At 68.7% G+C, this 57671-nt stretch carries 45 protein-coding genes (1 of these 45 running past the window's edge); 26 read left to right on the forward strand and 19 right to left on the reverse strand.

The features are described from left to right. Positions 1-306: 306 nt before the first annotated feature. Both ABN401_RS11985 and neuC read left to right on the forward strand, forming a co-directional pair. Positions 307-1389 carry an N-acetylneuraminate synthase family protein gene (locus ABN401_RS11985; protein WP_349685086.1) on the forward strand — a complete coding sequence of 361 codons (1083 nt, stop codon included), beginning with the start codon at positions 307-309 and terminating at the stop codon, positions 1387-1389. After that, entirely contained in the window at positions 1386-2543 is a 1158-nt protein-coding gene (gene neuC / locus ABN401_RS11990) for a UDP-N-acetylglucosamine 2-epimerase (protein ID WP_349685087.1), read from the forward strand. The genes ABN401_RS11985 and neuC overlap by 4 nt, the downstream gene beginning before the upstream one ends. Here neuC and ABN401_RS11995 read toward each other — a convergent pair. Beyond that, positions 2540-3253, reverse strand: a complete 714-nt coding sequence (locus ABN401_RS11995; RefSeq protein WP_349685088.1) for an acylneuraminate cytidylyltransferase family protein — start codon at positions 3251-3253, stop codon at positions 2540-2542. The genes neuC and ABN401_RS11995 overlap by 4 nt on opposite strands. Before the next feature lie 100 nt (positions 3254-3353). Here ABN401_RS11995 and ABN401_RS12000 point away from each other — a divergent pair, with 100 nt between their 5' ends. From ABN401_RS12000 to ABN401_RS12025, 6 genes are all read left to right on the forward strand, one after another. Then, a complete protein-coding gene (locus ABN401_RS12000) occupies positions 3354-4355 on the forward strand; it encodes an SDR family NAD(P)-dependent oxidoreductase (protein ID WP_349685089.1) in 1002 nt (333 codons plus the stop codon). Continuing rightward, complete coding sequence (locus ABN401_RS12005) at positions 4352-5413, forward strand: nucleotidyltransferase family protein (RefSeq protein ID WP_349685090.1); 1062 nt, start codon at positions 4352-4354, stop codon at positions 5411-5413. Before ABN401_RS12000 ends, ABN401_RS12005 begins: the two co-directional genes overlap by 4 nt. A gap of 177 nt (positions 5414-5590) precedes the next feature. Then, positions 5591-6352 carry an ABC transporter permease gene (locus ABN401_RS12010; RefSeq protein ID WP_349685091.1) on the forward strand — a complete coding sequence of 254 codons (762 nt, stop codon included), beginning with the start codon at positions 5591-5593 and terminating at the stop codon, positions 6350-6352. Further along, positions 6349-7512 (forward strand): KpsE/RkpR family capsule polysaccharide export protein, encoded by a 1164-nt coding sequence (locus tag ABN401_RS12015; protein ID WP_349685092.1) that lies wholly within the window; start codon positions 6349-6351, stop codon positions 7510-7512. Before ABN401_RS12010 ends, ABN401_RS12015 begins: the two co-directional genes overlap by 4 nt. 3 nt (positions 7513-7515) lie before the next feature. Then, the gene (locus ABN401_RS12020; protein ID WP_349685093.1) at positions 7516-8202 is read left to right on the forward strand and encodes an ABC transporter ATP-binding protein; all 687 of its coding nucleotides are present in this window, start codon (positions 7516-7518) and stop codon (positions 8200-8202) included. 2 nt (positions 8203-8204) lie between these two features. Further along, a complete protein-coding gene (locus tag ABN401_RS12025) occupies positions 8205-9116 on the forward strand; it encodes a hypothetical protein (protein ID WP_349685094.1) in 912 nt (303 codons plus the stop codon). Here the strand turns inward: ABN401_RS12025 and ABN401_RS12030 are convergent. From ABN401_RS12030 to rfbC, 6 genes are all read right to left on the reverse strand, one after another. Further along, entirely contained in the window at positions 9103-9957 is an 855-nt protein-coding gene (locus tag ABN401_RS12030) for an FkbM family methyltransferase (RefSeq protein WP_349685095.1), read from the reverse strand. The two genes, ABN401_RS12025 and ABN401_RS12030, sit on opposite strands and share 14 nt — an antisense overlap. A gap of 126 nt (positions 9958-10083) precedes the next feature. After that, entirely contained in the window at positions 10084-11550 is a 1467-nt protein-coding gene (locus ABN401_RS12035) for a hypothetical protein (RefSeq protein ID WP_349685096.1), read from the reverse strand. Further along, a complete protein-coding gene (rfbA, locus tag ABN401_RS12040; protein WP_349685097.1) occupies positions 11547-12419 on the reverse strand; it encodes a glucose-1-phosphate thymidylyltransferase RfbA in 873 nt (290 codons plus the stop codon). Before rfbA ends, ABN401_RS12035 begins: the two co-directional genes overlap by 4 nt. Next, a complete protein-coding gene (rfbD, locus tag ABN401_RS12045; protein ID WP_349685098.1) occupies positions 12416-13330 on the reverse strand; it encodes a dTDP-4-dehydrorhamnose reductase in 915 nt (304 codons plus the stop codon). The genes rfbA and rfbD overlap by 4 nt, the downstream gene beginning before the upstream one ends. After that, positions 13323-14381: a dTDP-glucose 4,6-dehydratase gene (gene rfbB / locus ABN401_RS12050; protein WP_349685099.1), complete on the reverse strand. Its 1059-nt coding sequence runs from the start codon at positions 14379-14381 to the stop codon at positions 13323-13325. The genes rfbD and rfbB overlap by 8 nt, the downstream gene beginning before the upstream one ends. 27 nt (positions 14382-14408) lie before the next feature. Continuing rightward, a complete protein-coding gene (gene rfbC / locus ABN401_RS12055; RefSeq protein ID WP_349685100.1) occupies positions 14409-14984 on the reverse strand; it encodes a dTDP-4-dehydrorhamnose 3,5-epimerase in 576 nt (191 codons plus the stop codon). A gap of 167 nt (positions 14985-15151) precedes the next feature. Here rfbC and ABN401_RS12060 point away from each other — a divergent pair, with 167 nt between their 5' ends. The 10 genes from ABN401_RS12060 to ABN401_RS12105 all read left to right on the forward strand — a co-directional run bounded on the left by ABN401_RS12060 (position 15152) and on the right by ABN401_RS12105 (position 30746). Next, positions 15152-18850: a glycosyltransferase gene (locus ABN401_RS12060; protein WP_349685101.1), complete on the forward strand. Its 3699-nt coding sequence runs from the start codon at positions 15152-15154 to the stop codon at positions 18848-18850. After that, on the forward strand, positions 18843-19754 hold the full coding sequence (locus ABN401_RS12065) for a methyltransferase domain-containing protein (RefSeq protein ID WP_349685102.1): 912 nt from the start codon (positions 18843-18845) through the stop codon (positions 19752-19754). Before ABN401_RS12060 ends, ABN401_RS12065 begins: the two co-directional genes overlap by 8 nt. Further along, the gene (locus ABN401_RS12070; RefSeq protein WP_349685103.1) at positions 19751-21820 is read left to right on the forward strand and encodes a glycosyltransferase; all 2070 of its coding nucleotides are present in this window, start codon (positions 19751-19753) and stop codon (positions 21818-21820) included. Before ABN401_RS12065 ends, ABN401_RS12070 begins: the two co-directional genes overlap by 4 nt. Positions 21821-21895: 75 nt before the next feature. Then, positions 21896-22711, forward strand: a complete 816-nt coding sequence (locus ABN401_RS12075; RefSeq protein WP_349685104.1) for a class I SAM-dependent methyltransferase — start codon at positions 21896-21898, stop codon at positions 22709-22711. Beyond that, on the forward strand, positions 22708-24357 hold the full coding sequence (locus ABN401_RS12080) for a glycosyltransferase family 4 protein (RefSeq protein WP_349685105.1): 1650 nt from the start codon (positions 22708-22710) through the stop codon (positions 24355-24357). The genes ABN401_RS12075 and ABN401_RS12080 overlap by 4 nt, the downstream gene beginning before the upstream one ends. Then, on the forward strand, positions 24354-25934 hold the full coding sequence (locus ABN401_RS12085; protein ID WP_349685106.1) for a glycosyltransferase family protein: 1581 nt from the start codon (positions 24354-24356) through the stop codon (positions 25932-25934). The genes ABN401_RS12080 and ABN401_RS12085 overlap by 4 nt, the downstream gene beginning before the upstream one ends. Further along, positions 25931-26983, forward strand: coding sequence for a hypothetical protein (locus ABN401_RS12090; RefSeq protein ID WP_349685107.1), 1053 nt, complete (start codon positions 25931-25933; stop codon positions 26981-26983). Before ABN401_RS12085 ends, ABN401_RS12090 begins: the two co-directional genes overlap by 4 nt. Positions 26984-27013: 30 nt before the next feature. Then, entirely contained in the window at positions 27014-28432 is a 1419-nt protein-coding gene (locus tag ABN401_RS12095) for a sulfotransferase family protein (RefSeq protein ID WP_349685108.1), read from the forward strand. Then, positions 28429-30150, forward strand: coding sequence for a methyltransferase domain-containing protein (locus tag ABN401_RS12100; RefSeq protein ID WP_349685109.1), 1722 nt, complete (start codon positions 28429-28431; stop codon positions 30148-30150). The genes ABN401_RS12095 and ABN401_RS12100 overlap by 4 nt, the downstream gene beginning before the upstream one ends. 14 nt (positions 30151-30164) lie before the next feature. Further along, positions 30165-30746, forward strand: a complete 582-nt coding sequence (locus tag ABN401_RS12105; protein WP_349685110.1) for a class I SAM-dependent methyltransferase — start codon at positions 30165-30167, stop codon at positions 30744-30746. A 119-nt stretch (positions 30747-30865) separates the two neighbouring features. Here the strand turns inward: ABN401_RS12105 and ABN401_RS12110 are convergent, their stop codons facing one another. Both ABN401_RS12110 and ABN401_RS12115 read right to left on the reverse strand, forming a co-directional pair. Beyond that, positions 30866-32527, reverse strand: a complete 1662-nt coding sequence (locus tag ABN401_RS12110) for a glycosyltransferase family 4 protein (RefSeq protein ID WP_349685111.1) — start codon at positions 32525-32527, stop codon at positions 30866-30868. Then, a complete protein-coding gene (locus ABN401_RS12115; protein ID WP_349685112.1) occupies positions 32524-33342 on the reverse strand; it encodes an acyltransferase in 819 nt (272 codons plus the stop codon). Before ABN401_RS12115 ends, ABN401_RS12110 begins: the two co-directional genes overlap by 4 nt. Before the next feature lie 178 nt (positions 33343-33520). On the opposite strand from ABN401_RS12115, the gene ABN401_RS12120 reads away from it, so the two are divergent. Then, a complete protein-coding gene (locus tag ABN401_RS12120; protein ID WP_349685113.1) occupies positions 33521-34753 on the forward strand; it encodes a glycosyltransferase in 1233 nt (410 codons plus the stop codon). A 201-nt stretch (positions 34754-34954) separates the two neighbouring features. Here ABN401_RS12120 and ABN401_RS12125 read toward each other — a convergent pair whose 3' ends face one another. The 6 genes from ABN401_RS12125 to ABN401_RS12150 all read right to left on the reverse strand — a co-directional run bounded on the left by ABN401_RS12125 (position 34955) and on the right by ABN401_RS12150 (position 44759). Then, positions 34955-36634, reverse strand: coding sequence for a glycosyltransferase family 4 protein (locus ABN401_RS12125; protein WP_349685114.1), 1680 nt, complete (start codon positions 36632-36634; stop codon positions 34955-34957). 189 nt (positions 36635-36823) lie between these two features. Beyond that, the gene (locus tag ABN401_RS12130) at positions 36824-37567 is read right to left on the reverse strand and encodes a class I SAM-dependent methyltransferase (protein ID WP_349685115.1); all 744 of its coding nucleotides are present in this window, start codon (positions 37565-37567) and stop codon (positions 36824-36826) included. A gap of 160 nt (positions 37568-37727) precedes the next feature. After that, complete coding sequence (locus ABN401_RS12135; RefSeq protein ID WP_349685116.1) at positions 37728-40403, reverse strand: beta strand repeat-containing protein; 2676 nt, start codon at positions 40401-40403, stop codon at positions 37728-37730. 300 nt (positions 40404-40703) lie between these two features. Beyond that, positions 40704-41453, reverse strand: coding sequence for a sulfotransferase domain-containing protein (locus tag ABN401_RS12140; RefSeq protein WP_349685117.1), 750 nt, complete (start codon positions 41451-41453; stop codon positions 40704-40706). 70 nt (positions 41454-41523) lie between these two features. Then, the gene (locus tag ABN401_RS12145) at positions 41524-42927 is read right to left on the reverse strand and encodes an HlyD family type I secretion periplasmic adaptor subunit (protein WP_349685118.1); all 1404 of its coding nucleotides are present in this window, start codon (positions 42925-42927) and stop codon (positions 41524-41526) included. Beyond that, positions 42924-44759 (reverse strand): type I secretion system permease/ATPase, encoded by a 1836-nt coding sequence (locus tag ABN401_RS12150; protein ID WP_349685119.1) that lies wholly within the window; start codon positions 44757-44759, stop codon positions 42924-42926. Before ABN401_RS12150 ends, ABN401_RS12145 begins: the two co-directional genes overlap by 4 nt. 123 nt (positions 44760-44882) lie before the next feature. Between ABN401_RS12150 and ABN401_RS12155 the strand changes: the two genes are divergently transcribed. Continuing rightward, positions 44883-45179, forward strand: coding sequence for a DUF6471 domain-containing protein (locus ABN401_RS12155; RefSeq protein WP_349685120.1), 297 nt, complete (start codon positions 44883-44885; stop codon positions 45177-45179). Between the two features lie 4 nt (positions 45180-45183). On the opposite strand, the gene ABN401_RS12160 is transcribed toward ABN401_RS12155, so the two are convergent. Next, positions 45184-48612: a M10 family metallopeptidase C-terminal domain-containing protein gene (locus ABN401_RS12160; RefSeq protein WP_349685121.1), complete on the reverse strand. Its 3429-nt coding sequence runs from the start codon at positions 48610-48612 to the stop codon at positions 45184-45186. Positions 48613-48732: 120 nt separating this feature from the next. Beyond that, positions 48733-50955, reverse strand: coding sequence for an AGE family epimerase/isomerase (locus ABN401_RS12165; RefSeq protein ID WP_349685122.1), 2223 nt, complete (start codon positions 50953-50955; stop codon positions 48733-48735). 97 nt (positions 50956-51052) lie between these two features. Between ABN401_RS12165 and argB the strand changes: the two genes are divergently transcribed. The 6 genes from argB to ABN401_RS12195 all read left to right on the forward strand — a co-directional run bounded on the left by argB (position 51053) and on the right by ABN401_RS12195 (position 55407). Beyond that, positions 51053-51979, forward strand: coding sequence for an acetylglutamate kinase (gene argB / locus ABN401_RS12170; protein WP_349685123.1), 927 nt, complete (start codon positions 51053-51055; stop codon positions 51977-51979). A 77-nt stretch (positions 51980-52056) separates the two neighbouring features. Then, positions 52057-52809, forward strand: coding sequence for a pyrimidine 5'-nucleotidase (locus ABN401_RS12175; RefSeq protein WP_349685124.1), 753 nt, complete (start codon positions 52057-52059; stop codon positions 52807-52809). Beyond that, positions 52806-53663 (forward strand): 2,3,4,5-tetrahydropyridine-2,6-dicarboxylate N-succinyltransferase, encoded by an 858-nt coding sequence (gene dapD, locus ABN401_RS12180; RefSeq protein ID WP_349685125.1) that lies wholly within the window; start codon positions 52806-52808, stop codon positions 53661-53663. Before ABN401_RS12175 ends, dapD begins: the two co-directional genes overlap by 4 nt. Continuing rightward, the gene (locus tag ABN401_RS12185; RefSeq protein WP_349685126.1) at positions 53663-54295 is read left to right on the forward strand and encodes an exopolysaccharide biosynthesis protein; all 633 of its coding nucleotides are present in this window, start codon (positions 53663-53665) and stop codon (positions 54293-54295) included. Before dapD ends, ABN401_RS12185 begins: the two co-directional genes overlap by 1 nt. A 16-nt stretch (positions 54296-54311) precedes the next feature. Beyond that, positions 54312-54845, forward strand: coding sequence for a disulfide bond formation protein B (locus ABN401_RS12190; RefSeq protein ID WP_349685127.1), 534 nt, complete (start codon positions 54312-54314; stop codon positions 54843-54845). After that, positions 54823-55407: a demethoxyubiquinone hydroxylase family protein gene (locus tag ABN401_RS12195; RefSeq protein WP_349685128.1), complete on the forward strand. Its 585-nt coding sequence runs from the start codon at positions 54823-54825 to the stop codon at positions 55405-55407. Before ABN401_RS12190 ends, ABN401_RS12195 begins: the two co-directional genes overlap by 23 nt. 90 nt (positions 55408-55497) lie before the next feature. Here the strand turns inward: ABN401_RS12195 and ABN401_RS12200 are convergent, their stop codons facing one another. Then, a complete protein-coding gene (locus tag ABN401_RS12200) occupies positions 55498-56508 on the reverse strand; it encodes an esterase-like activity of phytase family protein (protein ID WP_349685129.1) in 1011 nt (336 codons plus the stop codon). Continuing rightward, positions 56508-57671 carry the 3' portion of a cobaltochelatase subunit CobT gene (gene cobT, locus ABN401_RS12205; protein WP_349685130.1) on the reverse strand. The gene runs 729 nt beyond the window's last position, so 1164 of the gene's 1893 nt are visible here — the last part of the coding sequence; its start codon lies off the right edge, out of view — the gene reads right to left on this strand; it ends in the stop codon at positions 56508-56510. Before cobT ends, ABN401_RS12200 begins: the two co-directional genes overlap by 1 nt.

Below are 57671 nucleotides of genomic sequence, written 5' to 3' on the forward strand. Positions count from 1 at the left end.
ACCAGCCGACAGGGCGAGAGCCGCCGCCGCACTGGTCGCCAGGAACAAGGTCTTGAAACGCATGGGTGTGAGCCCTCCGCAGCCACAATTGATCTTCTGGGGCGGTCTCACCGCCTTGCGGGCGTCATAACAGCGTTGCCGCATCAGGTCGATAGGTTCCCTCCGATACCCCACGGTCGCGCAGGAAGCGTGATGTTGAAGCTACAGACGAATTCCGCCCCGCCATCGGCGCCCAGAGCCCCAAGCCAGCCTGGGCCGGACCCACGACGGCTTTCTCGTCCCCGCGAACCTGTCTAAGCCAGACCCATGAGCCAGACGAATTCGACCTGCGAGATCATCGCCGAGGCGGGCGTCAATCACGACGGCGTGGAAGCCGACGCCCTGCGGCTGGTCCAGGCCGCCGCCGAGGCCGGCGCGCCGACGGTGAAGTTCCAGACCTTCGACGCCGACGAACTGGCCACGTCGGACGCCCCGACCGCCGCCTATCAGGCTGCGGCCGGCGAGGGCGGACATCAGACGGGCATGCTGCGACGGCTGGCGCTGCCCATGACCGCCTGGGGCCGGATCGCGCGTGAGGCCGAGGCCTGCGGCATCGCCTTCCTGTCGACCCCGTTCGACATCGGGTCCGCCCGGTTTCTGGTCGACGAGCTCGGCATGGGCCGGATCAAGGTCGGCTCCGGGGAACTGACCAACCTGCCCTTTCTGCTGGATCTCGCCCGGCTCGGCCGGCCGCTGATCCTTTCGACGGGCATGGCCACCCTGCAGGAGGTCAGGGACGCGCTGGGGACGGTCGTGTTCGGCCGCCTGGCCGAATCGACGGCCAGACCCTCGCTGTCGGCGGTGCGCGAGGCCTTGACGCTGTCGGACGCGGAGACGGTCCTGGCGGACACCATGGTCCTGCAGTGCGTCACGGCCTATCCGGCCCCCCACGACCAGGCCAATCTGAGGGTCATCGACACCTACGGCGCGCTGGGGGTCGTTCCCGGCCTGTCGGACCACACCCTGGGCATCGAGGTCGCCCTGGCCGCCGTGGCGCGAGGCGCGCGGGTGATCGAGAAGCATCTGACGCTGGACCGGGGTCGGCCGGGGCCGGACCACAAGGCGTCCTTGGAACCCGCCGAGATGGCCGCCATGGTCCTCGGGGCCCGCCGGGTCACAGAGGCCCTGGGATCGGCCGACAAGGGTCCGGTCGAGGCCGAACGGATCAATATGGCCGTCGCGCGCAGACGCCTGGTCGCCACCCAGGCCATCCGCGCGGGGGAGGTCGTGGGTCCCCATAATGTCGCCGCGCGACGGGCCGGCGGCGGCGCGGAGCCGGCGCGGCTCTGGGAGATCACCGGCCGACCGGCCGACCGGGATTATGCGGTCGGCGCGTGGATCGAGGCGTGACGCGGATCGGCGTCTTCACCGGGACGCGCGCCGAGTACGGCCTGCTGCGGCCTGTGCTGGAGGCTCTGGACAGCTCGAACAGGCTCGAGTCCCGGCTCATCGTCGGCGGGACACATCTGTCGCCGGCGCACGGACGAACGGTTTCGGACATCGAGGCGGACGGGCGCCAGATCGACGCCACCGTGCCGGTGCCCCTGGCGGGAGACGACGGGGCCTCGGTGGCCACTGACATGGCCGCGACCCTGGCGGGCGTGGCCCGGGCCTATGCCGCTCTCGCGCTGGACGCCGTCATGGTGCTGGGCGACCGGACCGAGGTGCTGGCCGCCGCCTGCGCCGCCGTGCCCCTGAGACTGCCGATCCTGCATCTGGAGGGAGGGCACCGGACGGCGGGGGCGATCGACGATTCCATCCGTCATGCCGTGACCAAGCTCGCCGCCCTGCATTTCACCGCCGCCGAACCCTATCGCCAACGTATCCTGCAGATGGGGGAGGCCCCGGAGCGGGTGTTCACGGTGGGATCCACGGGGGTCGACACCCTGATGGCCCTGGGTCGAGCCGCGCCCGCCGATGTCGAGGCTCTGGACGGACTGGATCTGTCCAAGGGCTTCGTCCTGGCGACCTTTCATCCGGAGACCCTGGGCGAAGACACGCCGGAAGATCAGATCACCGCATTCCTGGACGGCCTGCGGAGCGTATCGGATCGCCCGATCCTGATGACCCAGCCCAATGCGGACGCGGGCGCGGGTGCCATACGGGCCGCGCTTTCGGCCTTCGCCGCGGAACGGTCCGGGCAGGTGCGGCTGGTCGAATCGCTGGGCGCGCGCGGCTATGCGGCGGCCCTGACCGCCTGCGATGTGGTGGTCGGCAACTCGTCCAGCGGCGTGATCGAGGCCCCGGCCGCCGGTGTGCCCTCGGTCAATGTCGGTCGCCGACAGGACGGCCGTCTGAAGCCCGCCAGCGTGATCGACTGCGCGCTGGAGCCCGGAGCGATTCGCACGGCGCTGTCCAAGGCCCTGACGCCCGCGTTCGGCGCGGCGGCGCGGGCGCTGCCGCCTATGTTCGGGGACGGGACGGCAGGCCGCCGGATCGTGGACATCCTGGAGCGGACGGATCTGACGGGACTGGCGCGCAAGCCCTTCGTCGATTTTCGCTAGCGCCGGATACTGTCGAGCGGCGCGGCCCCCTCGCCGCGCACATGGGGCCACAGCGCCTCGCAGACGGTGAAGTCGAAGGCCGTGTCGACGTCCCAGCCCCGTTCCGGCGGCATCAGCCACCCCCGGGTACCGGATCCCTGAAAGGTGCGGGATTTCAGCAAGACCTCGGGTCGGCCGACATAGACCGCGCCATTGATGACGACCGGCTCGTCCGGTCGGGCCGCGTCGGCGCGCAAGGTGCCGTCGGGGGTCAGGCGGCCGTAGAAGGTCTGGGGCTTGAGAACGGGCGAAACGCCGATGACGGCAGGAGCGCCCGTGTCGTGACAGAGCCGGACCGCGCCGTCGATGTCAGCCCCCAGACGCAGGGGCGACGTCGGCTGGAGCAGCACGACATAGTCCCAGCGCCCCTCGATCTGCTCCAGGGCGTGCTCGATCGCGTCGATCACGGACGCCGTTGGACCTGACAAGGCGGCCGGACGGCGGAAGGGGGGCGCAAAGCCCAGGTCCGTCGCGATGCCGGCCACCGCCTCGTCGTCGGTGGACACCACGACCTGGTCCAGCACGGTGGACTCGCGGCAGGCCTCGAGCGTCCAGGCCACCATGGGACGGCCCGCGAGATCACGCGTGTTCTTGCCGGGCAGCCCCTGGGACCCGGCCCTCGCAGGGACCAGACCCAGCACCCGGCCGACGTTCGCGCCCTCGCCGACCATGTCGCTCTCCGTGACGCCCTGCGGAGGGTCATTTAGACTCTGATTCGCGCCCGGTCGGCCTTCTGGTCCCCTGCGGCGCCTGGAAGGCGAAACACCGGCCATGACCGACACCTCCATTCCGGCCCTGAACGGCCGCCGCGTGCTGGTCACCGGGGCCGGCGGCTTCATCGGCAGCCGGCTGTGCGAGCGGCTGGTCGAGGCGGGGGCCGAGGTGCGGGCCCTGGTGCGTTATACCTCCGACGGCGAGGCCGGCTGGCTGGACCGGTCGGCGATCCGGGCACAGGTGGATGTGCGCAGGGGCGACCTGGCCGATCGCGACAGCGTGTTCGACGCCGTCCGGGGCACGGATCTGGTGTTCCACCTGGGGGCGCTGATCGCCATTCCCTATTCCTATCTTGCGCCCGAGAGCTATGTGCGGACCAACATCCTGGGCACGCTGAATGTGCTGCAGGCGGTGCGGGAGCTGGGCGTCGGGCGGCTGGTCCATACGTCGACCAGCGAGGTCTATGGCTCGGCGCAGGTCGTGCCGATGACCGAGGCCCACCCCCTGGTCGGCCAGTCGCCCTACTCCGCCTCCAAGATCGCGGCGGACAAGCTGGCGGAGAGCTATCACCGGTCGTTCGGCGCACCGGTCGTGACGCTGCGGCCGTTCAACACCTATGGGCCGCGCCAGAGCGCCCGTGCGGTGATTCCGACCATCACCACCCAGCTGCTGGCCGGACGGCCGATCCGGCTGGGAGACACCCGGCCGACGCGCGATTTCGTCTATGTCGACGACACGGTGACCGCTTTCCTGAAAGCCGGCACGGTGGAGGGGATCGAGGGACTGACCGTCCACACCGGCACGGGGCGCGAGACCCGGATCGGCGATCTGCCGGCCTTGATCGCGCAGGCCGCCGGAATGGCGTTCGTGGTCGAGGAGGACGAGAGCCGCCTGAGGCCCCCGGCCAGCGAGGTCGAGCGGCTGTGCGCCGACGCGACCCTGGCGCGAGAGCGGCTGGGGTGGGCCCCGACGGTCGACATCCAAGAGGGCCTGGCGCGGGTCGTCGCCTTCGTGCGCGAGAACCCGGCTCTCTATCGGCCCGAGGAGTACGCGGTGTGACCGGGGGTGGCGACATCACGGGCAATCTGATCACGCCGGACACGCCGCTGCTGGCAGCCATCGAGCGGATGGACGCGGTCAGAAAGAAGCTGCTGATCGTGGTCGACGGTGATGGACGCCTGCTGGGCACGGTCTCGGACGGCGACATCCGGCGCGGCCTGATGCGACGGCTGAGCATGGAGGACGCGGTCTCGGCGGTGATGAACGTCGCGCCCGTCGCCCTGCGGCTGGACGGGTCCGAGGCCGAGGCGCGGGTGCGGCTGGCCGATAGGGGCGTCAGCTTGGCCCCGGTGCTCGACCGGAACGACCGGGTCGTGGGGTTGTATCCCGACGCGGTCTCCGCCGGGACGCAGCGCGACAATCTGGTGGTCATCATGGCCGGGGGGCGGGGCGTCCGGCTCGCGCCCCTGACCCAGACCTGCCCCAAGCCGATGCTGAAGGTCGCGGGCCGGCCGCTGCTGGAAACCATCATCGAGCGGCTGCAGGCGCAGGGGTTTCACCGCTTCCGCCTGGCGGTCAACTATCTGGCCGAGATCATCGAGGATCATTTCGGCGACGGCTCGGGAATGGGGGTCGAGATCCGCTACCTGCGCGAGGATCATCCGCGCGGCACCGCCGGGGCCCTGTCGCTGGTGGCCGATCCGATCATACAGCCGATGCTGGTGATGAACGGGGACGTCCTGACGCGGATGGCGTTCGGGGATCTGGTGGACTTCCATATCGAGAACCGGGCCGTGGCGACCCTGTGCGTGCGCGAACACGCCTTCCAGGCCCCCCATGGCGTGGCCGAGGTGGACGGGGTGCGGATGACGGCGCTGCGCGAAAAGCCGACCTTTCGCTGGCTGGCCAACGCCGGGGTCTATTGCCTGGACGGGTCGGTGCTGTCGCGGGTCCCGGCCGAGGGCCCCTATGACATGCCCGAACTGCTGGCCTCGCTGGCGGCGGAGGGGGCGATGGTCGGGGCCTATCCGATCCACGAATACTGGCTGGACATCGGTCGGCCGCCCGACTTCGAGAGCGCCCAGAGCGACTTCGGCGCCGTGTTCGACCCGGCCTGAGCGCCCGACACCTTCTGGCCGCTTGCGAAGCCCGCGCGTCCGCGTATGTTCCCGGCCGGGTGCGTCGTCTCTTTCAGGTCAGCCGAACCGCGAGCCAGGGTATCGGCCCGCCGCCGGCCTGTCGGGCATGCGGACCCTGACCACGCGCCTTTCCTCGACCCCTGTGAGTGTATTTCCTTGAGCCGGCATTTCAGGATCATCGGCGCGCTTCTGATGCGCGAGATGACCACGCGCTTCGGCCGCGAGGGTCTGGGATTCCTTTGGGTCATCGGCGAACCGCTGATGTTCTGTTTCGGCGTGCTGTTCATGTGGACGCTGATCAAGCCCGAGTACGAGCACGGCATCCGCCTGGGGCCGCTGGTCATGACCGGATACATGTCGCTGCTGATGTATCGCCATATGATCAGCTTCAGCATCGGCGCGTTGAACGCCAATATCGGCCTGCTGCATCACCGCCAGGTGGGCATCATGCATATCTTCTTCGCCCGCAACCTGATGGAGTTCGCCGGAGGCACGGTGGCCTTCGTCGTGGTCTATCTGACGCTGATCGCCATGGGCCAGGTCAGTCTGCCGGCCGACTGGCTGCTGCTTTACGGCGGCTGGCTGATGGTGGGGTGGACAGGGGTGGGCATCGCCCTGGTGTTCGCCGGCCTGTCGCTCCGGTTCGAGGTGATGGAGCGGCTGGTGCCGATCCTGACCTATGCCATGATCCCGCTGTCGGGGGCCTTCTTCATGGTCTCGTGGCTGCCGGCGCAGTATCGTGAACCATTCCTCTGGGTGCCCTTCCCCAACGCCATCGAGATGGTGCGCGCGGGGGTTTTCGGCGAGTTCGTGGACACCTATTACCACGCCGACTATGCCCTTCTGTCAGGCGCGGTCATGCTGTTCACAGGCATGATCCTGCTGGCGGGGGCCAAGAACCGGGTTGCCATCGAATGACCGAGACCAAGCTCAACTACATCGGGCCGATCCCCAAGCTGCTGACGTTCGAGCGCGATCGTCCGGCCTGGTGGCGGCGCATTCCGGTGGCGGCGATCCTGGTCATCGCCCTGCCGACGCTGCTGGCGGCGATCTACTATCTGCTGATCGCCTCGCCCCGGTATGTGTCCGAGACCCAGTTCATCGTGCGCGCGGCCGGACAGTCGACGCCGTCGACCATCGGCGTGGCGCTCCAGGGCATCGGCATCGCCCCGACCCAGACCGACGCCTTCGCGGTCCACGAATACATCACCTCGCGCGACGCCCTGCGCGAGCTGTCGCGGCGCTATGATCTGCCGGCCATCCTGGGGCCGCGCGGCGCCGACGCCTTCTCACGCTATCCCCGCCCCTGGGAAGACCGCTCCAACGAGGGGCTGCACGAAGGCTTCCAGCGGTTCGTCACGGTCGGCTACGACTCCACCACCGGCATCTCGACCCTGCGCGTCGAGGCCTTCCGGGCGCGCGACGCCCAGGCCCTGACCGAGTCGCTGCTGAGCGGTGGCGAGCAGCTGATCAACCGCATGAACGAGCGGTCCTCCGCCGACGCCGTGGCCCAGGCCCAGCAGGCCCGCGAGGAGGCCCGCGCCCGTCTGGCCGGGGCCCAGCAGCAGCTGACCGCCTTCCGCAACCGCGAGCAGATCATCGATCCCCAGTTGGTCGCGCGCGAAAGCTCCCAGCTGATCGGCGGGCTTCAGGCCCAGGTCGCCGGCCTGCGCGCCGAACGGGCCCAGGTCGCCGCCGAGGCCCCCAACAGCCCGCAGCTGCCCACCTTCGACAGCCGCATCCGCGCGTATGAGCAGCAGATCGAAATCGAGCGCAGCCGCATGGCGGGCACCTCCAGCTCCCTGGCCCCCATGATCAGCGTCTATGAGGACCTGGCCCTGGCGCGCGAACTGGCCGACCGCGAACTGACCCAGGCCACGGCCGCCGTCATCACCGCCGAACAGGAAGCCCGCCGCCAGAAGCTGTATCTGGACCGCGTCGTCAGCCCCAGCCTGCCGGACGAACCGGCCCAGCCCAAGCGCTGGCTGGCCGTCCTGACGGTCCTGGCCTCGTCGCTGCTGGCCTATGGCATCGGCTGGCTGATCTGGGCGGGCGTGCGCGAGCATCGCCAGGACTGATCGATGGCCGCCGTCCTGGAGGAAATCGCCGCGCCGCCCGGTCTCAGTGTCCAGAACCTGGGCATGACCTATCACGGCGCGACCAAGCCGCTGTTCACGGGCCTCAGCTTCGATCTGGCGCGGGGCGGGCGGCTGGCCATCCTGGGACGGAACGGCCAGGGCAAGTCGACCCTCATCAAGATGCTGGGCGGCGTGTTGCCCGAGACCGAGGGCCGCATCCGCTGGCTGATGTCGTCGTCCTGGCCCATCGGCTTCGGCGGCGGCTTTCAGGGCAGCCTGTCGGGCCTGGACAACATCCGCTTCATCTCGCGCGTCTACGGCCGCCCCTATGAGGAGATCCTGGAGCGGGTCGACGACTTCGCCGAGCTGGGCTCGTCGCTGAAGCTGCCGGTCAAGCACTACTCTTCCGGCATGCGCGCGCGCCTGGCCTTCGGCCTGTCGCTGGCGATCGAGTTCGACTGCTATCTGATCGACGAACTGGTGGCGGTCGGCGACGCCCGTTTCCAGCAGAAATGCCAGGAAGAGCTGTTCGAGCGCCGCGCCACCCGGTCGTTCATGATGGCCAGCCACGACACCCACCTGATCGCCCGCCACTGCGACCGCGCCCTGATCATCGAAAGCGGCAAGGCCAAGCTGTTCGAGGACATCGACGAGGCGGTGGAAGTCTATACCTGGCTGAGGGCGGCGTAGTGGTGGCGGGCGTTCCGCCGCAATGGATAATTCTGACGCCCTCTGCTGATGACGAGGCGTGGCGGGAGGCGATCGCTTCGGCTGTGAGTGAGGCAGAACTGACCTTCGTCGACGCGGATCGACTGTCAGATGCCGGGCGTGAACCAGCCTACAACGAGGTCTGGCTAACCGAAGACGCCCTTCTTCCCCGCCAGTTTGGCCAGAAGCCGATCGTGGTCTTCATGCCCCGGCCGGACACAGCGCCGGAGGCCGTCGCCGATGCTCGGGGGACCTATGCGCCGCACAGCGTTTGGCAAGCGTCTCTCCTCCTCGCTCGGGCCGTCGATCAAGGGGCCGAGGGTGCCCTTGTGGTGAGCGGCAATCAGCTGAACCATATCCGCGAACGCCGCTTCAGCCTGACGGACTGGTTGTCGATTCAGCCGCCGCGTGCGGGCGATGTCGTCCCGGTCCGCCCAGCGGTCCGGACTGCTCTGTCTCTGTTCGCGGACGGCGCACCGCAACCGGGACTTGAAGCCGTCTGGTCCGAAAGAATTTTTCAGTATGACGAACGAGCGGCGCGTGATTGGGATGCTGCCGGGCAACTGGACGTCACAGGGCGGCCCAGAATTCTGGTGTACGGACCCTATCTTGCTTTGCCAGCCGGCGTTTGGCGGGCGAAGGTTCGCTTCGCCGTCGATGAGCAGGCGTGCAAGCGGGAGTTCAGGATCGATTGGGGCACGCCTGCGGACTTTCAGTCCACCTCAGTCAGCCCCAATGCGCCAGGCGTCTACGAAATCGAACTCGAACATGTCTGGCCCGACAGCGCCATGGCTGAAATACGCCTCTGGATCATGGAAGGCGCTTTCGATGGGCGACTGGACTTTCTGGGAGCGACAGTGGCTTACGTGTCGGAGCCACAATTCACGCTCGCTTGAACGAGAGCATCCAGTCTTCGCGGTTTAGCGGATCGAGCAACTCAGCACGCGACACAGGCGTCAAGGCGCTGTCGTGATTGACATAATGGGGGGCGTGACCATAGAGCGCCTCCAGCCGGTCCAGAAGCCCAGCGGCGTCCTGGCACCTGTGGCTGTTGAACTCTACCAGCAGTTCGGGGCGGTGGGCTTGAAGGATGCCTGAGGCGCCGGCCAGGGCCGCCTCTTCTGCCCCCTCAACGTCCAATTTTATGAAGTCGATAGTCGGCCAGTCCGCGAGCAAGGTGTCGAGCCGTGCGCTGGTTACCTGGATCGTCCCCTCGCTACCAGCCTCGGAATCGGCGACAATCCTCGCGTTCTTAGGTTCAGAACTTGGCGTCTCAAACGTGATCGCCCGCCCATCGACATCGCCTAGCGCCTTTTCGATGACAGTGACCCGATCATCGAACCCGTTCACATACAGCGTCTGCCGTAGGAATTTCGCTGTGTTCGGGTTTGCCTCGATGGCGGCGACACGCCCCTGCGTACCGACGATGTCAGCGAACAGGACCGTGTAATAGCCGTGGTTGGCCCCGGCATCGACGACGTGCATGCCTGGCTTCAAGCGCTGCGCCATGAAGACGGTCAGCCACGGCTCCCAGAACCCGTCGAGCATCATGTGGGCGCCGAACCCGATGTCTGTGGTGGGCATGTACAGCTTGTAGCGCCCAAGCACCCGGCAAAGCGTGACCTGATAGCCCAGGAAGGCGGTCTGACAGAGCGCGCGGCTTCGGCGTTCGAGCGTCCATCTGTCGAACGACAAAAGCTCGTTCAACCCGACGAGACTTCCTTCCGAAGCTGTCATTCGCACTCTCTTGGCCCAAGGGGGAAAACGCATACCGCACCGCCTGCTCCGGCCGCATCTCTCTAGGGGCGCGAAAGACGATTGGAAACGGCCGTTAGTGAGAAAATGCCTGTTGGCCGGGCACCATCAACGAAAGAGGAAAAGTCCTGTAATGGCTAACACTTCACCCGATGATCCCGGAACCACAGCCACCCTCACCTCGCTCGCCCCTTCGACCACCCGTACACGCCCCTCGAAGGTCCGGTATCGGTCGATAACCCGCATCGGCAGCCGCTCGGTCGCCAGCACCCGCCCTTCGCCGTCTCTCTGCGTCACCACGATCTCGGCGCTCGCCTCTTCGCCGCGAGCCAGGCCAGGCGCGAACAGGCTGGCGCCGAAGCGGTAGTCGCCCGGTGGCGGGGCGTCGATGGTCTGGCCCCAATCGCGGGCCGGAAGGGTCTCGGCGCGGATTGTACGCATGCAGGCGCCGTTGGCGTTCCACGGCGGGCCGGTGACGTCGCCGAACGTCAGCTCGGCCCCCTCTCCCTCGCTGTCCCAGGCGCGGGTCTCGCAGGCATAGTCGCCCTCGGGCACATAGGGGCCGCCCAGGTGGCTGTTGAACAGCAGGTTGCCCGACAGATAGAGCGGATCGACCGGAAAGGTTCGGATCGTCGGATCGAGCGCCGAGACGCCGTCCGGCTCCCACGACCCGCCCTCGGGCCGGATCAGGGTCGTCCATGTGCGGCAGTCGACCATCGACATGGCCCGGCCGTGAAACACCGCGTCGTAGGTCGAGGCGGGGCAGCGGGCCTTCAGGAACTCCGGCGTCAGGCCCTCACCCGCGCGCCAGGCCTCCCACCGGGTCGCGCCGTATTCGCGCGTGAACCAGTTTGTTTCCATCGAGCCGTAGCCCGAGGCGAAGTGGCGAACCAGAAGCGAGTCCAGACGCCGCGTCCGGTCCTCATCGGCCGGGTCGACGACATAGGGATGGTCGGGCACGAAGCGCCATTCCACCCGCGCCGCGCTTGTGCGGATGCGCTGCTCGCAGTTGGGCGCGAAGGTCGTGGGCGAAGCGTCGTCTCCACCCCGGAGCGCGCGTTCGCTGTTGGGGAACAGCCGCCAACCGCCGAGATCGCAATCCGGCCGCCACCAGGGCTGCCAGTAGGAGCCGGGGTCCGAGGTGCCAAGGAAGGCGACCCAGTCTTCGCTCGCGCCCATGATGTTGTAGCCACCGCGTGCGGGATCCAGATGGACCTGGCGCGGAAAGGCCGGGTCGAGGTCCCAGGCGTCGGTGAAGAAGTAGGTCTGGACCCCCAGGGTGCGGGCCCCGAAGTTGGAGGGATCGGGGTCTTCGACCGGGAAGCTGTCGCTGACGTGATAACCGCCGACATCGAGCTTGTGATACGGCAAGGGCTCGCCGGGGCGGAGCTTGCGTCGGCTGTCGGGGCAGGACACGGGATCGGCGAAGATCGCCTGGTCGCTGGCGTCCACGCAGACCATCTGGATCAAGAACTCGGTGGGGTCCGGCGACTGGCCCCGCGCCGGATCAACCGCGCAGCCGGACAGGCCGAGCGCGAGAAGACCGATCAGGGTCGCCCGCGCCCCCATCGTCATTTCCGCTCCAGCACCGTGGTGCGCAAGTACCGGCCGTAGTCGCTCTTGCCGAGTGCGGTGACGATGGCCTCCATCTGCGTCCGGTCGATGAAGCCCTGGTCGAAGGCGATCTCTTCGGGGCAGGCGATCTTGAAGCCCTGGCGCTTTTCCAGGGTTCGCACGAACTCGGCGGCTTCCAGCAGACTGTCGGGCGTGCCCGTGTCCAGCCAGGCGAAGCCGCGGCCCATGATCTCGACCGACAGCTGGCCGCGGTTCAGGTATTCGCGGTTGACGTCGGTGATCTCCAGCTCGCCGCGCGCGGAGGGCTTCAGGTTGGCGGCGATGTCCACCACCTGTTCGTCGTAGAAATACAGGCCCGTGACCGCCCAGGGCGACTTGGGGACCGGCGGCTTTTCCTCGATCGACAAGGCGCGCATGTCGGCGTCGAACTCGACCACGCCGTACCGCTCCGGATCGTTGACGTGATAGGCGAAGACGGTCGCGCCACTGGGCCGGTCCATCGCACTCTTGAACAGGTCGATGATGCCGTGGCCGTAGAAGATGTTGTCGCCCAGGATCAGCGACGACGGGCCGCCCGCCACGAAATCCGCGCCGATGATATAGGCCTGCGCCAGGCCGTCGGGGCTGGGCTGGACCGCGTACTGGATGTCCATGCCCCACTTCGATCCGTCGCCCAGCAGGGCCTGGAAGCTGGGCACGTCGCGCGGAGTGGAGATGATCAGCACCTCGCGGATGCCGGCCAGCATCAGGGTCGACAGCGGATAGTAGATCATCGGCTTGTCGTAGATCGGCATCAGCTGCTTGGACGTGACCAGCGTCATGGGATGCAGCCGGGTGCCGGACCCGCCGGCCAGGATGATGCCCTTCATCGTGTGGTCTCCGGAATGAGTTCGGCGACGATCTCGGCCACCGCGTCCTTCCAGGGGCGCGGCGCGATGCCGTAGTCGCGAGTGATCTTGAAGGTGTCCAGCCGGCTGTTCGAGGGGCGCCGCGCGGGGGTGGGGTAGTCGGCCGTGGGGATGCCCTCGACCGTGGCCGAGGGGCCGCCGCGCGCGGCCGACAGGGCCATGATCTCAGCCGCCAGTCCGGCCCAGGTGGTCGAGCCCGCGTTGACGAAATGATAGACGCCGGTGGGGGCGCCCGCGTCGTCGATCATGCGCAGGGCGATGGTCTTCAGGGCCTCGGCGATGTCGCGGGCCGAGGTGGGGCAGCCCTCCTGATCGGCGACGACGCGCAGGGCCGGCCGGTCGGCGGCGAGGCGCAGCATGGTCTTGAGGAAGTTGGCGCGGTGGGGGCTGAGCACCCAGGCGGTGCGCATCACCACCGAGCGGGGATTGCCGGTCGTGACCGCGACCTCGCCCGCCAGTTTCGACGCGCCATAGACGCCCAGCGGCCCGACCGGATCGCTCTCCGCATAGTCCTGCTCGCCCGAGCCGTCGAAGACATAGTCGGTGGAGACCTGGATCAGGGGAATGCCCGCCGCGCGGGTGACCTCGGCCAGGATCGCCGGGCCCATGGCGTTGGCGGCGAAGGCGGCGGCGACCTCGGTCTCGGCCTTGTCCACGGCGGTATAGGCGCCGGAGTTGATGACGGCCCGGAACGGCGTCGCGGCGAAGGCGACGCGGACGGCGTCGGCATCCGTCAGATCGAGCTGATCCCGCGTCGGCATGTGAAGGCGGACATCTGCGGGCCAGTCGGCGCGGGCCAACTCCAGCCCCACCTGCCCGGCCCCACCGGTGATCAGGATGTCGCGGACTTCGTAGGGGGCGTCCTCAACCATTCGCGACGCCCAGCCGCTCGGTCTTGTAGCGGCCGTCCAGGATGGCCTGCCACCAGTCGCGGTTGTTCAGATACCAGTCGACGGTCTGTTCGATACCCGTCTCGAAGGTGACAGAGGGTTCCCAGCTCAATTCGTCGCGAATCTTGGTGGCGTCGATGGCATAGCGGGCGTCGTGGCCCGGGCGATCGGTGACGAAGGTGATCTGGTCGGCGTAAGGAGCTCCGTCGGGGCGCGGGCGCTTCTTGTCCAGGCTGGCGCAGATGGCGCGCACGACGTCGATGTTCCTGCGCTCCGCATTGCCGCCGACGGCGTAGGTCTGGCCCGGGCGGCCCTTTTCGAACACGGCCTGGAGCGCGCGGGCGTGGTCGTCGACGAACAGCCAGTCGCGCACATTGGACCCATCGCCATAGACCGGCAGAGGCTCGCCGTTCAGGGCGCGGATGATGATCAACGGGATCAGCTTTTCGGGGAAATGATAGGGCCCGTAGTTGTTCGAGCAGTTGGTCATCAGGACCGGCAGGCCATAGGTGTGGCCCCAGGCGCTGACCAGGTGATCGGACGCCGCCTTGGACGCCGAGTAGGGACTGCGGGGGTCATAGGGCGTGGTCTCGGAGAACAGACCGGTCTCGCCCAGCGACCCGAACACCTCGTCGGTCGAGATGTGGTGGAAGCGGAAGGCGGCCTTGTCGGCGTCGGGCAGGCCCCGCCAGTAGCCCAGCGCCTGCTGCAGCATGGTGAAGGTGCCGACGACATTGGTCTGGACGAACTCGCCCGGGCCGTCGATCGAGCGGTCGACGTGGCTCTCGGCCGCCAGGTGGGCGATGACCTGGGGCTGGAAATCGGCGAGGGCGGCGCGCACGGCCTCGGCGTCGCAGATGTCGCCCTGGACGAAGCCGTAGCGGTTTGACTTCGACGCGGGCTCCAGCGAGCTGAGCAGCCCCGCATAGGTCAGTTTGTCGAACACCAGCACCTCGTGCTCGGTGTGTTCGATCAGGCGACGGACCAGGGCCGAGCCGATGAAGCCGGCGCCGCCGGTGACCAGAATGCGCATGAAGCCGTCTCTCCTCGGGGCCGCGACCTAGCCCAGATCGCCCTTCGCCGCCATCGGGACCCCGTCATAAGCGAAGGGACTGTCGAAGTCCGCCAGAGGCGGCAGGGCCTTGTCCTTGTCCGACAGCACCGGGCCGGACGGCGGCAGGGGCCAGCCGATGCCGATCTCGGGGCAATCCCAGGCGACGCCGCCGTCGCAGTCCCCCGCATAGACATCGGACACCTTGTAGGCGACCTCGGTGTCCGGCTCGAGGGTGACGAAGGCGTGGCCGTAGCCGACCGGCACGAACAGCTGGCGGCCGTTGGCGGCGCTGAGCGTCGCGAAGGCGACCTGCCCCCAGGTCGGCGAGCCCTTCCGCAGATCCACGGCATAGTCGACGATCGACCCCCGCACGCAGCGGACCAGCTTGGCCTGGGCGTGGGGCGCGCGCTGGAAATGGATGCCCCGGATCGTACCGACATGGATCGAACAGGACTGGTTGTCCTGGACGAAGTCCAGATCGATGCCCTGTGCGGCGAACCTGGGCCGCGACCAGGTCTCGGAGAACCAGCCCCGGTCGTCGCCGAACCGGCGGGTCTCGATCAGCTGGACGGTCGTGGACATGGCGCGCTCCGGGTGACGAGGCTCCGCGCCTAGCCGCCCCGACGCGTTCTTGGCAAGGGCGCGCGCGACCCATCAGACCATTGGCGCGCGGCCTCAGGATTGGTAAGCCGCCATGGGCCGTCCGGCCCGGCGATACTGCGACCCTTGAGGGCTTCTTGAAGATTTCCGTGATCCGCTCTCTGGTCGACGCCCTCAAGCCTCCGGTCGAGGCCGTGCCGATCGATCCCTCGCTGCAGGAATCGCCCGCCCGCTCGGCCGGCGACGCCGCGCGCGACGCCGGCGACTTCATCGGGGCCGCCGAGGGGTATCGCGAGCACCTGAAGGCCTTTCCCAACGACTTCCCGATCTGGGTCCAGTTGGGCCACATGCTGAAGGACACGAACCGTCTGGTCGAGGCGGATCAGGCCTATGATCGCGCCCTGGCCCTGCGGCCCGAAGACACCGACCTTCTGCTTCACTACGGCACGCTGAAGCGGACACTCGGCAAGCCCAAGCGCGCGGCCGAGCTGCTGATGCGCGCGGCCGAGATCGACCTCAGCCCCACCATCGCCGAGGCGCTATCGGCGTCGCCCCTGGCCAAGCATCTGACGGAGCCCGTCACCAAGGCCCTGGCGGCGCAGGGCGCGAGGGGCCTGGCGGGTCGACTGGAGGGCCTGTTCCTCAGCGAAAGCGCCGGGGTGATCACTCTGGGACCCGGCCATTACCGGCTGATCTCCAACGATCCGTGGTTCTGTCTGCGCATCATGGAGGCGCCCGAGGACGCGGCCATGGCGGGCCTCGCCATCCGCATGGCGGGCACCGACGAACACGGCCCTCCGCAAGGCCGCCTCTATCTGGACTATGGCCACGGCTTCGACCCGAACGAGGCGATCGATCTGCCGCCTTGCACCGGGACCGACACCCTCGACGTCACGGTGGCGCTGGCGCGGCCCGACCTGTTGCGGGCGGTCCGCTTCGACCCCCATGACGGGTCGACCGACATCCGGATTGATCGCATCGCCTTCATCGCCGACATCGACATCGAGGCCGCGATCGACGCCGCACGCGCCGCTTATCCTCCGGAGATCGCGATCGAGGACGATCTGACGGCCGCCCGCCACGCCCTGCGCTCCAAGGGTCTGAGGGCCAAGGACGCCCATCGGGTCACGCGACTGCTCTCGGTACCCTATCGCACCCGCGCCCTTCACTACGAGTTCTGGCGTCGCCGCTGGGTCGAGCCGACCCGCGACGACTATGTCCGCATCGCCGAAATGACGGCGGAACTGCCCAAGCGGCCGACCTTCTCGTTCGTCATGCCGGTCTACAACACGCCAGTGGGGCTGTTGCAGGAGTGTCTGGATTCACTGCTGAACCAGACCTACCAGGACTTCGAGATCTGCGTCGCCGACGACCGGTCGCCGGACCCGGCGGTGCTGGAGACGCTGGAGCGGTACGCGCGGCGCGACCCCCGCATCAAGATCGCCGCGCGGCGTCACAACGGCCACATCTCGGCGGCCAGCAACTCGGCCCTGGCGCTGGCGACCGGCGAGTGGATCGTGCTGGTCGATCACGACGACCTGGTGCCCGACTACTGCCTGTTCACCGTGGCCTGGTACATCAACCAGCACCCGCAGGGGCGGGTCTTCTTCTCGGACGAGGACAAGGTCACCCTATCGGGCGAGCGGGTGCAGCCGTACTTCAAGGGCAGCTACGATCCCTTCCTGATGTACGGCCACAACATGGTCAGCCATCTGGGCGTCTATCGCCGCGACCTGCTGGAACAGATCGGCGGCTTCCGGCTGGGGCTCGAGGGCAGCCAGGACTACGATCTGCTGCTGCGCTGCGCCGAGATCGTCGGCGACGACGCCGTCGTCCACATCCCTCACGTCCTCTATCACTGGCGGGCGATCCCGGGATCGACCGCGGTCTCGGCCGATCAGAAGGGCTATGCGATCCACGCGGCGGGCGCCGCGATCAACGGTCATTTCGATCGGCGCGGGTTTCCGTTGCGCTCGGTCCAGGGGTTCGCGCCGGGCTGCACGGGCCTGACCCGGACCCGGGACTTCACCACGACGGTATCGATCGTCATCCCGACCCGCGATCACGGCGACGAGCTTCAGGCCTGTCTGGACTCGATCCTGGCGTCGGATCACGCGCACAGCGAGATCATCGTCATCGACAACGGGACGACCGATCCGGCCAGCCTGGAGTATCTGAACCAGATCGAGGCGGACGGGACCGCCAGGGTGATCCGTCACGATGCGCCGTTCAACTTCTCCGAGATCAACAACATCGGCGCCCGGGCCGCGACGGGCGAGATCCTCTGCTTCCTGAACAACGACACCGAGGTCCTGACGACCGACTGGCTTCAGCGCGCGCGCACCCTGCTGGCCGTGCCAGGCGTGGGCATGGTCGGCGCCCGGCTGCTGTATCCGGACGGCACGCTGCAGCATTTCGGCCTGATCACCGGCATGGCGGATCACAAGGTGGCGGGCGCGCCGCATCTGGGTCAGCCCGGCGACGACGCCGGCTATTTCGGCAAGGCGCGGCTGATGCAACAGTTCGCCGCCGTGACCGCCGCGTGCATGTTCGTGCGCGCCGAGGTCTTCGCCGAGGCGGGCGGGTTCGATCCCGACCTGCGCGTCGCCTACAATGACGTCGACCTGTGCCTGAAGGTCCGGGCGGCCGGCCACAAGATCGTCGGCGATCCCGACATCACCCTGATCCACAAGGAGTCCAAGTCGCGCGGCAGCGACGCCAGCGGCGAACGGGCCGAGCGCCTGGCCGCAGAGGCGGCGACCATGCGCGACCGCTGGGCCCAGGTTCTGGACAACGACCCGTTCTATTCGCCGAACCTGAGCCTGGAGCGAGGAGACTTCGTCGTCGCCAACCCGCCCCGGGTGCCGGTGCCGTGGCGGATGGAACGCCCCCGCGCCGCCGAGGCCCCGTCCAAGCGGGTCAAGCCGGCCCCGCCGCCGCCGCCGTGGTCCGAGGCCCCGCCGCCGCCCAGCCCGCGCGTCCAGCGGTTCGCCGATCTGCCGCCCGAGGTTTCGCCCGATGTCCTGCGGCGCCGTTACGAGGATCTGGCCGATCGCGACGACGCCTTCTTGCTGTCGCACTGGGAGAGCCACGGGCGGGCCGAGGGGCGGATCGCGGCGGATGTGGCGTTGCGTGAACTGTTCCTGCCGATGATCGATCCGGACGCGAGACTGCTGGAGATCGGGCCGTATTTCACCCCCGCCTTCAAGGGTCCGAATGTCCGCTATCTGGATGTTTTCGACGCCGAAAGCCTGCGAACCTTCGCCGCCGCCGAGGGTGCCGATCCCGAGGGCTGTCCGGCCGAGATCCACTATACCCGGGGCCTGGGCGAGGCGGCGGGCGCCGACTTCGACGCCGTCTTCTCCAGCCATGCGATCGAGCATCAGCCTGACCTGGTCACCCACCTGCAGCAGGCGGCGGCGGCGCTGAAGCCCGGCGGCCTCTACTGGATCATCTGCCCGGACAAGCGGTTCTGCTTCGACCAGAAGCGGCCAGCCTCCACCATCGCCGATGTGCTGGACGCGCGCGGCCGCACCCGCAACACGCGGCGCAATGTGATCGACCAGGTCGTGCTGATGGACCACAACGATCCGGTCCGGCACTGGCAGGGCGACCACGACGACGTCTCGGTGCTGGAACGCGAGCGGCTGACCTGGGCGCTTCAGCACATCGAGGAGAAGGGCGAGGACTATATCGACGTCCACGCCTGGCACCTGACGCCGCCCGTCCTGCGCCGCATCCTGTCGACGCTGATCGAGCTGGAGATGATCCCGTTCAAATCGTTCCGGGTCTATGACACGCCGGTCAATCGCAACGAGTTCATGGCGGTGCTGGCGCGCGATGACTGAGCCGGCGACCGTTCTGGACAGGCGCGCGGTGGCCATCGACTGGCCGGCCGAGGTCGATTTCGACGTGCTGAGGGCGACGCACGGCGACCTCGCTGACAAGGACGACGCCGCCATGGCCTTCCACTGGGAGACCTATGGCCGAAACGAAGGCCGGCTGGCGTCGCTGGCGTCGCTGCGTGAGACCTTCGTCGGACTGGTCCCGGCCGAGGCCAGGGTGCTGGAGGTCGGGCCCTTCACCCATCCCATGTTCGAGGGGCCGAACGTCCGCTATTTCGATGTTCTGGACGGCGACGCCCTGAGAGCCTGGGGCCGCGAGCTGGGCCGCGACGTCGGCCGGGTTCCCGAGGTGATCCACTACACGCCGAGCCTGGAGTCCGCGCGCGGGGCCGACTTCGACATCATCTTCAGCTGCCACAACATCGAGCACCACCCCGACCTGATCGGCCACCTGCGACAGGCCGGCGAGGCCGTCGCCCCGGGCGGGGTCTATATGCTGGTCATCCCCGACCGGCGGTTCTGCTTCGACCACTTCCTGCCTGATCTGGACCTCGCCTCCGTGGTCGGGGCCCATGTGGAGAAGCGCGCGCTGCACACCGCCAAGTCGGTGATCGAGCACCGGGCCTTCACCTGCCACAACGACACCCTGCGTCACTGGCAGGGCGACCATGGTCCGGCGCCCGACGGTCTGGACGGCCGCATCGACTATGCGCTGAACGAGATCGAGGCGGCGGCGGGCGGCTATATCGACGTCCATGCCTGGCAGTTCACGCCGGACGCGTTTCGCCGGGTGCTGGGCGGCCTGCACACGCTGGGCCTTTCGCCCTTCCGGCCGCTGAGGATCTATTCCACGCCATACGGACGCAACGAGTTCATGGCCGTGCTGGTCCGGGAGCCAATGGCGTGACCGATCCTTCCGCCTGGGACCTGCGCGAGGCCGGACGGCTGGCCGAGGAGGCGGACCGGGCGCGGGATGCGCGGAACTGGGCCGGGGCCGCGCGCCTGTACCGCGACAGCCTGGCGCTGGACCCCGCCCGCCCCTCGCTTCGCGTTCAGATGGGGCACGCGCTGAAGGAATCCGGTCAGTTGGCCGAGGCGCAGGCCGCCTATCGTCAGGCGGCGGAAGAGATGCCGGAGGACGCCGACGTCCGGCTTCAGCTGGGCCATGCCCTGAAGCTGCTAGGTCAAGACGCGGCGGCGCGGCAAGCCTATTCGGACGCGCTGGCCATCGACCCCGAGCTGGTCCCGGCGAAAGTGGAACTGGTGCGGCTGGGCGGGCGCGGCGACCTGCCCGGGCTTCTGGACGGCCGGGCAGAGGCGGCGCAGGCGATGGCCAAACTGACCGCCGAGATGAACGGCGTGACGACCCGCCTTCGCGAGATCGCCGAGCAGTCGATCTTTCCGCCTGAAGCCCACGACGCCTTTCGCCGCCGGTTTCCCATCACCCCACCGCCCGGCGCGGCCACGCTGACGGTGACGGCCCTGATCGCGGCCGGGGACGCGACGCCCGCCATGCTGCGGGCCACCCTGACCAGTCTGCTGGACCAGCGTCACACCGGCTGGTCCGCCATCGTGGTGGGGGCGGACGCCGCCATGGTCGATCACCCCGTCGCCAGTCTGGGGCTCGGCGAAGGCTGTGTGCGGTTCGCGGCGGACGCGTCGCAGAGCGGGGCAAAAGGCACCGTTCTTCACATCCCGGCCGGCGCCGTCCTCGATCCCGAGGCGCTGGGATGGCTGGCCTTCGGTCTGGAGCGCACCGGCGCGACCGCCATCTACGCCGACCATGACCGATACGATCTCGACTGGCGTCAGGGCCTGGTGAGGCACTCGCCCGCGTTCCAGTCGATGGCCCACGCGCTGGATCTGGAGACCAATCCCGACCCGCCGACCGTCGTCCTGACCTCCGGGCCGGGAGCGACGGCGATGGAGGCCCTGGACGCCGCGATCCGGTCGGGGCCGGTCGCTCATCTGCCCCGTCTGCTGTCCAGCGTACCGACCGGTCAGGCGTCCGCACCCGTATCGAATGCAGGCGATGCGGGCGGCCCGCTGCCGGGACGGATTCTGGTCGTCATCCCGACCCGCGACGAGGCGGCCATGCTGACCCGCGCCGTCCGCACCCTGCGCGACCGGGCGAGCGACCCCGCCCAGATCGACATCCTGATCCTGGATAACCGCAGCCGTGATGCGGACACTCCCCTGGCCCTGGCGGCGCTCGCGAGCGAGCCGGGCGTCTCGGTCCTGGCCCACGACGAACCGTTCAACTGGTCGCGCTGCAACAACCGGGGCATGGCCACAGGGAGCCAGGACATCCTGGTCTTCGCCAACAACGACATCGAGATGCAGACGTCCGGCTGGGACGATCGCCTGCGCCGCTGGCTGGGACGGGAGGGCGTCGGCGTCGTCGGCGCGCGCCTGCTCTATCCGGACGGCGGGCTCCAGCACGGGGGGATTCTGCTGGGAGCCTGGGCCGGTCGTCCGGTTCATGACGGTCAGCTGCCCCCGGTCGAGCCCGATGGCCCGCTGGCGCGCTGGCGGCGTTCCCGGCCCGTGGCGGCGGTCACGGGGGCCCTGATGGCCTGCAGCCGCCAGACGTTCGATGCCGTCGGCGGTTTCGACGAGCGGCTGGCCATCGCCTACAACGACATCGATTTCTGCCTGAAGGCCCGCCGAGCCGGGCTGGCGGTCGTCTATGCCGCCGACATCGAAGCCATCCATCACGAATCGCGCACCCGGGGCTTCAACGACAACCCCGAAAAAGTCTCGTGGGATGACGCGGAGCTGGCCGACATGCACGTCCGCTGGGGCGAGGCCCTGTTCTACGACCCCGGCTACAACCCGCAGTGGGCGGCGGAAATGCATCGCCCCTACGATGGCCTGCGCGACCTGCCGCTCAGTCGTGTCATCAAGCACCTGGACGCGAGCGCTGCGCCCAACCCATGGGCCCTTCCAGCAAGCGTCAGCAAGGGCGTTTGACGAGGCCGGTGCGCCATGTCACCTGACCCCGACCATCAGGCCCAAGCCTGACCTGAGAAAGCGGACACTGCCCATATGGCCGGATCGAAAGCGACCGCCGACATCATCCGACGATCGCTGCCCATGGATCATCGGCTGGACGATCCCAAGCTGCTGAACGGCCTGCTGCGTCGCATGGCGATGTGGCGCCAGACCGTGCTGGGAAACACCTTCGCCAGCCATCACGGCCTGACCATATATAGTGGGCCGTTCAAGGGCATGGAGTATCTGAACTACTCCACCGAGGGCTGTCTGCTGCCGCGGCTGCTGGGCTGCTACGAAGCCGAACTGCACGGCGACCTGGCCGCGTTCGCCGAGGAGGGTCTAGAGGCGATCGTCGATATCGGGTGCGCCGAGGGCTATTACGCGGTCGGTCTTGCGCGCATGATGCCCGGGGTCACAATCCATGCCTACGACACCGATCCCAAGGCTCGCGCCGGGTGCAAGGGGCTGGCCGAAAAGAACGGCGTGGCCGATCGCATCGTGATCGGGGAGACCTTCACCGGCGAGATGTTCGAACTGTTCGCCGACCGACGCACCCTGGTGATGATCGACACCGAGGGCTTCGAGGAAGAGCTGATGCGCCCCCAGACCTGGCCGGCTCTCGGCCATCTGGCCATCATCATGGAAACCCATCCGCAGAAGCATCCAGACATCGTGGCGACCATGCTCGCTCGCTTCTCGGCGACCCACGACATCTCCCTGAGGTCCACGGAACCGCGTGGGGTCGACATGCCGGGCTGGCTGTTGGAACTGCCCCATCTGGATCAACTGCTGGCGACCTGGGAGTATCGCTCGTCGCCGACTCCATGGTTCGTCATGCGGCCCAAGGGTTGGAGCATGGCGGCTTGAGCGGACCGAACTTCGCCCTCTGCTACACCGGCGACGCCTATTCGACGTCGGCCAAGATCATGGGCCGCCAGAGCGCGGGCAAGGCCCTGATGAAGGGCGTCGCCCGACGCTGGACCGACGGAGAGATCCACGGCTTCGGGGCCAGTCGAGCGCCCGGCCAGGCCATGGCCCGACAGCTGAAGGGCGACGGCTTCACCGGGACGGTGCGCTGGCGAATGGCCCCCGGCGACGACGTGCTGAGCCAGTTGGGAGCCGTCTACTATCCCGCACCCGTGACCCTCGACCTCGCCCACGCCAGAAACACGCGGGGGCCGACGTCCTACAGCCTGTTCGGAGTGACCCACACCCTGTCGTCCGAGGCGGCGATGGACAGTCTGGGCCGGCTGGCGATCGCCCCGTTCCAGCCCTGGGACGGGCTCATCTGCACCTCGACCGTCGCCCTGTCGGTGGCCAGAAGACTGCAGGCCGAAATGCGCGACTGGCAGGTCGAGCATCTGGGCGCGACCCGGTTCAACACCCCGGCCATGAAGGTCATTCCGCTTGGCGTCGACGCGCCCGCCCGGGCGCGGACACCGGATCGGATCGCCCAGGCCCGCGGTGCCTTGGGCCTGTCAGACGATGACGTCGCCTTCCTGTTCGCGGGGCGGCTGGTGTTCCACGGAAAGGCCAATCCCGCGATCTTCTATCGCGCGGCCGAGGCGGCGCAGGCGCGGGTCTCGCAGCGGGTCGTCTGCATCGACGCCGGCGTCTATCCCAATGAGCAGATCGCCAAGAGCTATCGCGAGGCTCGGGCCGAACTGGCTCCGTCGGTTCGCTTCATCGAGATCGATGGCGCGGTCGACGCGGACTATGACAACGCGTGGAAGGCGGCCGACGTCTTCACCAGCCTGTCCGACAACATCCAGGAGACGTTTGGCCTGACGCCGGTCGAGGCCATGGCGGCGGGCCTGCCCAACCTCGTCAGCGACTGGAACGGCTACAAGGACACGGTGCGCGAAGGCGTCGACGGCTTCCGCATTCCGACCCTGGCCCCGGCCCCGGCATGGGGAACGGGCGCGGACCTGGGTCTGCGGCACGCCCTGGGCCAGGACAACTATGACTTCCTGATCGGCCGGGCCAGCATGGCCACGGTGGTCGCGTTCGAACCTCTGGTCGACCGGATCGTCGATCTGGCGTCGGACCCCGCCCTGCGCCGACGCATGGGCGAGGCGGGACGCGCCCGAGCGGTCGCGGATTACGACTGGCCCGTGATCCTGGACCGATACTGCGACTTCGCTGCCGACCTTGGCGAGCTGCGCCGGGCCGCGGCGTCGCTGAGGACCCGACCGCCGGTGCCCTTCCCCCTTCGGCCCGACCCCTTCGCCCTGTTCCAGGACCATCCGACGGCGCACCCGGGCGACGACTGGACCGTCACGGCGATGCCGCTGGACGAGCGCGGGCTGGACAGATTCCTGGACCTGCACATGGCGAACTATGTGATGGACGACGCGGTCCTGCCCGAAAGCACGCTCAGAGCTATCCTGGCTGAAGCGAGCGCGAAGAGCCACACGATCGGCACCCTGCTGGCCGCTGTCGGCAGAACCTTCGTCAGCGAGAAGGCGCTGATGTGGCTGATGAAGTTCGACATCCTGCGGGCCCAGCCGTGAGCCTGACGCTGTCGCCAGAAATCCTTCAACAGGTGCGGGCCGAGTTCGATCCGGACTTCTATCTGGCGGCCAACAAGGACGTCGCCGAGGCGGGGGCCGATCCGTTTCAGCACTTCCTGATCTTCGGTGCCGGAGAGGGCCGCGACCCGCGTCCCGACTTCTCCATGGGCCGTTATCTGGCGCTGCACCTGGATGTGCGGGAAGCCGGCGTGAACCCCTTCGTCCACTGGGTCACCAGCGGCCGGGCCGAGGGCCGCGCGACCGATCACGGTCTGGGGTTCCAGTACGAGGTTCTGTGGGCTGACAAGCCGATCGAGGAGAGGATGCGCGCCCTGCGTCTGGCCCAGCCGGACCGCGCGCCTGACCCGGCGCAGACGCTGTCGGATGCCGCAAACCGGCTCGCGCCCGGGCGAGGAATCCATGTGACGGTATCCCATGACGACTACAGCCGGGGCGTCGGTGGCGTTCAGCTGTGCATCCGACTGGAGGCCGAGGCCCTGGCGCGGCGCGGAACGGATCACCTGCATCTGTTTCCCAGCTCTGCCGGGGTGATGGTGGATGTGGAGCGCGAGACCCCGACGCTCGGAGTCCTGCTCAATGGCACGCTGACCGGGCATTTCACGCCTGAAACCGTCGCCGAAGCCCTGGCCCCCGCCCTCGCCGGGCGTCGAATCACCGTCTCGATCCACAGCCTGATCGGACATCCGGTGGAGCGGACCTGCGACATGCTGGCGGCGCTGGGCGTGACCGAGGGGTTCTTCTGGCTGCACGACTACGCCAGCCTGTGCGCCGGCTACGCCCTGATGCGCGACGACGTCGCCTTCTGCGGGGCGCCGTCACCGGACAGCGCGGCGTGCGAGATCTGCAGCTACGGCCGTCGCCGTCGCATCCAGCTGCCCGCCCACGTCGAGGTTTTCCAGCGGTTCGCCCTGACCGTCGTGGCCCCATCGCAGGTGGCGCTCGACCTGTGGAGCCACCGCTTCCCGGTCCGTCCCGCCGCGAGCGTGGTCCATCCTCACGCGCGGCTCGAGCCGCGCCCGGTTCAGCCGTCGCCGTCGGTCCCGAGCGCCGACCGGCCTTTGCGGGTCGGCTTCCTCGGCATGCCGTCGCTGCACAAGGGATGGCCGATCTTCGCCGATCTGGTCCGTCGTTTCGCCGCCGACGATCGCTATGAGTTCCATCACCTCTCGGCCGTCGAGGACCCTCGCGTTCCGGCACGGTTCACCAGGGTCGCGCCGACACCGGATCAGCCTCAGCCGATGATCCCGGCGATCGAGGCCCTCGATCTGGACGCCGTCGTGCTCTGGGCGCTGTGGCCCGAGACCTTCTGCATCGCCGCGCACGAGGCGGTCGCGGCGGGCGCGGCCATCCTGACCCACACCGGCTCCGGCAACGTCGCCGCCTTCGTGGCAGGTGAGGCGACACGCGGTCAGGTGCTTCCCGACGAGGCGAGCTTGCGCGCCCTGTTCGCCTCGCGCGAGGTGGCCACCCTGTCGCGGGCGAACCGGAAGCCCGTTCTCCACGACCTCGTCTTCAGCGGCATGGTCGCGGACCTGATCCCGGAGGCGGCGACATGAAGGTGCTCGTCTTCTCCAGCTTCACCTTCGCTTATCTGGACCGGGCGCGCGTCCTGTTCGGCACGCTGAAGAAGCATCATCCGGACTGGGAGCGGGTCGCCGTCATCACCGACCGGCCGCCACCCGGCATCGATTTCGACCCCTCGGCCGAGCCGTTCGACCGTGTCGTCTGGTTCGAGGATCTGAACATCCCGCGCGGCGAGGGCTGGCTGTTCGGCCACGACATTGTCGAGGCCTGCACGGCGGTGAAGGGCCCCTTCCTGCATCAGACCTGCGAGGCGGGTGACGCCGACATCGTCATCTATCTGGATCCGGACACGGCGCTGCTGAACGACCTGTCGCCCTTGGTCAAGGCGCTCCAGACTCATGACGGCCTGTTGACGCCCCACCTGCTGGAGCCGGAAGACGAACTTCAGGCCCTGCTGGACAATGAGCTGGCGACGTTGAGAACCGGCATCTTCAACCTGGGCTTCGTGGCCATCCGCACGACCGGTCAGGGCGCGCGTTTCGCGCGGTGGTGGAACGACCGTCTGCTGGCCTTCTGTCACGACGACATCCCCAAGGGCCTGTTCGTCGATCAGCGGTGGTGCGACCATGTCCCGGCCTTCTTCGACCGTTTCCACGTCCTGCGCGACCCCGGCTACAATGTCGCCAGCTGGAACCTGTCCAAGCGCAAGGTTCACATCGGGCTGGACGGCGCGATCACGGTCAACGGCTCGCCGCTGCGGTTCTGGCACTTCACCAAGCTGGGGCCGACCGGCGACACCATGACCCGCCGGTATGCCGGGACCAATTTCGAGGTCCACGAGATCTGGAACTGGTACAAACGGCTGATCGAGGAGGCGCGCGATCCGCGCATCCCGCCGCGCTGGTGGGCCTTCGCCGCCTTCGACGACGGGACCCCCATCCGCAAGGACTGGCGCGAGCTCTACCGCGACCGGGCCGATCTGCAGGCCGCCTTCCCCGAGCCTTTCCGGACCGGGCCGAACACCTATCACGCCTGGCTGGCCGTCGAGGGCCGGTTGACCGGCCCCGCTTCCGTCGCCTAACCCTCGGTCCGACCCGAGGACCCGCGAGACATGGCCACGGCCACGACCCGATCAGCAGCCGCCGGCACCCCCGCCGCGACGACCCGGACGGCCCTGGTGGTCGCTGGCATGCACCGCAGCGGCACCTCGGCCATGGCGCGGCTGCTGTCGCTGGCCGGCGGGGCGCTGCCGGGCGACATCATCCAGCCGGGTCCCGACAATCCGACCGGCTTCTGGGAGCCCGCCGACATGGTCGGCCTGAATGACCGCATCCTGGCCTCCGTCGGCTCGCGCTGGGACGACGTTTTCGGCCACCGGGTCGGACCGACCGTGTGGGCGCGGCGCGACCAGTATCTGGACGAGGCCCGCGCCTTCATCGCCCGGAACTACGACGACGCACCCGCCGCCGTGCTCAAGGACCCCCGCGCCTCGCTGATGATCCGCTTCTGGGACGAGGCTCTCAGGGCTGAGGGAAGACGACCGGTCTATGTGATCATGGTGCGCCATCCGCTGGAGGTCGCGGCCTCCATCGTGACGCGCGGCGACGCCTCAGAAGCGACCGCCGTCATGGCCTGGGCCGCCTGTATGCTGGCGGTCGAGCGCGACACCCGGGGCCTGGCGCGGGTGTTCATCGACTATGACGCTCTGCTCGCGGACTGGCGCGGAGCCCTGGCGCGGATCCAGACCGCCGGGGGCGATCCTCTGGCCGCCCCGACACCCGAGGTCGAGGCCCGGATCGACGACTTCCTGTCGCCGGACCAGAGGCATCACAGGGCGGACCAGGCCGACCTGGCGGGGCGCGGGGATCTGTGGTCGGGCGCCCTGACCACCCTGTCCTGGCTGGGCGCGGCGACCACCGGCGTGGAGCCTGACAGCACCCAGTTGGACGCCGCCCTGGTCGAGCTGGAGCGTCTGGCTCGCCTGACCGGCCCCGCCCTGCACGACCTCCGCGCGGAGGCGGCGGACGCGCCCGGCCTGAAGGCGGAGCTGGCAGACACGCTCACGGAGAACGCAGCCCTTCGCGATCTCGCCGACCAGTTCCACGCCGAGGCCGATCACAACGGCCGTCACTGGGAGGCCTCGCGCGACATGGTCGCCCATCTGACGCGGGAACTCGGCGCGGCGCGCGAACAGGCCGAGCGGTTCCGCAAGGAGGCCGAGGGCATCCTGCCCCTCCGCCGCGAGATCGGCCTGGCCGAGGCCCGCGCCCTGCGCCAGCAGGCCCAGAACCGCGAACTGGTCGAGGCCCTGGAGGCCGAGCGGCAACGGGCGGCCAACGCCCGGGCCGAGCGCGCGACCGCGCAAGAGCGACTGGATGCCCTGGAGGCGACGACCGGCTTGTCCGACGAACTGGCCGCGTTGCGAGCCCGTCACGACGCGATGCTCACCAGCCCCAGCTGGGCCCTGACCCGACCGCTCAGGGTCCTGGCCAAACGCTGGCGCGCGCTGGCCCGACCGGGACGATCATGACCTATTACAGCAACGCCAATCCTGACCTTCTGGCCAAGATTCCCGTCACCGCCAGGCGGGTGCTGGAAATCGGTTGCGGCACCGGCGGATTCGCCCGCGCCTATCGCGACATCAATCCGTCTGCGGAGTATTGGGGCGTCGAACTGTTCGCCGAGGCCGCCGAAGAGGCGCGCGGTGTCCTGGACGAGGTCGTCCTGGGCAGCATCGAGGAGGCGGCGGTTCTGGCCGAACTGGATGCGCGTCGGGGCGACCGGCGGTTCGACGTCCTGATCTTCGGCGACGTGCTGGAGCATCTTCTGGATCCGTGGAGCGTGCTGCGGACGCTGCGCGAGCGGATGGAGCCGAGCGCGGTCTGCGCCATCTGCATCCCCAACGTCGGCCATTGGACCCTTGTGCGCGAACAGCTGCTGGGTCGCTGGAACTATGCCGACGCGGGCCTGCTGGACCGGACCCACCTGCGCTTCTTCAGCCGCGACACGGCGGTCGAGATGATCTCGACCGCGGGCTGGGGGCCGCTGGACGCCGACGCGCGCGTTCTCTGGCCCGACAAGACCGAGGCCGCGATCAAGGCCCTGACCCCCGCCGCCCTGTCGTTCGGCGGCGACGCGTCCAAGGCCAAGCGGGACCTGTCCGCGTTTCAGTGGGTTCTTCGCGGCGTCAACGGCCCGCTGCCGCCGCGTCTGGCGATCGCGGCCCTGGGCATGAAGAAGGTCGGCGGCGTGACCGAGGCCCGCGTCGATCACCCCATGGCCGCCCTGGCCAGCCTGCCGTCCATCCGGGCGACATGGGGGGCCGGCACCGTTGCCCTGCCCGGCGGCGCGGAGCCCGGCGTCTTCGTGCTGCACCGCCAGTTCCTGAACGACGAGACCCTGACCGGCCATGTCGAGGGTCTGGTTCAGAAGGGCTGGACCGTCGTGTCCGACATCGACGACGATCCGCATCACTGGCCTGGGTATGTCGAGTCCGACTTCCGCGCCTTCCGGGGCGTGCACGCCGTGACCGTCTCCACCGAGCCCCTGGCCGAGATGATCCGCCGCTGGAACCCCAACGTCGCCGTCTTCCCCAACGCCGCCGCCCGCCTGCCGGACGCGCCGGCGACGACGCCCAAGGCGGGCGACCGGATGCGGGTTTTCTTCGGCGCGCTGAACCGCGAGAACGACTGGGGCCCCGTCCGGGACCAGATCGTGGCCCTGGCGGACGCCCACGCCGACCGGATCGACTGGGTCGTGGTTCATGACCAGGGCTTCTTCGACGCCCTGCCCGCGTCGGCGTCCAAGACCTTTCATCCCACCCTGCCGCATCCGAAATACATGGCGCTGCTGGCGGGGTGCGACATCGCCCTGCTGCCGCTGTCTGACACGCCGTTCAACCGGCTGAAGTCGGATCTCAAGCTGGTCGAGAGCGCATCGGCCGGCGTGGTGCCGGTCTGTTCGCGACTGATCTACGCCGATGATCCGGCGCATGGCGCCTTCGCCGTCTTCGCCGACAGCCCGGACGAATGGCATCAGGCGCTGTTGGGACTGATCGCGTCGCCGGACGAGGTGAAACGTCGCCGAGACCTCGGCCGGGCCCACGTCGCCACCCATCGCATGCACGCCCACGAAGCGCCGCGCCGCGAGGCATGGTACCGCGACCTCGTCACGCGCGGGGCCGATCTGGAGGCCCAGCGTCAGGCGCGGCTGGCGGCCATGGCCCCTCGTCAATCCCAGAACGCCTGATCGAGACCCCACCCATGGCTCAACTCAACCTCGGCTGCGGCTTCGACAAGCGCGAAGGCTGGATCAACGCCGACGGCTTCAAGGAATGTGATCCCGACGTCCTGATGGACATCGAGACCTTCCCCTGGCCGTTCGAGGACGACCAGTTCGACCGTATCCTGATGAAGCATGTGCTGGAGCACGTCGGGGCGACGTTCCAGGACTTCCGCGCCGTGATGCGCGAACTCTACCGGGTGCTGAAACCCGGTGGCGTGCTGGAGATCCACGTCCCGCATTTCCGGCATGACACCTACTGGTCGGATCCGACCCACGTCCGCGCCTTCACGCCCCTGACGTTCGAGATGATGTCCAAGGCCAGGAACGACGACTGGATCGCACGGCGCGCCAACTACACCATGCTGGCCTATGCCCTGGGCGTCGACTTCGAGGTCGTCAACGCGGTCCAGGTCTATGACAGCGCCTGGGTCGAGAAGGAACGACGGGGCGAGATCGATCGCGCGACCCTGCGCCGGATGGCCAACGAGACATGGAACGTCATCCGTGAACTGCATATCCAGATTCGCGCGGTCAAGCCGTGGAGCGGACCCGTCGCTTAGACCTTGATCAGATGAGGAGGAATCGCTTCTCGATTCCGCCGATGCTGTGAATCAAGGTCCAGCGGTTTCCTGGGGCCTGATCCGACCGGAAAAGCGCTCACACTTTTCCGGATCAGGCCCTAGGGGGGACCCCAGTCCAGGATGCCGGCCTTGGCCATCCACATCAGGCTGAGCATGATCCGCTTGCGACGCGGCACGGCGAAGTCCTCCAGCACGGCGCGGACGGCGATCCCGTCCGAGCGCGCGATCAGCGTCAGCAGCCGCAGTTCCTCCTCCGCCGTGCCCCGCCGTTTGGACGCGAACTGATCCAGCCAGAGGGTGGATGACCGCTCCAGGTCGGTCACCGCCGCGCCCGAGGCCAGCGCCAGGCGATCGTCGAGCCCCAGGACATGGGTCGCGAACCCCGAAAAGTCCTTGAACGGATCGCCCTTGACCGGATGCGGTCGGCGCGGACGTTCCGGGGCCACCCGTCGGATCCCCGCCAGTTCTTCGGAAAGGGCGACATACTGCGGCGCGACCACGCGCCAGTCGAAGGTGTCGCGGATGCGTCGACGGCCGGCCTCGCCCTGGCGACGGCGCAGGTCCGGAGACCGGATCAGGGCGGCGATCGACTCGGCGGCGCGCCCGACATGAACCGCCGTGTGCTGGGCGATGGTGCCGACGTAGCTCTGGTAGGAGGTGATGGCGAGGGCGTGGCTGGTCGCGGTCTCCTGCAACAGGTCATGCGCCGGCGCCCCCAGGGTCGGGATCAACGCCCCCTCGACCCCGTCTCGCACGGTGTAGCGATAGCCGTCCCAGTCCGAGACCACGACCGGCAGTCCCGCCGCCATCGCCTCCAGCGGCGTGATGCCGAACGTCTCCTGGATGTTGTCGACCAGAGAGACGAAGATGTCGGAGGCCGCCCACATCTCGCGCACCAGGGCCGCGTCGTTGCCGTCCAGCAGATGCAGGTCGACGTCGGGAGCATAGGCCGCGGCCGCTTCGCGGTAGCGGGCTTCGTCTTCGGCTCCGCCAGGGAACCAGCCGACCATGGCGAAATGCACGCGCGCGCCGGTCGCGCGGGCCGCGTCCTGGACGGCCCGAAACATGGGTTGGGGGAAGGCCTTCTCGAAAAAGGACAGCCGCCCGACCCACAGCACCACGACGTCGTCGGGACCCACGCCCAGCGCCGCGCGCCGCGCGCCCCGCACAGCGGGCCGATCCGCCGCCGCCGCGAACACCTCTCCATAGACGCCGAGCGGCAGCAGGGGCAGCTGCGGTCGCGGCGGCGCCGCGCCGCCGAAACGATCGGCCAGATAGGCCTCCCAGTCGTCGAACATCCGGACCATGGCCGACTGGATCGATGGGCTGGTGCAGATCACCGCGTCCCACGGATGGGTCGGCCCGATCGAGGCCATGGCGATCTCCTGACGCATGGCGGGCGGGGCGATGGTGTGGATCAGCCCCATGAGGCTGTAGGCCGTCTCTCCCACAACGAAGCGGCGCACCCAGGCCAGTTCATCGATCCGGGGTCCGCCGCGCAGGACGGCGCCGGCGTCCCTCGCGCGCGCCTGGTTCAAGATCAGGGTCGCCTGGATGTCGACCGTTCCCCCCTCAGGCCCCAGCAGACCAGGCCGGATCTGGTCACCGGTCACGTCGACGTGGGTAAGGACATCGAGCCGGTCCAGCCCGCCGTATCGCGCCACCGCCTGGAACAGTTCGACGTTGGCCACCTGCATGCCGAAGACATTGGCCCCCCGCCCGGCCCGGCCGGCGGGGTGATATATGCCGAGACGCTTCATCGACCGAACAGTCGCCACCCACGCCGGGGAGTCGCCTCGACGACGAGGGGCGCGTCCGGATCGAGTTCTCGCGACCACGTCACCTCGCGCCGCATGACCCGCGCGGGCGCGCCACCGGCGATGCAGTGGGCCGGGACTTCGCCCGAGACGATGGACCCGGCGGCCGTGATCGCGCCCGTCCCGATCCCGCTGCCCTTCATCACCATGGTCCGCAGACCGAGCCAGACGTGGTCGCCGATCTCGACGGAGCGGCCCGGGTTAATCCGCGCGCCGGTCATGCGATCGTGGATGGGATGGATGTCGCTGACAGACACATAGACCTGGGACGAGATCATGCAGTCCTCGCCGATGCTCAGGGTCAGCGGCTCGTGCAGTTGCAGTGAGCCCTGCACCATGGTCGTGCGGGACCCGACCTTCAGGGTGGCACCGTCCGTGATCAGATTGGCGAAGCCGTGCAGCCAGGCGTCGCGGCCGATGACGATCCGGTTGCCGTTGCCCCGGACCACGATGTTCATGCCAAGCCGCGTTCCCTCGGCGATCTCCACCACATTGTCGTCGCCCTCGATCAGGATGGAGGCGTCCGATCGCTTGCCGATGTCGGGCACCGTCGCGCCGAAGCCGGCGGGGGCATAGCGCTCCAGCGTCGCGCCCGGAGCCACGGTCAAGCGATTACGCCGTCCGATCACCTCGATGCGGCCGCCGATCACGCAGTCGGGTGCCAGGTCGACCGCGTTGCCCTCGCCACGCGAGGACACGCCGGCCTCGAACGGGGCCGTGACCGCCTCGTCTTCCGATCCTGTCTTTCGCGTCGCCATCGCGGTGAACCCTAGGGTCTGATCCGGAAAAGTGTGAGCGGTTTTCCGGTCGGATCAGACCCCAGAAACCTGCTGGACCTTGATTCACGGCATCAAAGGTTCGCTGTTGACCCGTCAGACGCTTGCGGCACAAGGGAAAAGGCGCGCGACGACCGGCGCCGCAGCGAAAGACCCGCTCTTGGCCGCCAAGCGTATCCTGTTCGTCCATCAGAACTTTCCGGGCCAGTTCCCGCACATCGCGGACGGCTGTCTGGCCGCCGGATACAAGGTGGCGGCGGTGGCGGGGCCGACCGGCAAGAACCGCCCCGGGGTCGATGTCCGTCGCTGGAAGCTGGGACGCGGCTCGACGGCAGGGATTTTCGAGCCCGCCACGCGGGCCGAGGCCGACCTGCTGCGCGCCGACGCCGCCGCTCACCTGGCCGCCCAGTTCAAGGCCGACGGGTTCATTCCGGACCTGATCATCGGCCACCCTGGCTGGGGCGAGACCATCCATATGCACGAGGTCTTTCCCGGCGTGCCGATCGTCCTGTTCGGCGAGTTCTTCTACAAGTCGCGCGGGGCCGACGTCGGATTCGACCTGGAGTTCGAGAACCGCACCTTCGCCGACGACCTGAGGTCCAGCGCCAAGAACATCGGCATGGCCGGGGCCTGTTCGACGGCCGACGTCATCGTTTGCCCCACGCCGTTCCAGGCCTCGACCCACCCCAAGGCGTTCCAGCCGATGATCCGGGTGTTCCACGAGGGCGTGGACATCGCCAAGACCGCGCGCAAGTCCGGATCGCTGAAGATGCCGAACGGCACGGTGCTGGACGGATCGACGCCGGTCATCACCTTCATCAACCGGAATTTCGAGCGTCTGCGCGGCTTCCACATCTTCATGCGGGCCCTGCCGACCCTGCTGCAGGCGCGGCCGGACGCCCAGGTCATCGTCATCGGCGGCGACGACGGCAAGGGCTACGGCGGCCAGTTGCCCGACGGTCAGACCTGGAAGAACAAGATGCTGGCCGAGGTCGGCGACCATCTTGACCTGAACCGGATCCATTTCACGGGAAAGGTGCCCCACCCTCAGATGCTGGCGGCCTTGTCGATGTCTTGGGCCCACGTCTATTACACCTATCCGTTCGTGCTCTCGTGGTCGCTGGTCGAGGCCATGGCCTGCGAGTGCCTGATCCTGGGGTCCGACACCGCGCCGGTCAGGGACGCGATCACCTCGGGCGAGGAAGGCATTCTGAACGATTTCTTCGACGTCGACGCCCTGTCGCGGGCCATGATCGACGCCTGCGCCAATCCGGACCGCTACACGGGCCTGCGCAAGGCGGCCCGCGAAAAGGCGCTCCGGCTTTTCGACCGGGAGACCGTCGGCGTGCCGAAATGGCTGGCCCTGATCCAGGAGCTGATCGGCCCGGCCTGAGCCAAAGCTATGCCGCACTTGTGATCGTTGGCGGACTTAAAAGTCGATTCGCGGGGGGAATGGCCTTTCACACGGGCTTGGCTTGTGGCATTTATCGGGTTCGGCTTGTTCTCCAGCGGGCTGTGTCACTTCGGCCGGGTTCTTCGCGACAGCGGGGGGCCCGGCCGATTGCATTTCGAAGCCCTGATTTTCTGCGTCGCGTCAGGCGACGTGGGCACCGCGCGCAAGCAGGGTCAGGATGTCGTATTTGACCATCCAGAGCAGGCCGCGCTCCAGGAACGGACGCCGGCCGGGCGGGGCGTCGGCCACCAGATCGCGGATGCTCCGCTGTGATCCATCCGACAGGGTCTCGACCACCTTCAGGGCTTCTTCGCGCGTCGGACCGGTGAAGCCGCCGAACGTCGGCAGCTTCATGGCCATGAGAGCCTCCACGTCGGCGGCCGTCCGGCCGGGCGTCAGCATCAGCAGGGTCGAGGGGCTGGACCACTCGGTCGCATAGCCCCCGAACAGATGAAAGGGATCCAGCCGCCGGGGGTTGGGGGCCAGATTTCGCGGCATGGCCGGCAGGGGCCGGGCGGCCTCGCGGCGGGCGCTCATCTCGGTCCACAGCGCCTCGTACTGGGGAATGACGGCCGACCAGTCGAACAGGGACCGGGCGCGGGCCTGGGCGGATCGACCCATGCGACGACGCAGATCGTCGTTCTCGATCAGGTCCAGCAACCCTTGCGCCGCTTCGTCGACGGAGACGGCGATCACCTGGCTGGCGGCGCCGACATAGAGATCGTAGCTGATCCAGTCGTTGGCATGGCGATAGGCCAGGTCGCGCCCGGCCCCGGCGGCGGGGGCATAGGTGGCGGCGCGGAAGCCGTCGACGCCGTGACGCAGCGTGTCGCGATAGCCGTCCCAGTCGGACACGACGCCCGGCAGGCCCGCGGCCATGGCCTCGAGCGGGGTCAGGCCGAAGGTCTCCTGGATATTGTCGGACAGGGAGATGAACAGGTCCGCGACCGACCAGATCGAGAACCGCGTCCCCGCCTCGCGCCCGTCGACGTGGCGATAGCCGACCGAGGGGCACAGGGCGCGGCATTCGTCGTGATAGGTCGTCTCGGCCTCGGCGCTCGTGGCCCAGCCGGCCTGGACCCAGAAGACCGGCTTCGAGCTGCGCCGGGCCGCCTTTTCCAGGGCCAGCGCCATCGGCAGGGGGTTCATCTTCACCGCCGGATTGAACCGGCCCATGTAGAGGACCACCACGGCGTCGTCGGGAATATCCAGCCGTTCGCGCCAGGCTTTTCGCTGATCCGGCGTGGACTGGAAATCCTCTGTGTTGATGGCCAGCGGGATGGTGAGCAGGTTCGGGGTCGAGACCCGGGTGGCGCCCAGCCTTTCCTCCAGATCGACGCGCACGGCCTCCAGCTCGATCTCGACCGAGGCCCGGACGGCGCTGGAGGTGCAGATCAGGCTGTCCCAGGGCTCGATCGGGGCGCTCATCAGGTCGGCGAGGGAATCCATGATGTCCATGGAGGCCGTCGTGTGGGTGATCCCGCTGATGCCATAGCCGCGGCGCAGGCCCGCCATGTTCCGCCGCCAGCCCTCGCGCGCGACGTTGGGCTGGGGCAGGTGGACGTTGCCGATCCGGGCCAGGCCGCCGCGATCGTGGCGGGCGATCCAGCTGACCGGGCGATTGACGTCGGCCAGCTCGGCCAACGCCGCCGAGAGGACCTCGGGCTTGCGGTTCGCCACGTTCCAGAAGGCCCAGCGGGGACTGCGGGAATGGCGCAGATAGCCACGCAGGAAGCTCTCGCCCGCCGACTGACGCCCCATCAGGGCCGGCCCCTTGGTGTCGAAGGCCTCGGGGTTCAGATACAGGACGACGTCGGACATGGATTAAGGCGGGCCTCCCCCGCCCGGCTGATCCCTTCTGTCTAGAGGCTGGGCGGCGGGGGCGAAAGGCGGGGCGTGAAACTGCGTGCGAACCGTCTGAAACGTGCGAAATCCTCCTGACCAGGCCCGGCGAACAGAAGGCCGGACCCCCAGCCTAGGGGGCGGATGCGTCAGAAACGGACGTAGGCGTCAGACGCCCCCGTCAGGCACGCGCAGGGCGCGGCGCATGGCGATGTAGTCCATGGCGGGCGGGTTTTTCTGGTGGCCGCCGTCGCCGCGCGCCAAGGCGATGGGCGGCGAGCGGCGGCGTTTCTCGATGGCGACCAGGCTGTCGAAGATGGTGATGGAGGGGATGGTCACGGCCGCCATGACCTGATCGGCCGTGTCGATGGGCGCGTGATACCAGGCGTGCATCTGGTCGATCAGATCCTTGACCCGGGCCATCCAGGTGCCCGGATGGCCGGGCGCGCCGCCGCCGTGGCTGGGGAAATAGCTGGTGTGGGTGTCCTCGACCATGAACAGGCCGCCGTTCGACACGATCGGGAACAGGGCGTCGAAGGTCACCAGCTGCTGGCGCATGGTGTGACCGCCGTCATCCAGGACCACATCGACCGAGGGGACGGCCGCCTTGAACCCGTCCCAGAAGGCGGGATCGGCCTGATCTCCGATCCATATCTCGAAGCCATGCTCGGTCATGGCGCGGCAATTGGGATCGACATCGACGCCGATGATGCGCGCGTCGGGCCCCAGATAGTCGCGCCACATCATCAGGCTGCCGCCGTTCTGAACGCCGATCTCGAGGAAGGTCAGGGCGCGCCCGCGCCAGGGCGATAGCAGGCGGTCATAGGCGTCGAAATAGTCGATCCATTTCTGAACCGCCCGGTCGGGTCCGGCAATGAAGGCATCAAGCAGGGCATTGCCGGGTCGGATCACGTCGGAACCTCATGAAACGGGGTCGAGGTCCACAGTCGTGCCCGTTGGGTGAACGCCGATCAAGGGCGCAGCCGAAGCTCAGGGTCCGGACAAAAGAAAGGGGCCGCTCCTTTCGGAGCGGCCCCAGACTTTGGTCGAACCTTTCGGTCGCGAGTTCGTCTTAGACGAAGTTCGTGAAGTCCAGGGTGGCGAGCGTTGCGCCGGTGACGAAGAAGGCACCGTTGGAGGTGACCGCCGCCGCGTCGAGAGCGGTGAACACCCAGGCACCCGAGCCGTCGGACAGGGCGACCACGACCACGGTCACGTCATTGCCCGGGACAGAGAAGGTCCCGTTCGCAGCCGTCAGAGCGGCGGCGAAGTCGGCCTGGGTCGTCTCGGCGTAGTTGGTCGCCAGGAGCGGAGCGCCGTTCAGGTCGAAGATGTCTCCAACCGTGAAGTCCGAGTAACGGTCGGCCGTGGCTTCGGTGGTGCCCGTGTCGCCGGTGGCGATGACGAACAGGTCGTTGCCAGCGCCGCCAGAGATGGTGTCGGCACCCACTCCGCCGGTGATGGTGTCCGCACCGTCGCCGCCCGAGAGGTTGTCATCACCGGTGCCGCCGAGGAGGGCGTCGTCACCGGCACCGCCGGAGATGGCGTCAGCGTCGTCACCGCCCGAGATCGAGTCGGCACCGTCGCCGCCCGAAATGCTGTCGGCACCCAGGCCACCGATCACGGTGTCGTTGCCGGCACCCGAGGAGATGGCGTCGGCGTCGGCGCCACCGTCGATGGAGTCGGCACCCGAGCCCGTGGTGATGCTGTCGGCACCGGCCAGGGTCGAGATGATGTTGTTGCCGTCGCCACCCTGGACGTTGTCGCCCACGGCACCACCGGTGATGGAGTCGTTGCCGTCGCCACCGTTGAGGATGTTCAGGCCGTCACCCGCCACGATCGTGTCGTTGCCGGCGTCGCCGTTGATGGTGTCGGCACCCGCGCCCGTGGTGATGGAGTCATCGCCAGCGCCACCGGCCACCGAGTTGGCACCGATGCCCGCGTCGACGGTGTCGTTGCCGTCGCCACCCGAGACCGTGTCGTTGCCGGTGCCCGAGGTGATGGTGTCGTTTCCGGCACCGCCGACGACGTTGTTGTTGCCGTCCGAGGCCACGATGGTGTCTTCGCCGTCGCCACCGTTGACGGTGTCGTTGCCGACGCCCGCCGTGACGCTGTCGTTGCCGACGCCGCCCAGCAGGTTGTTGTTGCCGGCACCGGCGTTGATGGTGTCGTTGCCGTCCGAGCCGTCGATCACGTCGTTGCCGGTTCCGGCATCGATGGAGTCGATGCCCGCGCCGCCGTTGACGGTGTTGTTGCCGTCGCTCGCGTCGATGGTGTCGTTGCCGTCGTCGCCACCGATGATGTCGTTGCCGAGACCGCCGAGGATCAGGTCGTTGCCGGCTTCACCGTTGATCTGGTCGTTGCCGTCATCGCCCTGGAGCGAGTCGTTTCCGTCACCGCCGAGGATCACGTCGTTGCCGAGGCCACCGATGACCGTGTCGTTGGCCGCGCCACCGTTCAGGGTGTCGTTACCATCTTCACCGTTGACCGTGTCTTCGCCGAGATCGCCGAAGACCAGGTCGTTGCCGATGCCGCCGAGGATCGAGTCGTTGCCCTGGCCACCCAGCAGGGTGTCATCGCCGTCGTTGCCGAAGACTTCGTCGTTGCCGAGGTTGCCCTGGACGAAGTCGTTGCCGACGCCGCCGAGCACGGAGTCGTTGCCCTGGCCGCCGAAGATGAAGTCGTTGCCGGCGTCACCGTTGATGGTGTCGTTGCCCTGACCACCCTGCAGCAGGGCGTCGTCGCCGTCGTTGCCGTTGATGCTGTCGTTGCCGTTGTCGCCGAAGATCGAGTCGGCGTCGTTGCCACCGGCCAGGATGTCGTCGCCGTTGCCGCCGTTGACCAGGTCGATGCCCGTGCCGCCGACGATCGAGTCAGCGCCTTCGCCACCCGCGACGGTGTCGTTGCCGGCACCGGCGTCGATCGTGTCGTCGCCGTTGTCGCCACCGATGTTGTCGTTGCCGGCATCGCCGAGCAGGACGTCGGCTTCGTTGTTGCCGTTGATGACGTCGTTGCCGGCACCACCGTTGATCGTGTCGGCGTCGGCGCCGCCCTGGATGGTGTCGTTGCCGTTGTCGCCGAACAGCGAGTCGGCACCCAGATCACCGAAGATCAGGTCGTCTTCCGTGCCACCGAAGACGGTGTCGGCGCCCTGGCCACCGATCAGGGTGTCGGAGCCCGCGCCACCCGAAACGGTGTCGGCCCCGATGTTGCCCTGGAGGTAGTCGTTGCCGTTGTCGCCGAACAGGTTGTCGACGCCCTGGCCACCGAAGAGGAAGTCATTGCCGTTGCCGCCGCGCTGGACGTCATCACCCAGGTTGCCCTGCAGCAGGTCGGCGCCTTCGCCGCCGATCAGCGAGTCGGCACCGTTGCCGCCGAAGATCTGGTCGTCGCCGTTGTTGCCGGTGATGGTGTCGTTGTCGTCGTTGCCGAACAGCAGGTCGGCGAAGGCATCGCCGTCCAGCGTCTCAGCGCCGGCACCGCCGTAGATCAGGATGGAGCCGTCGGCGAACTGGAAGCTGTTGACGCCGGTCACGGCGGCGCGGGCGAAGTCCAGCGACTGGGTGCCCGAGGCGGAGGCGTTGGCGACGCGGATCACTTCCGGATCGGCACCGAGCGCCGGGATCACGGTAATGACGGTGCCGGTCGCGGAGCCGTTCGAGAAGAAGATGACGTCGGTGCCGGCACCGTCGCCCGTGTAGGCAGTCGCCTGCGCCTGGGTCGACGCCCGGAAGTCAAGATTGGCCATTAAAGTTCTCCAAAAAGTGTCACAGACCGTGGTCCGCCGTCGTCCGCCCCCACCATGGAGAACGTCTAAGCGCAAGCCCGCCCTTCGGCGCTTGTAACCGAGGCCATGCAGATTGCAAGCGGCTTTGGCACGCCGCGCCGGGGGGTGGGCGACCGTTGGTGGGTCACCGGTGTCCAGATGTGGGACAGGCGGGCGTCAGAAACCGGTCGGTCGCCTGCATTGATCGGATCAGACAAACGGCAAGAACAGCTCCCGACCGACAGAGTGAGGGGGGCGGGTCTAAAACACAGCCAGAGCGGCCTAGAGCTCAATCCCTGTCAGATTTCTGAACTGTTTCTGATCGTCGGCGAACACGTCTGTCAGATAGTCTTTGTCCGAGGGGGGAAGGCTGGCGAACTCTCCATCAGAGGGGCCGACATGACTTTCCAGAGGCACGACCCGCCCCAAGGTTGGCACATTCAAAAATTCGCAGACGTTGCGGAGAAACAACGTCGGCTGTGTCCGCAGCAGGCGAGCGTCGCCGAAGAATACCTGCTGACGGGGGAAAAGGGCCAGAAGACGCGCGATCTGAGCGGCGTAGAAGCCACGCTCCACATAGGAATGGACCCGGTGATGGCCCGGGGCGGCGGGATCGTCGACGCGGGCGCGGCCCGAGCGGATCGCCTCGGAGAAGGACAGGGGCTCCACCCCCCGCGCCCGCTCCATCCGCCAGTGGGACCAGGCGCGCTGGACCGGGTCGCGGAACACCAGGATCAGCCTGATCGACGGGTCATAGGCGGCGATGCGCGCCAGGCTGGGGGGCCAGTAGAGATAGATGGGCGTGGCCTCGCCCCGCAGCCGCCCGTCGGCCGGGGCGAAGCGGGCGTGATAGGCGGCGTAGTCGGGGGCCGACCAGTCGACGCCGAAGCCCCGGCCGTCCCGGCCCGGAGAGCCGGGACCCTCGTCGTCGAAGAAGTGGACCTCCTTCTCCGGCGCCATCGACAGGTCGGGGTGGACCCGAAGATGGTCGAACAGGGCCGTGGTGCCGCCCTTCTGGACGCCGGCTATCAAGAATCCGACCCGCTCCGCGGGATCGGGGGCGACAAGACAGCGGACGCGTTCGGCGTCGTCGGCCACCGAACTATTGCTCGCGCAGGCTGCGGCCGATCATCGAGCCCATCGGGCCCAGCAGATAGGACATGATGGTACGACGGCCCGTGCGGATCGAGGCCTGGACCGGCATGCCGGGGCTCATGGCCATCCCCTCGGGCAGCTTGGCCAGCTCGGACGGGTCGATGCGGATGTCGGCGGTGAAATAGGGCACGCCCTGGTCGTTGGTCAGGGCGTCGGCCGAGACGGTGACGACCTCGCCCTCCAGCTTGGGCTTGTCCTGGCGGGCATAGGCGGTCAGGTCGACGGTGGCGATCAGGCCGGGGCGGACCTCGTCGATGTCGGCCGGGCGGATCTGGACATGGACCAGCAGGGGCGATCCGGAGGGCACCACGTCCATCAGGGTCTCGCCGGGCTGGGCCACGCCGCCGATGGTGAACTGGCTGAGGTTCAGCACATAGCCGTCGACGGGCGCGACCACGCGGGTCTGTTCGAAGCTGGCGCGGGCGGCGTCGAGGCGGGGGTTGATGTCGGACAGGCGGGCCTCGGCGTCGGACAGGCCGGTGGCGGCCTCGGAGCGGCGCTGCTCCAGGATCTGAGCCAGCTGGAGCCGGGTCTCGCCGGCCTGCTGCTGGTTGCGGGTGATGTCGGCCAGGAGGCTGCCGCGGCGGCCGCCCAGTTCGGCCAGGGTGCGCTGGCGGGCCAGGATCAGGGTGCGGGGCGCGAAGCCGCGCTCGTACAGGGTCTGGTATCCGGCCAGCTCCTCGCCGACGAGCCGGATCTGCTCGGCGATCGATTCGACCTGCAGGTTCAGGCCGGAGCGGGCGCTTTCCAGCTGGAGCAGGCGCTGGTCCAGGATCGCCTTCTGACCGTCGACGGCCTGGAGGCGGGTGGTGAACAGCAGCATCTCGTTGTTGATGGTGGCGGCGACGCGCGGGTCGCTGCGGCGGGCCGCCAGCTCGGGCGGGATGGCCAGGGTGCGCTGGCCGGTCGCCTCGGCGACGAAGCGGGCGCGCTGCATCTGGGCCACGTCGAACTGGTTGTTCAGCACGTCGAGCTGGGCGCGGGGGACGGTGTCGTCCAGCTGGATCAGCAGGTCACCGGCCTTGACCGACTGGCCCTCGCGCACGTTCAGGACGCGGACCACCCCGCCCTCGCGGCTCTTGAGCGTCTGGCGGTTGGACTCGACCCGGACCTGGCCGGGCGCGAGGACGGCGCTCCAGATCGGGGCGAAGCTGGCCCACAGGCCCAGCCCCACGACGCAGACGGCGATGATGGCCAGGCCCGCGATCATCGGCCGGCGGATGCGGGCCCTGGACTGCTTGGACAGCGGGGCCGAGGCCGGGGTGCCGAACGCGGGCACGGGCGCCGGGGTGTCCTCGGTGAAGAAGCGGCGAACGTCCGACCAGCTGAAGCGGGACAACAGGGCCTTCATCGGGCGCCTCCAGACGATTGCGCGGGCGGGACGGCGCCGGGGTTGGTGGCGGCGATCGCCTTTGCGGCGGTGTCGGCGGCGACCGGCGACTGGTTGGCCGGGGCGGGCGAGGCCTGGGGCTGTGGCTGGCCGGCGTTGTTGGCGGCCAGGCGGGCCATGACCTCGGCCTTGGGCCCGAAGATGTCGATCTTGCCGTCGCGCAGCACCACCAGGCTGTCGGCGTCGGCCAGGATGGACGGCTTGTGCGAGATGACCACGGCGGTCGTGCCCGCGGCCTTCATCTTCCTGAGTGCCAGAAGCAGGGCCTGCTCGCCCTGGGCGTCCAGGTTGGCGTTGGGCTCGTCCAGCACGATGAAGGCCGGGTCGCGCAGCATGGCGCGGGCCAGGCCGACCCGCTGGCGCTGGCCGACCGACAGGGTGACCCCGCCCTGGCCGCCCAGCGCGGTGTCATAACCGTTGGGCAGGCGCACGATCATGTCGTGGACGCCGGCGTTCTGGGCCGCCGCGATGACCTCGGCGTCCGAGACGTCGGGCATGAAGCGGGCGATGTTGTCCCGCACCGTTCCGGCGAACAGCTCGGTGTCCTGGGGCAGATAGCCGATGTGGGCCCCGAAGTCGGTGCGCGACCAGCCGAAGACATCGGCCCCGTCCAGTCGGACGGACCCGGCCAACGGCGGCCAGACCCCGACCAGCAGGCGCGCGAGCGTGGACTTGCCCGCCCCCGACGGGCCGATGACGCCGAGGAAGCTCCCGGCCGGGACGGCGAAGGTCAGGCCGGTCAGGATCAGGCGCGGGCTGCCCGGGGCGCCGAAGCTGACGCCCTCGACGCTGAGCTGACCCTTGGGACGCGGCAGGGCGGTGCCGGGCAGGGTCGGCTTGTACTGTCCGAACAGGGCCTGGAGCCGTTCATAAGACTGGGCGGCCGCGACCAGCTGGGGCCAGGTGCCGACGGCCCGCTCGATGGGGGCCAGGGCGCGCGACGACAGGATCATGTTGGCGAACAGCATGCCCGCCCCGAGCTGGCCTTCCAGGATCAGGAAGGCCCCCAGGGCGATGATCACCACCTGGGTCGCCATGCGCACGAACTTGATGGCGTTCGACCAGACCTCGGACGTCTTGCCGGCCTCGATCCCGTGCTCCATGGCCGTCTGGCGATGGCTCATCCACTGACGGCCGATGTGGGGCAGCAGGCCCATGGCCCGCACCACCTCGCTGTTGCGCAGGCCCTGCTCGGTGAAGCCATAGCTGTGGATCGCCGCGTCATTGGCCTTGCGCAGCGCGGGGCGGCTGGCCCGGTCCTGCATCCAGGCCAGGAACGCGAGGATCGCCGCGCCGATCAGGGTCACGAGCCCGACCCACACATCGATCACGAACAGCACCGTCAGATAGAGCGGCAGCCAGGGCAGGTCGAACAGGGTCGTGATCCCGTTGCCGGTCGCCACGACCCGGAACTGGTCCAGGTCCCGCAGCGCCTGGGAGCCCTGCGGCTGCTCGCGCCGGGTCACGCCGTCGAACAGGGCGGCGAAGACGTGGCTGGACACCTGCTGGTCGAAGGCCACGCCGAAATTCATCAGCACCCGCGCCCTGTAGAAGTCGATCAGGCTGGAGATCAGGAAGACGAACAGCGTCCCCAGCGTCAGGACGATCAGGGTGGCGATGCTGCCGCTGGCCAGCACCCGGCCATAGACCTGGTTGGTGAAGATCGGCAGGGCCAGATACAGGCCGTTGGTGACCAGGCTGAACAGCGCCGCCACCATGATGGCGGAGCGGCCGTTGCGAAGGGCCGCGTTCAGCAGCGTGTCGGCCTTTGCGGCGGGGGCGGAAGCGGTCATGCCGGCGTCATCCAGAGGTCCGGACGCGAGGTCGGACGAAAGCGGCGGCAGGAATGCGGACGAAAGCCCTTGCTGTCAACGAGAAATGTATCGTATTCGATGACAAAGGTCGCGGATACGACGATGCTTGAGACACCAGACACCCCCCCGACCGCGCCCGAGCCCGCCTCGTCCAGGGTGGCGAAGCCGGTCGCCCTGGGCGCGCCGGAGGTCAAGGCGATTCTGAAGGCCGAACTCAAGCGGCGGGGCCTGACCTACGCCGATCTGGTGGCGCGCCTGGCCGAGCAGGGCGTGGTCGAGACCGAGGCCAACCTGAGGAACAAGATCAGCCGCGGCGCCTTCACGGCGACCTTCTTCATGCAGTGCCTGATCGCGGCGGGCTGCGACCACGTCCAGATCACGCCGCCCAGGCGCGACTGAGTCTTCAGGCGTAGAGGTCGTCCAGCGGCCGCGACCCCTCCGCGACCGGGCTCCAGGCCTCGTCGAATGCCGGAGCGGACGGGGGCGCGTCCGGCGTCATGGCCGCCAGACCCGCCAGCAGGGACGCCGCATCCACCTTGTCGACGCCGGTCTCGACCGGGCTCGCCGATCCGCCGGTGCTGCGTCCCTCGGCGAAGCCGTACTGGATGTAATGGCGGGTCGCCGCCTCGGTGTCGGTGCCGAAAGCCGCGCGAAGGTCGGCATGGGCGGCGAGGTAGTTGCCCGCGTTGAAGGTGACGGTCCGCCCCTCGGCCAGTCCGTTCAGAACATAGTGGCGCGAGCCCGCGTTCTCGTCGATGCCCAACGTCTGGATCAGGTCGGCATGGGAGGCGATATAGCTGAGGCCGCTGAACGAATCGGCCACCCGGCCCTCGGCCTGACCCGACTGGATGTATTGCTGGTAGGCGCCCAGAGGGTTGTTCCTGTAGGCGCTCAGCAGGTCCGCGTATCCGACCATATAGCCGTAGGCGTCGAAGCTTTTGGCGGCGAGGACGTTCAGAGCCTCGATAGAGCCGCCGGCGAACAGGCCCCATTCGACGACCGACAGGGTATCGACTTCCAGACCGTCGTGGATACGCCAGTCGCCCGGCCCGGTCGCCTCGAAATAGTAGGCACCGATAGCCTTGCTATAGACGGCGATGTCGACTCCGTCGCCGCCGTTCAAGGCATCGGAGCCCGCGCCCCCGAACAGGGTGTCGGCACCGCTCCCACCGAACAACTGGTCATCGCCAAGATCGCCGAGAATCAGGTCGTCGTCGGACTCGCCGTGAATCGTGTCGTTGGCCTGGCCGCCCAGCATCGTGTCGGCGCCGACGCCGCCGAACAGCAGGTCGGCCCCCAGATTGCCCTGGACGAAGTCGGCCCCCGCCTGGCCATGAAGGATGTCGCTGTTCTGGCCGCCGAACAGGAAGTCGTCGCCCTCACCGCCTTCGACCGTGTCGTCGCCGAGGCCGCCCTGGAGCAGGCCGTCATTGCCGCCGCCGCCCAGGATGGAGTCGTTGCCGGTGCCGCCGAAGATGGTGTCGCCGCCGAGGCCGCCCGTCAGGGTGTCGTTTCCGTCCTCGCCCTCCAGCGTCGATCCAACCAGGGTCGGGGGAACCACGGCGTGGCCCGGCACCGAGACGTGCAACGTATAGGCCAGGCCCGCCGTCGGTGGCTTGGATGTGAAGCCGGCCCCCGAGCCCGTCGACCATTCCGCCACCTGGACGTAGTAGGTCCCCGCGGTCTGGAAGGTGAAAGTCAGGAAGGAATCGGTGCGGTCGCCGCCGTTGTCGCCGTTGTTGTCGTCGTTCGACGCCAGTTCGGTCCCGGCCGCGTTGAACAGGCGCAGGGTGGTGTCGAAACCGGCACCGTCGATATCCAGGACCACCGTCGTGTTCGCGCCGACGGTGAAGGCATAGTATTCGACCCCGCCGTGGGTGCGGCCGGCGATGGTGGCGTGCGGGACGGTCGTGGCGTTGTTCACGTCCGGGCGCGGCAGCAGGTCGAACCCGCCGTCGATGTTGACCGCCGTGCCGATGCTGCCGTTTGCCGTCGCCTGGGCCTTGACGATGTCCGGCGCCCCACCGGCCTGACCGGGCGCGCCGGACGCCGAGATCCGGTCCGCGCCGGCCCCGCCGCGCAGAACGTCGGACCCGCCCGCGCCATCGATGACGTTGTCGCCGGCGTCACCGATCAGGGTGTCGGCGAAGCCGCTGCCGATCAGGTTCTCTATGCCGCTGAGGCTGTCCGACCCGTCGCCGCCGCTCGCCGTGCCGGTGGCCAGATTGACCGAGACGCCTGACCCGTTCGCGCCCTGGAAGACGGCGGTATCGACGCCGTCGCCGCCGGCCAGGGTGTCGTTGCCGCCACCGCCGCTGATGGTGTCCGCTCCCGCGCCGCCGCTGATCTGGTCGTTGCCGGTGCCGCCGTTCAGACTGTCGTCGCCGGTCTGCCCGTTCAGGGTGTCGTTGCCGCCCAGGCCCGACAGGACGTCGTTGAAGGCGCTGCCCTCGATCAGGTTGGCGGAAAGGTCGCCGCTGATCGTGAGCGGTCCCGTCTGGACGGCCGCCGCAACCGTCTGGTCCGAAAAGCGGAAGCTCTCCACATTGATCAGGACATCGACGCCGTCCGGACCGGAGATGGTGGTGGTGTTTCCGCTGACGGAGATCGAATACTGGCCACGGACACCCGAGAAGACCGCGGTGTCGTTGCCGAGACCGCCGTCGATCGTGTCCGCGCCCAGCCCGCCCGTCAGCACATTGTCGCCGCCGTTGCCGATCAGCCGGTCCGCGCCCGAGCCGCCGATGGCGTTCTCGATCACCGCGCCGACCGCGACGGCGACGTTCCCGGTCAGCCCGCCCACGTTGGAGAAGGCCCCCTGGCGCAGATCGATCAGCTGGGCGTCGGCATAGCCCGAAAAGTCGAAGGTGTCGGTCCCGCCCGCGTCCCAGACCGCGAAGATCACGTCCATGGACGCGCTGGTCACGGCGAACCAGGAGCGATCGGCATTCGAGTTGAAGCCATAGACGGTGTCGCCCGTCCGGGTCGTCGTGTTGGCACCATACAGACGCTGGGCCGCCGCGATATCGTCAAGCAGAGGGGCAGCGGAATATTGGCGGGCACCGGAGGCGCTGTTGAAATTTCCGCCAGTGTTGGACTCGTTGAAGTAGGACATCACCGTGTACTGGCGGCTGTCCTCGTAATAGACGGCGTCGTTCGCATAGGTGATGGAGACGCCTTCTTCAGCGTCATAGGCCGCGGGATGCGACAGGCCGATGGCGTGACCGATCTCATGGGTGATCACCTGGAACCCATATCCGAGCAGCACCGGAGTGGCGTTGGAGGCGATGGAGCTGTTGATCCAGACGTCGCCGGAGTTGGACGTGATCCCGCTGGCTCCCGGCAGATAGGCGAAGGCGGCCGCGCCACTCTGTCCCGAGGTATAGTTCGAGAACAGGATGGTCGCGCTGTTCGAGAAGCCGTCGCCGTCGTTCACCCGATTGAAGGTGATGTTGGCCACGTCCGCCCACGCCTGAAGCGATTGCAGGGTCGCGGCGATCTGGGCGTCATTGAACCTCTGGAACCCTTGGGTATCCGGCGGGAGGTTGGTCGGGGCGGTGGACCGGAAGGCGAAGGTCACGGTGGCCGCCTGACCCAGGCCGGAGCTCCAGCTGATGTTGTTGCGACCCAGCTGCGCGGCGGCCTCGTCCGTCGTGAAGCTGACCTTGTTGTTGGGGCCCACGCCGCCGCGATCGTCGGCGTTCAGCGATGCGAACGGCGAGACCCCGCCGCTCTCGTACACGGCGTGGAACCCGCCGCAGCAGCCGCATCGGGGATAGCCGCCGACCGCGCCGAACGCCGCGCCGTCATCGGCCGAATAGGAACCAGCCATAGAAGGCCTCGAAATCGTGCGCCCCACCGCACTGTGGGCGTAACGCATTTACGAAAAGGTTGCGCGAAAGAAGCAGAGGCGACGTTCAACTTTCGGCGAGGTGTGTACGGTGGCCGAACGTCAGCGCAGGTCCAGCCCCGACAGATCCTCGAACCCCGGCTGTCCGCCCAGCGCCGCCAGCTGATCGAACGCCCCGATGATGTGGTAGAAGCTTGAGGCCGGCGCGCCTTCATCGACGAAGCCGCCGTTCGGCAGCCGCTTGTCGCGCCACAGGCCGTCGGGCGTCAGATACAGCCACAGCGCCCGGAGCGCCGTCCCCGCGTCGGCGGTCAGGGCGATGCGTTCGCCATCGCGTGACTGTTCGGCCAGCAGCAGCGCCGCCTTCAGCCATTCGGTCTGGGGCCACAGTCGCGCGCGGCCGCTGCGCAGGGTGCCGTCGTCGTTGAGCGCGTCCTGGGCCACCCCGCCGCGCTCGGACACGCCCTCGCGGCCTCGGGAGTACAGGATCCGCGCCCTCTGGATCAGCTCGGGACGCCCCCGCTTCAGAGCATGCCGGGTCAGCAGCCAGGCCCATTCGAACTGGTGGCCGGGCTCGACCAGCCGGCCGTCCTCTCCGCTCGCGGGGGTCCAGTCGGCCGAATAGAACTCGCGCAGTCGGCCGGTCACGGGATCGATGAAGCGGCGCTCGGCCAGGTCCACGATCCGGTCCGACAGGGCCGCCCAGCCGTCGTCGCCCGGACTATGTCCCGGGTCTTCCCAGGCCATGGCGGCCTCCAGAAGATGCATCTGGGCATTGGCCTGATAGGGCTGGGACCCGGCCTCCAGGAAGCCGCCCTGGGGCAGGCCTTGCTCCAGCAGCCGGTCGCGCAGGCGGACCGCGCGGTCCTCCAGGTCCGGCCGGTCCGCGCCCGCCGCCCGCGCCGAGGCCAGGGCCAGCAGGACGAAGGCGTGATCGTAGAGCCGGGCGGTCTCGTCCAGGATGCCGCCGTCGCGGGCGACCAGGGCGCGGCTGGTGCCGTCCGCGCGCAGGAACCGGCCGGTCAGGGCGTCCAGCCCCGACCAGACCGCGCGCCGCCAGGGCCCGGCCCAGCCGTGGCGCGCGGCGGTGGCATAGGTGTGGATCTGGCGCGACTGGACCAGCGACCGGCCCGGCAGGGACAGGGGCCGCCCGTCCAGTCCCATGGCCTCGGCGAACCCGGGTCCGTCCTCCAGCCCCACGGTGGCCCACAAAGGCAGGGCCCTCAGACGCAGCCAGTCGGCCAGCCGCCGCGCGCCCTCGCCCAGCGGCTCGGGCGGAGCGGCGGCGAAATCCAGATGGCGCGGCGAGGAGGCCCGGACCCGTTCGACCACTCGCTTGACGTCCTGGGACCGGCCGAGGTCCGTGACCAGCACGGCATCGGGCTCGACCACGATGGCCAGGTTCCTGACCCCCAGCGCCGCGACCAGCACCCCGTCGGGCGCGCGTACCAGACAGCCGTCGGAATCCTCGAAGATGTGCAGGCCGACGTCGCCCTCGCCCGAGGCCGCGATGGCGTCCCACGCCCCCATGTCCGACCAGGCGAAATCGACCGCCAGCACATCGGCCAGCCGGGTCTTCTCCATCACCGCGTAGTCGATCGAGATCTTGGGGGCCCCGCCGAAGGCCGCGCCCAGTTCCTGGACCGGCCCCGCATCCTCCGCAGGCAAGGCGGAGGTCGCGGCCGCAAGGACCCCGGGGGCGAACACCGAAAGTTCGTCCAGCAGGGTGCGGGCCGAGACCATGAAGTTGCCGCTGTTCCACAGATAGCCGGCGGCGATGTAGTCGGCGGCCGTCGCCGCGTCCGGCTTCTCGACGAAGGCGGCCACGCCCGACAGGCCGCTGCCGGCCGGACGGATGTAGCCATAGGCCGAGGACGGGCCGTCGGGCCGCACGCCCAGGGTGACGATCCGGCCCTTCGCGGCCTCGGCCCCCGCCTCGGCGACCGCCGCGCGAAAGGCGTCGTGGTCGGGCACATGGTGGTCGGAGGCGACGAAGGCGGCGACGCCGGTGGGGTCGGCGCGCGCCACCCAGGCGGCGGCCGCGGCCATGGCGGGGGCCGAATCCCTGGCCTCGGGCTCCAGCAGCACCTGGGCCTCAACCCCGACCTCGGCCAGCTGGTCCAGGATCCAGCGCCGGTGGGCGACCCCGCCGATCACCAGCACGCGGCCTCCCCCCACGGCCAGGGGGGCCATGCGCAGCACCGCGTCCTGAAACAGGCTGCGATTGCCCGACATCGGCACGAACTGCTTGGGCCGCGAGGGCCGGGACGCGGGCCAAAGCCGCGTACCGCCGCCGCCGCACAGGATCACCGGATAAAGGGCCATGGCCGCCTCTTATCCGGTTCGGGTCGAGGCCGAAACCGTCCTCCCGTCACGCTTGCGCGGATGACATGGCGCGCCACGCCCGCTAGTGAGCCGCCCCATGGACGAGACCGAACGGCAATCGGAAGAGCGCGGCTGGGCCACGGCGAAGACCCTGGCCGAGGCCCTGCCCTATATCCAGGTCTATGACCGCGAGACCGTGGTCATCAAATACGGTGGCCATGCCATGGGCGAGGTCGCCGTCGCCAAGCAGTTCGCGGCCGACGTCGTGCTGCTGAAGCTGATGGGGGTGAACCCGGTCGTGGTCCACGGCGGCGGGCCCCAGATCAGCGCCATGCTGGACAGGGCGGGGGTGAAATCCGCCTTCGTCGACGGCCTGCGGGTCACCGATCGCGACACCATGGCGGTGGCCGAGATGGTCCTGTCCGGCGCGGTCAACAAGGAGATCGCCCACTGGATCACCGTCGCCGGTCGCGAGGCCGACGTGCGCGGCGTGGGCCTGTCGGGCAAGGACGCCGGGCTGCTGACCGTCGAGAAGACCACCCGGACCAAGCGCGACCCCGACAGTCTGATCGAGCACGAGGTCGATCTGGGTTTCGTCGGCGAACCGACCAAGGTCGATCCCAAGCTGATCGCCGGGCTGATCGCGTCCGAGACCGACGACTGGGTGCCGGTCATCGCCCCGATCGGCGTCGCCGAGGACGGTCAGACCTACAACGTCAATGCCGACACCGTGGCCGGAGCCGTCGCCGGATCGCTGAACGCCAAGCGGATGCTGCTGCTGACCGACGTCAAGGGCGTGCTGAACAAGGACGGCGACATCATCCGTCAAATGACGGTGGCCGAGGCGCAGAACCTGATCGATGACGGCACCGCGTCGGGGGGCATGATCCCCAAGCTGCAGACGGCCATGGCCGCGGTCCGCGCGGGCGTCGAGGCCGTGGTCATCCTGGACGGCCGCCGTCCCCACGCGATGCTGGTCGAGCTGTTCACCGAATACGGCGCCGGGACGCTGGTGAAGGCGTGACGGACAGCGACCACAACGTTTTCCCTCCCCCTGCGGGGGAGGGCAGGCGCGAAGCGTCGGGTGGGGGCGGCGAGGCGATGCACACGCGATCGGAGTCCGGATCGCCTTGCCCGCCCCACCCGGTCTCCGCTGCGCTCCGACCATCCTCCCCCGAGGGGGAGGGAGAAAACGCGCTCGACCTCTCCCACATCGACACCTGGGTCTTCGATCTGGACGACACCCTGTATCCGCCCGAGCAGGGGGTGATGGCGCTGGTGCAGGGGCGCATCAACGCCTTCATGGTCGACGCCGTGGGCCTGCCCGCCGACGAGGCGCGGGTGCTGCAGCGCCAGTTCCTGAACGAGCACGGCACGACCCTGGCGGGTCTGATGGCCAACTACGCCGTCGATGCCGACAAATTCCTGCGCGAGGTCCACGACGTGCCGCTGGACAGTCTGGAGCCCAGCCCTCGCATGGCCGAGGCCCTGGCCCGTCTTCCGGGCCACCGCTTCGTCCTGACCAACGGGGCGCGCTGTCATGCGTCGCGGGTGATGGAGCGGATCGGCATCACGGACCTGTTCGACGGTGTCTTCGCCATCGAGGACATGGACCTGACGCCCAAGCCCGCGCCCTCGACCTTCCGGCGCTTCGTCCAGCGGTTCGGCATCGATCCACACCGGGCCGTCTTCTTCGAGGACACGCCGCGAAACCTCGCCCCCGCCAAGGCCATGGGCATGACCACCGTCCTGATCGGCGACGGGCATGGTCATGAGATGGGCGACTGGATCGACGCGACCGCCCCCGATCTGCTTAGCTTCCTGGAACCCCTCTCCTTACGAGACGCCGCATGACCGACCCCGCCTCGCTCGAAGCCGCCATCGAAGCGGCCTGGGACATCCGCACCGAACTCTCGCCCAGCACCCACGGCGAGACGCGCAGGGCCGTCGAGACCGCGCTGGGCATGCTCGATTCCGGTCAGGCCCGCGTCGCTTCGCGCGGCGAGGACGGGACCTGGACCACCCACCAGTGGCTGAAGAAGGCGGTGCTGCTGTCGTTTCGGCTGAACGACAACGAGATCATGCGGGGCGGCGACCGGGGCCTTTCCTCGCCGGCACCGGGCGTCGGACCCTGGTACGACAAGGTGCCCAACAAGTTCGGCGACTGGACCGCCAACGACTTTCGCGAGGCCGGTTTCCGCGCCGTGCCGGGCTCGGTGGTCAGGAAGGGCGCCTTCATCGGGCGGAACGTCGTCCTGATGCCCAGCTTCGTGAACATCGGGGCCTATGTCGACGACGGGTCGATGGTCGATGGCTGGGCCACGGTCGGGTCGTGCGCCCAGATCGGCAAGAACGTGCACCTGTCCGGCGGCGTCGGCATCGGCGGGGTGCTGGAACCACTGCAGGCCAATCCGACCATCATCGAGGACGACTGCTTCATCGGGGCCCGCTCCGAGGTCGTCGAGGGCGTCATCGTGCGCCAGGGCGCGGTCCTGGCCATGGGCGTCTACATCTCGGCCACCACCAGGATCGTCGATCGGGCGACCGGGGCGGTCGTGCGCGGCGAGGTGCCGGCCTATTCGGTCGTGGTGCCGGGCGCCCTGCCCGACCCGAACGGCGGGCCGTCGCTGTACTGCGCCGTCATCGTCAAGACGGTGGACGCCCAGACCCGCGCCAAGACGGCGGTGAACGAGCTGTTGCGCGAGTGATGAACGATCGGCATTCGGACAACCCGCACCAGGGGTTCATCGGCCTCGTCGCCAGCCTGGCCCAGGCCTCTGGACCGGACGGCCTGACCATCGGCCAGATCCGCGACCGGCTGGACGAACGGGCGTTCGGCCTGATGATCCTGATCCTGGCCATCCCCTGCCTGGTGCCGGCGCTGTACGGCGTGCCCCAGATCGTGGGCATCCCCATCCTGCTGCTGGCCGGACAGATGCTGGCGGGCCGCGAAGAGCCGTGGCTGCCCGAGGGGGTGCTGAAACGCACTGTATCCAAGTCCATGCTGGACCGGATGGCCGATTTCGCGACCAGGCGGATGGGCTGGCTGGAACGGCTGTCGCGGCCCAGGCTGAAGATCTTCACCACCGGCATCGCCGAACGGCTGGCCGCCGCCTTCATGATCCTGGCGACCGTCACCATCGTCCTGCCGATGACCAACACCGTGCCGTCTGTGGCCCTGGCCCTGCTGTCGGTCGGACTGATCCAGAGGGACGGGCTGTTCGTGGCGGGCGGCGCTGCCGTCGCCGTCGGCTGGGCCACCGCGATCGCGATCGTCGCCACCGGCTTCTTCCTCGGCGCGGGCTGGGCGGTCGGGCTGATGGCGCGGTTCACCGGTTAGGGCTAAGGTTCGCGTCATGAGCCTTTATCGCCTGCTGACCCGGTGGTGGACCGCCTTCGCCCTGGCGATCTCGCTGGCGATGCTGGGGTTCGCCCATTTCAGCGAGCGGGTGCTGGGCCTGGCCCCCTGCAACCTGTGCCTCAAGCAGCGCGAGGTCTATTGGGGCGCGGTCATCATTGCCCTGGTCGCGACCCTGTGGGCGGTCATCAGCCAGGCGCGGCGCGGCACGCCCCGGATCGCCGCCTTCCTGTTGTTCGCCGTGTTCACCACCGGCGCGATCACCGCCGGTTTTCACGCCGGGGGCGAGATGAAGTGGTGGGCCCTGCCCGCCCTGTGCGCTGGGGGCGGCGACATGGCCGACCTGGAGGCGCTGACGTCGCTGGCGCTCGGCATCGGCGAACCGCAGCGGGTCGTCATGTGCGACGCGGTGACGTGGCGGTTCCTGGGCCTGTCCATGGCAGGATGGAACACCCTGGTCTCGGTCGCATTGGCCGGGTTCAGTCTGATCGCCGCCAAGAGACCCAAGGATGCCAGAGCTCCACGGAACTGAGACCCGCCGCATTCCCCTGCCTCGTCCCGGTCGCGGCGCGGGTCGGGCGCGGCTGGCCGAGATCCTGCGCGTCGATCATGCGGGCGAGTATGGGGCGGTCAAGATTTACGAGGCCCAGCGCGCCGTCTTCGCCAGCGCCCCCGGAAAGTCCGACCTCGCCGCCGACATGGCCGGGATGAAGGCGGGCGAGCAGGTTCACAAGGCGCGGTTCGACGCCCTGCTGACCGAACACCGGGTGCGCCCGACGGCGCTGCTGCCGCTGTGGTCGCTGGCGGCCACGGGCCTGGGCACCGTCACCGCCCTGATGGGCGAGAAGGCCGCTCACGCCTGTACCGAGGCGGTCGAGAGCGTGATCGAGCAACACTATGCCGACCAGATCGCCGAGTTGACGGACCGCGACCCCGCCCTGGCCGCCGAACTGACCCAGTTCCGCGAGGAGGAACTGGCCCACCACGACCACGCCATCGAGCACGGCAGCCGCGAGGCCCCGGCCTATCGCCTGCTGACCGCCGTCATCAAGGCCGGGTGCAAGGTGGCGATCAAGGTGTCGGAGCGGGTGTGAGTGTCCTTCTCCCCTTGCGGGAGAAGGTGGCAGCCGAAGGCTGACGGATGAGGGGTAATACTCGGTCTGGCCGATGAACGACCCGACCCGTCAGCGAACGCGCATCTTCGTACCCCTCATCCGGCCCTCCGGGCCACCTTCTCCCGCAAGGGGAGAAGGGTCGTCGAGATCGAAGGCCAGCAGCAGGGTCTTCTGCAGCGGATTGCCGTTGTCGTCGCTGAGCAGGTACAGCCGCGTGCCGCCGGGCGTCGCCACCGCCGCGATGCCCTCGAAATTATCGACCAACGCGGGCGGCCTCAGCTCGATCAGGGGGGCGGACAGGACGCCGTCGGCGGACAGCCGACGCACCCGCGCCCGCAGGGTCAGCGGCGGCCGATACAGGCGCTCCACCACGAACCACCCGTCGCCGGCCGGGTCGCGATCCGCGCCGGTGAAACTGTAGCCGTCCTCGGGGACCAGGCGCCCGGTCCCGAGCGCCAGGCAGGCCTCGGCGCAGACCCACGCGCCGCCGCCCTCGGCGAGCACAAGCCATCCATTTGGCCCCGCGGCCGACAGGCCCTCGAACCCGCCGTTGTGCGGCAGGGGCGTGTCCGGCGCGGCGACCGCGACCGGTCTTTCGTTCGCGTCGGCGCCATAGGACCAGATGCGGTGTTCCCGCTCGAAGCTGACCAGGACCCGGCCGTCGGGCAGGATGGCCAGCCCTTCGGCATCGGCGTTCGGACCAACGCGCAGGGCGATACCATCCGTATCGGTCAGCTCGCGCCTGACCCCCTGATCTGCCGAGACCAGTCGCCCCTCCGGGCCATCCAGGCCGAGCGTGAAGCGGATCAGGTGACCGAAATCCGAGACGGCCCAGGCCACGTCGCCCTGGATCTTCAGGTCGGACAGGCCATGCAGGCCCGGCCCTCGCAGCGTCAGCCCCCCGGCATAGCGCACGCCGGGAGCCAGCGTCGCCCCGCCGATCCCCAGTGGTGTCCGGTTCGCTTCCAGCCGGATCGCCCGTTCGGGCCCCGCCACCGAGGGGGTGCTGGTGGCGACGGCGGCGCAGGCGGCCGCCCCCAGCAGCGCGGCGACCCCCAAGGCTCGCAGGCCCGCCCGCATCACGCCGCGCGCTTCAGGCCGCGACGACCCATGGGCCGCCTGCCCGTCTCCTTGGGCGCCGCGTCGAACAGCTCGGCCAGCTTCTCGATCATGACCCCCGCCAGCTGTTCCACATCGACGATGGTGACGGCGCGGCGGTACCAGCGGGTGACGTCGTGGCCGATGCCGATGGCGATCAACTCGACCGGCGACTGGGTCTCGATTCGCTCGATGACCTGGCGCAGGTGCTTGTCCAGATACAGGGCCGCATTGGCCGACTGGGTCGAATCGTCGACCGGCGAGCCGTCGGAGATGACCATCAGGATGCGCCGCGCCTCCGGCCGGGCGGTCAGCCGCTCGTGCGCCCAGGTCAGGGCCTCTCCGTCGATGTTCTCCTTGAGCAGGCCCTCGCGCATCATCAGGCCCAGGTTCTTCTTGGCCCGGCGCCACGGAGCATCCGCCGCCTTGTAGATGATGTGACGCAGGTCGTTCAGGCGGCCGGGCATGGGCGGCTTGCCGGCGGTGATCCAGGCCTCGCGGCTCTGACCACCCTTCCAGGCGCGCGTGGTGAAGCCCAGGATCTCGACCTTGACCCCGCACCGCTCCAGCGTCCGCGCCAGGATATCAGCACAGACCGCCGCGACCATGATGGGCCGCCCGCGCATGGAGCCGGAGTTATCGAGCAACAGGGTCACGACCGTGTCGCGGAACGGGCTCTCGCTCTCGGCCTTGAAGCTCAACGGACTGGTCGGGTCGGTGATGATCCGGGTCAGGCGGGCGGTGTCCAGCACGCCCTCCTCCAGATCGAAGGCCCAGCTGCGGTTCTGCTGGGCCATCAGCCGGCGCTGCAGCTTGTTGGCCAGACGCGCGACGACGGACGACAGGATCGTCAGCTGCTGGTCCAGCAGGGACCGCAGCCGGTCCAGCTCCATCGGATCGCACAGATCGGCGGCGTCGATGACCTCGTCATAGGCGGTGGTGAAAACACGATAGGCGTCGATGGCCCGGCCGTCGTCGGCGTTCTCCTGACGGTTCGGCAGGGCCCCCTCGGCCACGTCGGGCCCGTCGTCGACCTGGTCGCCGTCGCGCTCGGCCGGCTGGCCGGACTGCTGCGCCTCCCGGTCCTGTTCGGAGCTTTCGTCCTCGGACCGGCCGTCCATCGACTGACCGCCCTCGCCCCCGCC

The organism is Brevundimonas aurifodinae (assembly GCF_040195595.1).
Classification (GTDB): domain Bacteria; phylum Pseudomonadota; class Alphaproteobacteria; order Caulobacterales; family Caulobacteraceae; genus Brevundimonas; species Brevundimonas aurifodinae.

What these genes read in the sequence shown, in the direction of transcription:
- ABN401_RS11985 (WP_349685086.1), top strand. Translation starts at nt 307, where the DNA reads ATGAGCCAGACGAATTCGACCTGCGAGATCATCGCCGAGGCGGGCGTC.
- ABN401_RS11995 (WP_349685088.1), bottom strand. Translation starts at nt 3,253, where the DNA reads ATGGTCGGCGAGGGCGCGAACGTCGGCCGGGTGCTGGGTCTGGTCCCT.
- ABN401_RS12000 (WP_349685089.1), top strand. Translation starts at nt 3,354, where the DNA reads ATGACCGACACCTCCATTCCGGCCCTGAACGGCCGCCGCGTGCTGGTC.
- ABN401_RS12015 (WP_349685092.1), top strand. Translation starts at nt 6,349, where the DNA reads ATGACCGAGACCAAGCTCAACTACATCGGGCCGATCCCCAAGCTGCTG.
- ABN401_RS12020 (WP_349685093.1), top strand. Translation starts at nt 7,516, where the DNA reads ATGGCCGCCGTCCTGGAGGAAATCGCCGCGCCGCCCGGTCTCAGTGTC.
- ABN401_RS12030 (WP_349685095.1), bottom strand. Translation starts at nt 9,957, where the DNA reads ATGACAGCTTCGGAAGGAAGTCTCGTCGGGTTGAACGAGCTTTTGTCG.
- ABN401_RS12035 (WP_349685096.1), bottom strand. Translation starts at nt 11,550, where the DNA reads ATGACGATGGGGGCGCGGGCGACCCTGATCGGTCTTCTCGCGCTCGGC.
- rfbA (WP_349685097.1), bottom strand. Translation starts at nt 12,419, where the DNA reads ATGAAGGGCATCATCCTGGCCGGCGGGTCCGGCACCCGGCTGCATCCC.
- rfbD (WP_349685098.1), bottom strand. Translation starts at nt 13,330, where the DNA reads ATGGTTGAGGACGCCCCCTACGAAGTCCGCGACATCCTGATCACCGGT.
- rfbB (WP_349685099.1), bottom strand. Translation starts at nt 14,381, where the DNA reads ATGCGCATTCTGGTCACCGGCGGCGCCGGCTTCATCGGCTCGGCCCTG.
- rfbC (WP_349685100.1), bottom strand. Translation starts at nt 14,984, where the DNA reads ATGTCCACGACCGTCCAGCTGATCGAGACCCGCCGGTTCGGCGACGAC.
- ABN401_RS12065 (WP_349685102.1), top strand. Translation starts at nt 18,843, where the DNA reads ATGACTGAGCCGGCGACCGTTCTGGACAGGCGCGCGGTGGCCATCGAC.
- ABN401_RS12075 (WP_349685104.1), top strand. Translation starts at nt 21,896, where the DNA reads ATGGCCGGATCGAAAGCGACCGCCGACATCATCCGACGATCGCTGCCC.
- ABN401_RS12090 (WP_349685107.1), top strand. Translation starts at nt 25,931, where the DNA reads ATGAAGGTGCTCGTCTTCTCCAGCTTCACCTTCGCTTATCTGGACCGG.
- ABN401_RS12095 (WP_349685108.1), top strand. Translation starts at nt 27,014, where the DNA reads ATGGCCACGGCCACGACCCGATCAGCAGCCGCCGGCACCCCCGCCGCG.
- ABN401_RS12100 (WP_349685109.1), top strand. Translation starts at nt 28,429, where the DNA reads ATGACCTATTACAGCAACGCCAATCCTGACCTTCTGGCCAAGATTCCC.
- ABN401_RS12105 (WP_349685110.1), top strand. Translation starts at nt 30,165, where the DNA reads ATGGCTCAACTCAACCTCGGCTGCGGCTTCGACAAGCGCGAAGGCTGG.
- ABN401_RS12110 (WP_349685111.1), bottom strand. Translation starts at nt 32,527, where the DNA reads ATGAAGCGTCTCGGCATATATCACCCCGCCGGCCGGGCCGGGCGGGGG.
- ABN401_RS12115 (WP_349685112.1), bottom strand. Translation starts at nt 33,342, where the DNA reads ATGGCGACGCGAAAGACAGGATCGGAAGACGAGGCGGTCACGGCCCCG.
- ABN401_RS12125 (WP_349685114.1), bottom strand. Translation starts at nt 36,634, where the DNA reads ATGTCCGACGTCGTCCTGTATCTGAACCCCGAGGCCTTCGACACCAAG.
- ABN401_RS12135 (WP_349685116.1), bottom strand. Translation starts at nt 40,403, where the DNA reads ATGGCCAATCTTGACTTCCGGGCGTCGACCCAGGCGCAGGCGACTGCC.
- ABN401_RS12145 (WP_349685118.1), bottom strand. Translation starts at nt 42,927, where the DNA reads ATGAAGGCCCTGTTGTCCCGCTTCAGCTGGTCGGACGTTCGCCGCTTC.
- ABN401_RS12150 (WP_349685119.1), bottom strand. Translation starts at nt 44,759, where the DNA reads ATGACCGCTTCCGCCCCCGCCGCAAAGGCCGACACGCTGCTGAACGCG.
- ABN401_RS12155 (WP_349685120.1), top strand. Translation starts at nt 44,883, where the DNA reads ATGCTTGAGACACCAGACACCCCCCCGACCGCGCCCGAGCCCGCCTCG.
- ABN401_RS12160 (WP_349685121.1), bottom strand. Translation starts at nt 48,612, where the DNA reads ATGGCTGGTTCCTATTCGGCCGATGACGGCGCGGCGTTCGGCGCGGTC.
- ABN401_RS12165 (WP_349685122.1), bottom strand. Translation starts at nt 50,955, where the DNA reads ATGGCCCTTTATCCGGTGATCCTGTGCGGCGGCGGCGGTACGCGGCTT.
- argB (WP_349685123.1), top strand. Translation starts at nt 51,053, where the DNA reads ATGGACGAGACCGAACGGCAATCGGAAGAGCGCGGCTGGGCCACGGCG.
- ABN401_RS12175 (WP_349685124.1), top strand. Translation starts at nt 52,057, where the DNA reads ATGCACACGCGATCGGAGTCCGGATCGCCTTGCCCGCCCCACCCGGTC.
- dapD (WP_349685125.1), top strand. Translation starts at nt 52,806, where the DNA reads ATGACCGACCCCGCCTCGCTCGAAGCCGCCATCGAAGCGGCCTGGGAC.
- ABN401_RS12185 (WP_349685126.1), top strand. Translation starts at nt 53,663, where the DNA reads ATGAACGATCGGCATTCGGACAACCCGCACCAGGGGTTCATCGGCCTC.
- ABN401_RS12190 (WP_349685127.1), top strand. Translation starts at nt 54,312, where the DNA reads ATGAGCCTTTATCGCCTGCTGACCCGGTGGTGGACCGCCTTCGCCCTG.
- ABN401_RS12195 (WP_349685128.1), top strand. Translation starts at nt 54,823, where the DNA reads ATGCCAGAGCTCCACGGAACTGAGACCCGCCGCATTCCCCTGCCTCGT.
- ABN401_RS12200 (WP_349685129.1), bottom strand. Translation starts at nt 56,508, where the DNA reads ATGCGGGCGGGCCTGCGAGCCTTGGGGGTCGCCGCGCTGCTGGGGGCG.